Annotated in this window: 52 protein-coding genes and 1 pseudogene; 9 read left to right on the forward strand and 44 right to left on the reverse strand. The window is 71.6% G+C overall.

Annotated features, from left to right (window positions below):
* Positions 1-163 precede the first annotated feature (163 nt).
* Genes E6G06_20560 through E6G06_20580 form a run of 5 tightly spaced genes read right to left on the reverse strand, consistent with a single transcriptional unit; the run spans position 164 to position 5,281 of the window.
* Positions 164-1,474, reverse strand: coding sequence for a DUF58 domain-containing protein (locus tag E6G06_20560; GenBank protein TML86441.1), 1,311 nt, complete (start codon positions 1,472-1,474; stop codon positions 164-166).
* Between the two features lie 2 nt (positions 1,475-1,476).
* Positions 1,477-2,466, reverse strand: a complete 990-nt coding sequence (locus E6G06_20565) for a MoxR family ATPase (GenBank protein ID TML86442.1) — start codon at positions 2,464-2,466, stop codon at positions 1,477-1,479.
* Complete coding sequence (locus E6G06_20570; protein TML86443.1) at positions 2,456-3,565, reverse strand: DUF4350 domain-containing protein; 1,110 nt, start codon at positions 3,563-3,565, stop codon at positions 2,456-2,458. Before E6G06_20570 ends, E6G06_20565 begins: the two co-directional genes overlap by 11 nt.
* Positions 3,562-4,278 (reverse strand): DUF4129 domain-containing protein, encoded by a 717-nt coding sequence (locus tag E6G06_20575; protein TML86444.1) that lies wholly within the window; start codon positions 4,276-4,278, stop codon positions 3,562-3,564. Before E6G06_20575 ends, E6G06_20570 begins: the two co-directional genes overlap by 4 nt.
* A complete protein-coding gene (locus E6G06_20580) occupies positions 4,262-5,281 on the reverse strand; it encodes a hypothetical protein (protein TML86445.1) in 1,020 nt (339 codons plus the stop codon). Before E6G06_20580 ends, E6G06_20575 begins: the two co-directional genes overlap by 17 nt.
* A 92-nt stretch (positions 5,282-5,373) precedes the next feature.
* Between E6G06_20580 and E6G06_20585 the strand changes: the two genes are divergently transcribed.
* Positions 5,374-5,817, forward strand: coding sequence for an SRPBCC family protein (locus E6G06_20585; GenBank protein TML86446.1), 444 nt, complete (start codon positions 5,374-5,376; stop codon positions 5,815-5,817).
* Positions 5,818-5,866: 49 nt separating this feature from the next.
* Here the strand turns inward: E6G06_20585 and glgB are convergent, their stop codons facing one another.
* The 4 genes from glgB to E6G06_20605 are packed head-to-tail and all read right to left on the reverse strand — an operon-like array spanning position 5,867 to position 12,828.
* A complete protein-coding gene (gene glgB / locus E6G06_20590; GenBank protein ID TML86489.1) occupies positions 5,867-8,200 on the reverse strand; it encodes a 1,4-alpha-glucan branching protein GlgB in 2,334 nt (777 codons plus the stop codon).
* Positions 7,987-9,348 carry a hypothetical protein gene (locus E6G06_20595; GenBank protein TML86447.1) on the reverse strand — a complete coding sequence of 454 codons (1,362 nt, stop codon included), beginning with the start codon at positions 9,346-9,348 and terminating at the stop codon, positions 7,987-7,989. The genes glgB and E6G06_20595 overlap by 214 nt, the downstream gene beginning before the upstream one ends.
* On the reverse strand, positions 9,345-11,009 hold the full coding sequence (gene treS, locus E6G06_20600) for a maltose alpha-D-glucosyltransferase (GenBank protein TML86490.1): 1,665 nt from the start codon (positions 11,007-11,009) through the stop codon (positions 9,345-9,347). The genes E6G06_20595 and treS overlap by 4 nt, the downstream gene beginning before the upstream one ends.
* Before the next feature lie 13 nt (positions 11,010-11,022).
* Complete coding sequence (locus tag E6G06_20605; protein ID TML86448.1) at positions 11,023-12,828, reverse strand: alpha-1,4-glucan--maltose-1-phosphate maltosyltransferase; 1,806 nt, start codon at positions 12,826-12,828, stop codon at positions 11,023-11,025.
* A gap of 9 nt (positions 12,829-12,837) precedes the next feature.
* On the opposite strand from E6G06_20605, the gene E6G06_20610 reads away from it, so the two are divergent.
* Entirely contained in the window at positions 12,838-15,318 is a 2,481-nt protein-coding gene (locus E6G06_20610) for a glycosyltransferase family 1 protein (GenBank protein ID TML86449.1), read from the forward strand.
* A gap of 6 nt (positions 15,319-15,324) precedes the next feature.
* Here E6G06_20610 and E6G06_20615 read toward each other — a convergent pair whose 3' ends face one another.
* From E6G06_20615 to murA, 5 genes are all read right to left on the reverse strand, one after another.
* Complete coding sequence (locus E6G06_20615; GenBank protein TML86450.1) at positions 15,325-15,612, reverse strand: hypothetical protein; 288 nt, start codon at positions 15,610-15,612, stop codon at positions 15,325-15,327.
* A 96-nt stretch (positions 15,613-15,708) separates the two neighbouring features.
* Positions 15,709-16,491 carry an enoyl-CoA hydratase/isomerase family protein gene (locus tag E6G06_20620; protein TML86451.1) on the reverse strand — a complete coding sequence of 261 codons (783 nt, stop codon included), beginning with the start codon at positions 16,489-16,491 and terminating at the stop codon, positions 15,709-15,711.
* A 53-nt stretch (positions 16,492-16,544) separates the two neighbouring features.
* The gene (meaB, locus tag E6G06_20625; GenBank protein TML86452.1) at positions 16,545-17,525 is read right to left on the reverse strand and encodes a methylmalonyl Co-A mutase-associated GTPase MeaB; all 981 of its coding nucleotides are present in this window, start codon (positions 17,523-17,525) and stop codon (positions 16,545-16,547) included.
* Between the two features lie 4 nt (positions 17,526-17,529).
* Positions 17,530-17,769, reverse strand: a complete 240-nt coding sequence (locus tag E6G06_20630) for a NifU family protein (GenBank protein TML86453.1) — start codon at positions 17,767-17,769, stop codon at positions 17,530-17,532.
* Positions 17,770-17,802: 33 nt separating this feature from the next.
* Positions 17,803-19,059 (reverse strand): UDP-N-acetylglucosamine 1-carboxyvinyltransferase, encoded by a 1,257-nt coding sequence (gene murA, locus E6G06_20635; protein ID TML86454.1) that lies wholly within the window; start codon positions 19,057-19,059, stop codon positions 17,803-17,805.
* Positions 19,060-19,229: 170 nt separating this feature from the next.
* Here murA and E6G06_20640 point away from each other — a divergent pair, with 170 nt between their 5' ends.
* Entirely contained in the window at positions 19,230-19,538 is a 309-nt protein-coding gene (locus tag E6G06_20640; GenBank protein ID TML86455.1) for a hypothetical protein, read from the forward strand.
* Between the two features lie 398 nt (positions 19,539-19,936).
* On the forward strand, positions 19,937-21,442 hold the full coding sequence (locus E6G06_20645; protein TML86456.1) for an MFS transporter: 1,506 nt from the start codon (positions 19,937-19,939) through the stop codon (positions 21,440-21,442).
* Positions 21,443-21,499: 57 nt separating this feature from the next.
* On the opposite strand, the pseudogene E6G06_20650 reads toward E6G06_20645, so the two are convergent.
* From E6G06_20650 to E6G06_20660, 3 genes and pseudogenes are all read right to left on the reverse strand, one after another.
* A pseudogene (locus E6G06_20650) lies at positions 21,500-21,992 on the reverse strand (hypothetical protein).
* A gap of 85 nt (positions 21,993-22,077) precedes the next feature.
* Positions 22,078-22,809 carry a hypothetical protein gene (locus tag E6G06_20655; protein TML86457.1) on the reverse strand — a complete coding sequence of 244 codons (732 nt, stop codon included), beginning with the start codon at positions 22,807-22,809 and terminating at the stop codon, positions 22,078-22,080.
* The gene (locus tag E6G06_20660; protein TML86458.1) at positions 22,802-23,371 is read right to left on the reverse strand and encodes a sigma-70 family RNA polymerase sigma factor; all 570 of its coding nucleotides are present in this window, start codon (positions 23,369-23,371) and stop codon (positions 22,802-22,804) included. The genes E6G06_20655 and E6G06_20660 overlap by 8 nt, the downstream gene beginning before the upstream one ends.
* Positions 23,372-23,534: 163 nt before the next feature.
* On the opposite strand from E6G06_20660, the gene E6G06_20665 reads away from it, so the two are divergent.
* A complete protein-coding gene (locus E6G06_20665; protein ID TML86459.1) occupies positions 23,535-24,344 on the forward strand; it encodes a GNAT family N-acetyltransferase in 810 nt (269 codons plus the stop codon).
* Here the strand turns inward: E6G06_20665 and E6G06_20670 are convergent.
* From E6G06_20670 to E6G06_20695, 6 genes are read right to left on the reverse strand one after another with little or no spacing between them, the layout of a single operon-like run.
* Positions 24,330-24,905 (reverse strand): dienelactone hydrolase, encoded by a 576-nt coding sequence (locus E6G06_20670; protein TML86460.1) that lies wholly within the window; start codon positions 24,903-24,905, stop codon positions 24,330-24,332. The two genes, E6G06_20665 and E6G06_20670, sit on opposite strands and share 15 nt — an antisense overlap.
* The gene (locus E6G06_20675; protein TML86461.1) at positions 24,902-25,600 is read right to left on the reverse strand and encodes a J domain-containing protein; all 699 of its coding nucleotides are present in this window, start codon (positions 25,598-25,600) and stop codon (positions 24,902-24,904) included. The genes E6G06_20670 and E6G06_20675 overlap by 4 nt, the downstream gene beginning before the upstream one ends.
* A gap of 1 nt (position 25,601) precedes the next feature.
* A complete protein-coding gene (locus tag E6G06_20680) occupies positions 25,602-26,201 on the reverse strand; it encodes a hypothetical protein (GenBank protein TML86462.1) in 600 nt (199 codons plus the stop codon).
* Entirely contained in the window at positions 26,201-28,060 is a 1,860-nt protein-coding gene (locus E6G06_20685) for a S9 family peptidase (protein TML86463.1), read from the reverse strand. The genes E6G06_20680 and E6G06_20685 overlap by 1 nt, the downstream gene beginning before the upstream one ends.
* Positions 28,057-28,572, reverse strand: coding sequence for a hypothetical protein (locus tag E6G06_20690; GenBank protein ID TML86464.1), 516 nt, complete (start codon positions 28,570-28,572; stop codon positions 28,057-28,059). The genes E6G06_20685 and E6G06_20690 overlap by 4 nt, the downstream gene beginning before the upstream one ends.
* 21 nt (positions 28,573-28,593) lie before the next feature.
* On the reverse strand, positions 28,594-30,246 hold the full coding sequence (locus E6G06_20695) for a methylmalonyl-CoA mutase (GenBank protein ID TML86465.1): 1,653 nt from the start codon (positions 30,244-30,246) through the stop codon (positions 28,594-28,596).
* Between the two features lie 20 nt (positions 30,247-30,266).
* On the opposite strand from E6G06_20695, the gene glpX reads away from it, so the two are divergent.
* A complete protein-coding gene (gene glpX / locus E6G06_20700) occupies positions 30,267-31,262 on the forward strand; it encodes a class II fructose-bisphosphatase (protein TML86466.1) in 996 nt (331 codons plus the stop codon).
* Positions 31,263-31,334: 72 nt separating this feature from the next.
* On the opposite strand, the gene E6G06_20705 is transcribed toward glpX, so the two are convergent.
* From E6G06_20705 to E6G06_20775, 15 genes are read right to left on the reverse strand one after another with little or no spacing between them, the layout of a single operon-like run.
* Positions 31,335-32,138: an SDR family oxidoreductase gene (locus tag E6G06_20705; protein ID TML86467.1), complete on the reverse strand. Its 804-nt coding sequence runs from the start codon at positions 32,136-32,138 to the stop codon at positions 31,335-31,337.
* A 26-nt stretch (positions 32,139-32,164) separates the two neighbouring features.
* The gene (locus E6G06_20710) at positions 32,165-33,097 is read right to left on the reverse strand and encodes a GNAT family N-acetyltransferase (protein ID TML86468.1); all 933 of its coding nucleotides are present in this window, start codon (positions 33,095-33,097) and stop codon (positions 32,165-32,167) included.
* A 14-nt stretch (positions 33,098-33,111) separates the two neighbouring features.
* Positions 33,112-33,501 carry an ATP synthase F1 subunit epsilon gene (gene atpC, locus E6G06_20715; GenBank protein TML86469.1) on the reverse strand — a complete coding sequence of 130 codons (390 nt, stop codon included), beginning with the start codon at positions 33,499-33,501 and terminating at the stop codon, positions 33,112-33,114.
* A gap of 11 nt (positions 33,502-33,512) precedes the next feature.
* A complete protein-coding gene (gene atpD, locus E6G06_20720; protein TML86470.1) occupies positions 33,513-34,970 on the reverse strand; it encodes a F0F1 ATP synthase subunit beta in 1,458 nt (485 codons plus the stop codon).
* 22 nt (positions 34,971-34,992) lie between these two features.
* Positions 34,993-35,886, reverse strand: a complete 894-nt coding sequence (locus E6G06_20725; GenBank protein TML86471.1) for a F0F1 ATP synthase subunit gamma — start codon at positions 35,884-35,886, stop codon at positions 34,993-34,995.
* Positions 35,887-35,889: 3 nt separating this feature from the next.
* A complete protein-coding gene (locus tag E6G06_20730) occupies positions 35,890-37,446 on the reverse strand; it encodes a F0F1 ATP synthase subunit alpha (GenBank protein TML86472.1) in 1,557 nt (518 codons plus the stop codon).
* Between the two features lie 35 nt (positions 37,447-37,481).
* The gene (gene atpH / locus E6G06_20735; protein TML86473.1) at positions 37,482-38,021 is read right to left on the reverse strand and encodes an ATP synthase F1 subunit delta; all 540 of its coding nucleotides are present in this window, start codon (positions 38,019-38,021) and stop codon (positions 37,482-37,484) included.
* On the reverse strand, positions 38,018-38,698 hold the full coding sequence (gene atpF, locus E6G06_20740; GenBank protein TML86474.1) for a F0F1 ATP synthase subunit B: 681 nt from the start codon (positions 38,696-38,698) through the stop codon (positions 38,018-38,020). Before atpF ends, atpH begins: the two co-directional genes overlap by 4 nt.
* Complete coding sequence (gene atpE / locus E6G06_20745) at positions 38,695-38,904, reverse strand: ATP synthase F0 subunit C (protein TML86491.1); 210 nt, start codon at positions 38,902-38,904, stop codon at positions 38,695-38,697. Before atpE ends, atpF begins: the two co-directional genes overlap by 4 nt.
* A gap of 59 nt (positions 38,905-38,963) precedes the next feature.
* Positions 38,964-39,725: a F0F1 ATP synthase subunit A gene (gene atpB, locus E6G06_20750; GenBank protein TML86475.1), complete on the reverse strand. Its 762-nt coding sequence runs from the start codon at positions 39,723-39,725 to the stop codon at positions 38,964-38,966.
* Between the two features lie 3 nt (positions 39,726-39,728).
* The gene (locus E6G06_20755) at positions 39,729-40,148 is read right to left on the reverse strand and encodes an ATP synthase subunit I (protein TML86476.1); all 420 of its coding nucleotides are present in this window, start codon (positions 40,146-40,148) and stop codon (positions 39,729-39,731) included.
* Positions 40,145-40,567: an AtpZ/AtpI family protein gene (locus E6G06_20760; protein TML86477.1), complete on the reverse strand. Its 423-nt coding sequence runs from the start codon at positions 40,565-40,567 to the stop codon at positions 40,145-40,147. The genes E6G06_20755 and E6G06_20760 overlap by 4 nt, the downstream gene beginning before the upstream one ends.
* 21 nt (positions 40,568-40,588) lie before the next feature.
* A complete protein-coding gene (locus E6G06_20765; GenBank protein ID TML86478.1) occupies positions 40,589-41,746 on the reverse strand; it encodes an undecaprenyl/decaprenyl-phosphate alpha-N-acetylglucosaminyl 1-phosphate transferase in 1,158 nt (385 codons plus the stop codon).
* A complete protein-coding gene (locus tag E6G06_20770; GenBank protein ID TML86492.1) occupies positions 41,743-42,996 on the reverse strand; it encodes a serine hydroxymethyltransferase in 1,254 nt (417 codons plus the stop codon). The genes E6G06_20765 and E6G06_20770 overlap by 4 nt, the downstream gene beginning before the upstream one ends.
* 2 nt (positions 42,997-42,998) lie before the next feature.
* On the reverse strand, positions 42,999-43,574 hold the full coding sequence (locus E6G06_20775; protein TML86479.1) for a hypothetical protein: 576 nt from the start codon (positions 43,572-43,574) through the stop codon (positions 42,999-43,001).
* Positions 43,575-43,610: 36 nt separating this feature from the next.
* Here E6G06_20775 and E6G06_20780 point away from each other — a divergent pair, with 36 nt between their 5' ends.
* Positions 43,611-45,107, forward strand: a complete 1,497-nt coding sequence (locus tag E6G06_20780) for a hypothetical protein (GenBank protein ID TML86480.1) — start codon at positions 43,611-43,613, stop codon at positions 45,105-45,107.
* A gap of 45 nt (positions 45,108-45,152) precedes the next feature.
* Here E6G06_20780 and E6G06_20785 read toward each other — a convergent pair whose 3' ends face one another.
* Positions 45,153-46,439: a DUF222 domain-containing protein gene (locus tag E6G06_20785; GenBank protein ID TML86481.1), complete on the reverse strand. Its 1,287-nt coding sequence runs from the start codon at positions 46,437-46,439 to the stop codon at positions 45,153-45,155.
* A gap of 170 nt (positions 46,440-46,609) precedes the next feature.
* On the opposite strand from E6G06_20785, the gene E6G06_20790 reads away from it, so the two are divergent.
* Positions 46,610-47,023 carry a hypothetical protein gene (locus E6G06_20790; protein TML86482.1) on the forward strand — a complete coding sequence of 138 codons (414 nt, stop codon included), beginning with the start codon at positions 46,610-46,612 and terminating at the stop codon, positions 47,021-47,023.
* Positions 47,024-47,034: 11 nt separating this feature from the next.
* Here the strand turns inward: E6G06_20790 and E6G06_20795 are convergent, their stop codons facing one another.
* From E6G06_20795 to E6G06_20810, 4 genes are read right to left on the reverse strand one after another with little or no spacing between them, the layout of a single operon-like run.
* Entirely contained in the window at positions 47,035-47,658 is a 624-nt protein-coding gene (locus E6G06_20795; GenBank protein ID TML86483.1) for a threonylcarbamoyl-AMP synthase, read from the reverse strand.
* A gap of 2 nt (positions 47,659-47,660) precedes the next feature.
* Positions 47,661-48,500 (reverse strand): peptide chain release factor N(5)-glutamine methyltransferase, encoded by an 840-nt coding sequence (prmC, locus tag E6G06_20800; protein ID TML86484.1) that lies wholly within the window; start codon positions 48,498-48,500, stop codon positions 47,661-47,663.
* 9 nt (positions 48,501-48,509) lie between these two features.
* Entirely contained in the window at positions 48,510-49,574 is a 1,065-nt protein-coding gene (prfA, locus tag E6G06_20805) for a peptide chain release factor 1 (protein ID TML86485.1), read from the reverse strand.
* Between the two features lie 4 nt (positions 49,575-49,578).
* Positions 49,579-50,592 carry a hypothetical protein gene (locus E6G06_20810; protein ID TML86486.1) on the reverse strand — a complete coding sequence of 338 codons (1,014 nt, stop codon included), beginning with the start codon at positions 50,590-50,592 and terminating at the stop codon, positions 49,579-49,581.
* 445 nt (positions 50,593-51,037) lie between these two features.
* On the opposite strand from E6G06_20810, the gene E6G06_20815 reads away from it, so the two are divergent.
* On the forward strand, positions 51,038-53,773 hold the full coding sequence (locus tag E6G06_20815; GenBank protein ID TML86487.1) for an ATP-binding cassette domain-containing protein: 2,736 nt from the start codon (positions 51,038-51,040) through the stop codon (positions 53,771-53,773).
* On the opposite strand, the gene E6G06_20820 is transcribed toward E6G06_20815, so the two are convergent.
* Positions 53,770-54,328, reverse strand: a 559-nt coding sequence (locus E6G06_20820) for a DUF1385 domain-containing protein (protein ID TML86488.1), incomplete at its 5' end; no start/stop codon positions are given. The two genes, E6G06_20815 and E6G06_20820, sit on opposite strands and share 4 nt — an antisense overlap.

Raw genomic sequence — 54,328 nt, forward strand, 5'->3', positions numbered from 1 at the left:
TGGCGCGCCCTCCGATCGGCGGCGAACCGGTCGGCGATCTGGCGGACGTTGTCGAGGACGTCTGCTGGCTCCATCGCAGCAGTCTGCCCGATTGGGTGTCGACGACCGCCGCTTCTTGGCGTACGCAGCCGTCCTTGGGACGGCCAACTACGACAAGAAGGGCTTACAGGCGGCCCGTCGCCTTGACCCGCAGGTAGGCGTCGGCGAGTTGAGGGGCGAGCCGGCCCGGCGGCGCGTCGACGACCGTCGCGCCGAGGCCGCGCAGTCGCGCCACCGTCCGCCGGCGCTCGTCGAGACCGGCGACCGCGGCCGCCTTGCGGTATGCGCCGCCGCCATCGGTGGGCGACGACCGCGCCCACCGCACCACCTCCGGGTCGCGCACGCTCGCGACCACGACGAGATGGTCGCGTGCAACGAGCGGGAGGGCGGGTAGCAGCGTCTCGGCCATCGCCTGCTCGGACAGCTCGGTGAAGACGACGAGCAGGGCCCGACGGCGGAAGCGGGCGAGGGTCTCGGCGAACGCGCCCCGATAGTCGCTCTCCACCAGCTCGGGCTCGAGCGCGTACATGGCCTCGGTCACACGGCTCAGCTGGTCTCGCGAGTGACCCGGCGACACGACGGCCCGCACGCGTTGGTCGAACGCCACCAGACCGGCACGGTCACCGAGGCGCGTGGCCACCGCGGTGAGCATCATCACCGCGTCCATCGCGTGATCGAGCCGGGGCACGTCGTCGACCCGTCCGGCCATGAGCCGGCCCGCGTCGAGCAGCAGCACCACGGTCTGGTTGCGCTCGGCGCGGTAGGTGCGGACGATCGGTCGGGCGGCGCGGGCGGTGGCGGCCCAGTCGATCCGGCGGAACTCGTCGTCGACCGAGTAGTCGCGCAGCGAGTCGAACTCGGTGCCGCCACCGCGTCCCTGAGCCGACCGAAGACCGATCTCGAGGATGCGCGCCCTGTTGATGCGCAGCTCGGCTTCGTCGCGTGACCGGAACGGGGGGTAGACGCGGATCGAGCCCTGAAGCTCCCGACGGCCTTGGCGCGCGACCAGCCGCAAGGGGCCCTCCACGCGCAGGACGACCTCGCTCGGTATGAAGCGGCCCCGTCTCGACGGCTGCAGCTCGGTGCGCGCGCTCGCACGGCCGTCCGATGGCACGGCCAACCGCGCCCGCCGCGACGCGGCGCGCAGCGACGGCGCGAGCTCGTCGGCCAGCCGCAGGTTCAACTGTCGCGGGCTCGGGTTGTCGACGCGCCACACCACCTCGGCCCGGCCGTCGAGGGGCACGATGCCGGGGAGCTCGCGCGTGACCGAGACGGCGGCGGGTCGCACCGCAAGCAGCCAGTCGGTGACGGCGACGGCGAGCAGGACCCCGTCGACGCCGACGACGCTCAACCACGCAGGGTGGAGCGGCAGCAGGAGCACGACGAGCGACAGGGCAGCCGCCGCCACCGGGAGCCGCCAGGTCGGGACGGGCATCGCTAGCGCGGGACCGGGACGGACGCCAGGATGCCGTCGAGCACCCCGTCGGTGGTGACGCCCTCGAGCTCCACCTCGGGTCGCAGCTCGATCCGGTGACGGAGCGCAGGCTTGGCGACCGCCTTCACCTCGTCGGGCGTGACGAACGGCTTGCCCGCCAGCCATGCCCACGCTTTCGCCGCCCACAGCAGCATGGCCGCGCCGCGGGGCGACACGCCCAGCCCGAGCGACGGGGAGTCGCGCGTGGCCCGGGCGATGGCGACGATGTAGTTGCGCACCGCCACCTCGGTCGTGATCGCGGCCACGAGCTTGCGCGCCGCGGCCAGGTCGGTGGCTCCCGCCACCGGGCGCACGCCGGCGGCCGCGAGGTCGTGCGGGTCGAGGCCCTGGTCGTGACGGGCGAGCACCGCCTCCTCCTGTTGGGCCGTGGGATAGCTGACGACCAGCTTGAGCAGGAAGCGGTCGAGCTGGGCCTCGGGGAGCGGATAGGTGCCCTCGTACTCGACCGGGTTCTGGGTCGCCACGACCACGAAGGGATCGGGGAGCGGGTGGGCGTCGCCCTCGACCGACACCTGCCGCTCCTCCATGGCCTCGAGCAGCGCCGCCTGTGTCTTCGGCGGGGTGCGGTTGATCTCGTCGGCAAGGAGGAGGTTGGTGAACGCCGGGCCCTCGCGAAAACGGAAGGACGCGTCGCGCTGCTCGTAGATGACCTGACCGGTGACGTCCGACGGCATCAGGTCCGGCGTGAACTGCACGCGCTTGAAGTCGAGGTCGAGCGCGGCGGCCAGCGCCTTGACGAGGAGTGTCTTGGCCACGCCGGGGACGCCCTCGAGCAGGACGTGGCCGCGCACGAGCAGGGCGACGACGAGGCCCGTGAGCGCCGCGTCCTGACCCACCACGACCTTGGCGACCTCGCTGCGCACGCGCAGCACGGCGTCGCGTGGGTCGCTGCCGGCGGTGTCACCAGCGGCGGTGTCGCGGCTATCGGGCATGGGTGACCTCCCGGCGGATGGCTTCCACGGTCTGGGCGAGTACCACGAGGTCCTCCTCGGTCGCGGGTGGCGGCTCCTCGAGCGCGGCGCGCACCCGCTCGGTGGCGACGCCGGTGCGCGCCGCTGCCGCGTCGGCCACCCGGTCGGGCGGAGTGTCCGGCGGCAGGCCGAGCCGGTCGGCCAGGGTGCGTCGCAGGTCGTCGCGCAGCAGTGCCGCGGCGCGGGGCCGGCCCTTGGCCCGCTGCAGGAGGTTCCCCACCGCGGCGACGAGCTCTGACCCCGCGATGTGCACTGGCTGGACCTCGAGCACGGGCCGGCCCAGGCGCCGCGCCCGCCAGAGCACGACGATCCCGAACGCGATCGCGAGCTGCAGAAGGGCCAGCTTCACGCGCGGGCTCACCAGGTCGGTGAGCGACTTGGCGCCGTCACCTGCGACCGCGGGCTGGAGCACGGCCACGCGGCTGTCGCGCCGCGGCGCGAGCAGGGTGGCGGCGAGGAGACCGTTGTCGACCTTGCCGAGACGAGAGTTGATGAACCCGCCCGCCCCACCGAGCTGCACGACCCGCCCGCGTCCGACGGGAGCCGAGACGAGGAAGGCGGACGTCGACCCCTGGGTGAAGCAACCGAAGGCGCCCTTCGGCACGCGCAACAGCTGACCGTTGGGCACGAGCACGCGATCGACGTCACGCAGCGCGGGCTCGTCGCACCGACGTTCGAGCTCGGGCTCGATGAAGCCCACGAGCGTGCGCCCGGTCGGACGGGTGATGGAGAAATGGGAGCTGGGATCGGCGACGACGAGCGTCCCGCCGGCTCGCACCCAGTCGTCGACGGGACGGATCTGCGCGTCGACGAGCCGATCTGAGAGCAGCAGCGCCGTGGTCGTCGAGGCGTTCGGCGCCGCAGGCCCCACGGTGACCTCCACGCCGAGCGCGCGCAGGGTGTCGACGAGCGCCTTGGTGCCGTCGGGGGCGGCCGACGTCGGGTCGAGCGGCGCGCCGCCGCGGTCCGGCGCTCCACCGACGTATCCGATGAGCAGGGCCGAGACCACGACGAGCACGTAGGGCAGCCACCCACGCCACGTCACCCGACGACCGTTCATGCCCGCGTCCCGGTGAGCACGGTCTGCTCGAGGTCGCGGAAGTGGGCCGCGTCGTCGGCGCCCGTCGGGCGGTTGCCGTACCACGCGCGTTCGAACAGCTCGGTGGCGCCCGCGAACTCCGAAGCCACACGGGGCACCGTCTCGGCCACCTCGGCCCGGTACTCACCTGCGGTGCGCCCCGGGACCTCGTCCACCAGACCACGGGACGCGAGGTCCGCTACGAGCGAGCGGTAGCGGGCCCGCAACGCGAGCTTCCATTCGCCTGCTCGCTCGTGCGCGTCGGCCTCCGCCCGCCACTCACCAGCCGAGCGGCGCGGCGCGACCGAGACCGCGATCGCACGACCGGCGTCGGGTGTGATCGAGCGGGCGAAGCGCGCGCTGAGGACGATCACGACCGTGAGCAGCCCACCGAGGATGATCCACGCCAGCACCGTGCCCCGGTCGCCACGGAACAGTGACGCGAGGAGGCGGCTGAGCTGGTCGCGCACCCAGCGACGGGCGCGCTCGACGACCGTCGGCGACTCTCGCCGGAACTCCCGGCGGCGGAGCACCTCGCGGATGGTGCGGTGGACCTCGTCGGGCGATCGTTGAGGCGTAGGCAGCTCGTCGCCGCGAGCCGGCGCGCCTGCGAGCGCGACGAGCGCGACGAGCGCGGCGAGGAACACGAGCGCGGCGCGGGACAGAACGAGGCCCCGCCTACGTTGCGCTGCCACCCCGGGCCAGGTCGGCCGCCATGAGCTGCAGGTCGAAGCCCTCGTGGCGGATGCGCGCGTCGTAGTAGAGCAGGACGGCGACGATCGCCACGAACGGGAGTGTGACGAGCGAGCCCACGATCTCGCCGACGGCGAGGAGCGGCCAGGCGTACTGCGTGCCGATCGCGAGGGCGGCGAGCTGCGGCACCGTCCCGAGCGCGTTGTTGACGAAGTACCCGATCACGCCGGCGAGCATGGAGATGAGCAGGACCCGCCAGAACATCGGGCGCACCAGTCGGATCGAGCGCCGCATGGCCGCCACCGCCCCGAGCCGCTCGATCACCAGCGCCGGCGCGACGACGACGAAGAACGCGCTGACGACGAACGCGGGAAGGATGCAGAACACGACGCTGAACGTCCACAACAGACGGCAGAGCAGCCAGGCCCCGATGAGCGCGGGCAGGACGCGGGATGTGATCCGGAGCGCCTCGCCGGCCGTCCGCTCACCGCCGAGGTACGAGGCCTCGACGATCGGGCTGAGGGCGGCCCCGATGAAGAAGGGGAACAGCACGTAGCGGGCCAGCACCGATCCGTAGAGAAGCACGATCTCACCGGCGCGCGCCGAGCTCTGGTCGACCGCCGACGGATCATCGAGGACCGAGAAGATGCTCTGGCCGCCGAGCGTGTGGCGCCCGAGGAAGGCGGTGATGAACGACATCGGCACGATGAGCGCGCCACTGATCAACACCACCGAGCGGGCGTTCGCGCGCAACAGCTTGAACGCGCCGTCGAGGATGTCGCCCACACCCATCGGGTGCAGCGGCAGCGGGCCGGTGCGGGCGCTCCCGGCCTTGGGCCGCGGGGGCGGCGGTACCCACCCCGGGGGCGGTCCGTAGCCAGGTGGCGGTCCGTAGCCGGGTTGCGGACCGTAGCCGGGCGGTGGGACGTAGCCGGGGGGCGCCGCGGGAGCAGGTGCGGGCTCGAGCGGTGACCAGGGAGTCGGCTCGGGGGGCGGGTCGGCCACAACTACCTCTCGACGGCGATCGGAGGGACCATTGTCCCAGGTCGGCCGGCGCGCAACGGGAAACGCGACACCGGGGCACGCAACACTGGGACATGTCGCGGGTCCGGGTGAGCACCACGATCGACGCCTCGCGCGACCGCGTGTGGGCGACAGTCCGCGACATTGCATCGCACGTCGAATGGATGGAGGACGCGATCGCCATCCACTTCACGTCGCGCTCCCGCAGAGGTGTCGGCACCACCTTCGACTGCGACACCCGCGTCGGGCCCTTCCGCCTCACCGACCGGATGGAGATCACCGAATGGCGCGAGGGACGGGTGATCGGCATCCGCCACGTCGGCCTCGTCACCGGCACCGGGCGCTTCACCCTCGACGGCCGCCGTCACGGGCGCACGCGCTTCACGTGGGAGGAACGACTCACCTTCCCGCTGTGGATGGGCGCGTGGCCGGGCTCGGTCGCGGGCGCGGTCGTCCTGCGTCGGGTCTGGAGGCGCAACCTGCGCAACCTGAAGGCGCGCGTGGAGGGCTCGGCCTGAATCCCACGTTCTCTGAACGCTCGCCGTTGGCTCTGACCACCTCGATCGTTCAGAGAACGGGAGGGGGGCCGGCGAGCCACATCACCTCGAGCGGCCGCAGGTCGAGGGCGACCGACTGCGGCAGCCCGTTCCACGGCACCGGCTCGGTGTCGAGCACGCCCGTGGGCGACGGGCCCGACGTGTCGAGCAGCTCCACCCAGCGGCCACCGCGCGGCAGGCCGACGCGGTGCGACGGCCAGGACGCGTCGGCCAGGTTGGCGACGCACACGACCACCCGCTCGCCCGACGAGTCGAAACGGGCGAACGCGAAGACGTTGTGGTCGGCGTCATCGGCGACGATCCAGCGGAAGCCGCTCTCGTCGAAGTCGCGCTCCCAGAGCGCAGGCTCGTCGCGCGCGATCAGGTTGAGCGCGCGGACGAAGTCGTGCACGCTCCGGTGGACGGGGTCGTCGAGCAGGTACCAGTCGAGGCCGGTGTCGTGCGACCACTCCCGCCACTGGGCGAGCTCGCCGCCCATGAACAGCAGGGTGCGGCCCGGATGGGCCCACATCCAGGCGAGCAGCGTACGCAGGTGCGCGACCTGCGCGGGCGCGTCGCCGGGCATCTTTCCCACCAGTGATCCCTTGCCGTGCACCACCTCGTCGTGCGACAACGGCAGCACGAAGTTCTCGCTGAAGGCGTAGAGCAGCCCGAACGTCAGCTCGTCGTGGTGGTGCTTCCGATGCACGGGGTCGGTCGAGAAGTACTGCAGGGTGTCGTGCATCCAGCCCATGTTCCACTTGAAGCCGAAGCCCAGGCCGCCCATGTCGGTCGGCCGCGAAACTGCGGGCCACGCCGTCGACTCCTCGGCCAGCGTCATCACGCCGGGGTGCAGGCCGTACACGACCTCGTTCGTCTCCTGCAGGAACCCGACGGCCTCGAGGTTCTCGCGCCCGCCTTGGGCGTTGGGCACCCACTCGCCCTCCTGACGCGAGTAGTCGAGGTACAGCATGGAGGCGACGGCGTCGACGCGCAGGCCGTCGACGTGGAACTCCTCGACCCAGTAGAGGGCATTGGCCACGAGGAAGTTGCGCACCTCGTTGCGCCCGACGTTGAAGACGAGGGTTCCCCAGTCGGGATGCTCACCCTGCCGGGGGTCGGCGTGCTCGTAGAGCGCGGTGCCGTCGAAGAGGGCCAGTGCCCAGTCGTCCTTCGGGAAGTGCGCGGGGACCCAGTCGACGATCACGCCGATGCCCGCCTGGTGCAGCCGGTCGACGAGGTGGCGGAAGTCGTCGGGCCGGCCCAAGGTCGAGAGCGGCGCGTAGTACGAGGTGACCTGATAGCCCCACGAGCCGGCGAACGGATGGTGGGCGACGGGCAGGAGCTCGACATGGGTGAAGCCGAGGTGGGCGACGTAGCGGGGCAGCTCCTCGGCCAGGGCGCGATAGTCGAGGCCGCGCCGCCAAGACCCGAGGTGCACCTCGTAGATCGAGAGAGGCCGCCGGAGCGGGTCGGCGGCCGCGCGCGCCGCCAGCCACGCGTCATCACCCCAGACGTGGTCCGACGTCGACACCAGACTGGCGGTGCCGGGTGGTTGCTCGGCCTCCGCCGCGAAGGGGTCGGCCTTGAGCTTCACCTCGCCGTGGGCGGTGACGAGCTCGTACTTGTACCGGGCGCCCGGCCCCACGCCCGGGACGAAGAGCTCCCACACGCCCGACGACCCGAGCATGCGCATGAGGTGGACGCGCCCGTCCCACGCGTTGAAGTCGCCGACGACGCGCACGCCGCGAGCGTTTGGCGCCCAGACCGCGAACGCGGTGCCGGCCACGCCCTCGTGCACCCGCGCGTGCGCGCCGAGGTGTCGCCACAGCGTGCGATGCAGGCCCTCTCCGAACAGGTGCAGATCGATGTCGCCCAACGTGGGCCAGAAGCGGTACGGGTCGTCGACCACGAGGGTGTGCTCGCCGTACTCGACCTCGAGCCGGTACGCGAGCGCGCTCCCGCGATCCCCGGGGAGCTCCGCCTCGAACAGCCCGTCCTCCTGCGCTCGACGCGCGACGACGCGCGTGCCGCCGTCGAGCACGACGGACACGGCCGTCGCATCGGGACGAAACGCGCGGACGACCACCCGGTCACCTTCGTGGTGCAGCCCGAGGAGGCGGTGCGGGTCGCGGAGCCCGGTGACGTGCACTACGCGAGGGACAGGCGGCGCAGGGCGGCGAGCGGGATCCGGGCCCAGTCGGGCCGGTGCGCCTGCTCGTAGCCGAGCTCGTACAGCGCCTTCTCGGTCTCGAAGGCCGCCAGCACCGCCGCGGTCGCGGCTCGGTCGTCGGGAACCACGCCGGCGGCCCGCGCCCGCGGCAGGTACCCCGCGAGGAACGCCTCGCGGTTGCGCTGCTCCCAGGCCGCGGCTTCCGTGGTGTGCTCCTCGTCGCGCTCGAACATGGCCACCATCGACGCGTAGTGCAACGACCGCAACATGCCCGCGACGTCCTTCAGCGCCGAGGTGGGCCGGCGCCGCGCTTCGATCGTGAGCGCGGGCTCGCCCTCGAAGTCGAGGACGTACCAACCTTCGTCGGTGCGCATGACTTGACCGAGGTGGTAGTCGCCGTGCACCCGGATGGACGGTCCGGGATCGTCGATCCGACGGAGCGCCTCGATGTGCGCCTGCGCTCCGTCGCGATCTATCTCGCGGTGCTGCATGCGTCGCAGCCGATCGTCGATCGTGTCGGCCCAGACGCCCGCATCGCCTCGCGCCCGACCGAACACGTCGGCCATCGCAACGTGCAGCGCGGCCGTCATCTCGCCCAGCCGTTCGGCCTCGCCGGAGAAGTCGCCCCCGGCGGCGGACGGGTCGACCGGCTCGGGCACGGGATCCGTGTCGGAGATGATGGGGATGGGCTGGGTCTCCTGCACCGCGAACAGGTCGCGCAGCGAGGTCAGCGCCATGGCCCACCCGTCGACACCGCCTCCGAGGTAGCCCTGCAGCACCGCGAGGTCGGTGTCGCCGCGCCGCCACTCGGCCACCGGCTCGACCACGTGCAGGAACGCCCGCTCGAACAGCTCGCGCGTCACCTCGACCTCGGGGTTCGGCCCCGCATGCAGGCGGCGGAACACCTTCAGGAACAGCCGCTCGTCGATGACCACCGACGTGTTCGACTGCTCCCCCGGCACCAGCCGTGCGCGCGTCACGTCCTCGTCGGGCGCAATGATGCGCACCAGCTCGACCGCGAGGTCGGGGTCGACGAGGGCGTCGTAGCCGTACGCGGGGCCGGCGTCGGTGTCGAGCTCGCCGAGCGTGAGGTCGGGGTGGCCCTGCAGGAACGGTGCGGGCTCGCCGCTCGGCCGCAGCGCCACCAGCACCTGGTAGCGATCGCCTGACGCTCCCGTCCCCACCCGCGCCTCGACCCACACGAGCGCGGGCCAGGCCCGGCGGAGGACCTCGAGATCGACGACGGCCACGTCGCCGACCGGCGCCCCGCCGGCTGCGAACCAACGCTGCCGGGGGAGGAACTCGATCAGGGCCTTGGCCAGGACGTCGGGTGCGATCAAGGGAGGTCAACCAGCTCGAACCAGAAGAAGAAGTGCGGTCCGAGCGTCAAGAGATATGGGAGCTCGCCGATGGGTGGGAAGGGGACCCTCCCCACCAGCTCAACCGGGGTCTTACCCGCGAAGCGGCCCAACTGCAACTCGACCGGCTGGGCGAAGCGGCTCAGGTTGTTGACGCAGAGCACGATGTCGCCGTCGCCGTCCTCGTCGGCCGGCCGCTCCCGCACGAACGCGAGCACCGAGGGGTTCTCGGCCGAGAGCACCTCGAAGCTGCCCGTGCCGAACACGGGATGGTGGCTGCGCACCTCGAGCATGCGCCGCAACCAGTGCAGGAACGAGCTCGGGTCGCGCATCTCGCCCTCGACGTTCACAGCCTGGTACCCGAACACGGGGTCCATCAGCGGCGGCAGGTACAGCTGGGCGAAGTCGGCCCGGCTGAAGCCGGCGTTGCGATCGGGCGACCATTGCATCGGCGTCCGCACCGTGTCGCGGTCACCCAGGTAGATGTTGTCGCCCATGCCGATCTCGTCGCCGTAGTAGAGGATCGGGCTGCCGGGCAGGCTGAACAGCAACGCGTGGAACAGCTCGCCGACGCGACGGTCGTTGTCGATGAGCGGCGCGAGACGTCGCCCGATGCCGAGGTTGCGCTTCATCCGCGGGTCCTTGGCGTACTCGGCCCACATGTAGTCGCGTTCCTCGTCGGTGACCATCTCGAGAGTGAGCTCGTCGTGGTTGCGCAGGAAGATCCCCCACTGGCACCCGTCGGGTGCCTCGGGCGTCTGCGCCAGGATCTCGGTGATCGGGTAGCGCTGCTCGCGGCGCAGGGCCATGAACATGCGCGGCATGAGCGGGAAGTGGAAGGCCATGTGGCACTCGTCGCCGTCGCCGAAGTAGTCGGTGACGTCGGAGGGCCACTGGTTGGCCTCGGCCAGCAGCACCTTGCCCGGGAACGCGGCGTCGACCTCCTTGCGCAGGCGCTTGAGGTACTCGTGCGTCTCCGGCAGGTTCTCACCGCCGGTGCCGTCGCGCTCGTAGAGATAAGGGACGGCGTCGAGGCGGAAGCCGTCGAGCCCGATGTCGAGCCAGAAGCGCACGACGTCGAGCATCGCGTCCTGCACCTCGGGGTTGCGGTAGTTCAGGTCGGGCTGATGCCCGAAGAATCGGTGCCAGAAGTACTGCTGGCGGGCCGCGTCCCACGTCCAGTTGGACTTCTCGGTGTCGACGAAGATGATGCGCGCCTCGGACCAGCGCTGGTCGTCGTCGGCCCAGACGTACCAGTCGGCCTTCGGGTTCGTGCGGTCCTGGCGGCTCTCCACGAACCACGGGTGCTCGTCGCTAGTGTGGTTCATCACCAGGTCGGCGATCACGCGGATGCCGCGGCGATGCGCGTCCTCCACCAGCTGCACGGCGTCGCCGAGGTCGCCGTACTCGGGGAGGCACGTGAAGAAGTCGCTGATGTCGTAGCCACCGTCGCGCAGAGGCGACTGGTAGAACGGCAGCAGCCAGATGCAGTCGATGCCCAGCCACTCGAGGTAGTCGAGCTTCTCGGTGAGCCCCCGCAGGTCGCCCGTGCCGTCACCGTTGGCGTCGAAGAAGCCGCGCACGAACACCTCGTAGAACACCGCCCGCTGGTACCAGCGGTCGTCGGGCGTGAGGGGCGACATCACGTGACCCGGCTCACGCGATCGTCCGCAGGTGCAGCACGTGGGCGGGCCCGACCTCGGGGTCGAGGCGCACGTAGGGCTCCGGGCCGCTCCACACGTAGGTGGTGTCGCTGAGCTCGTCGTGGGCCTCGAAGGGCGCGTCGACGGGGAGGCCGAGCGCGGCCAGGTCGAGCGCGAGCACGTCCTCGTGCGCCCGGTGGGGGTCGAGGTTGACGACGGTCAGCACGACGTCGTCGAATCCGGTGTCCAATCCGGTGTCGCCGCCCTCGGCCGCGCGCTTGGTGTAGGCGAGTATCGCGTCGTTGCGTCCCGGCACGAACCGGAGGTTGCGGAGCTCGGCGAGGGCGCGATGGCGCCTGCGGATGTCGTTCAGGCGGGTGATGAGCGGCGCGAGGGAACCGGGCCGGTGCCAGTCGCGCGCCTTCACCTCGTACTTCTCGGAGTGCAGGTACTCCTCGTTGAACTCGGATGCCGGCGCGTTCTCGAGCAGCTCGTAGCCGCTGTAGACCCCGTAGGACGGCACGAGCGTGGCCGCGAGCACCAGACGCAGCTCGAACGCGGCACGCGGGCCGAGCCGGAGGGGTCCGCTGAGGATGTCGGGCGTGCTCGGCCAGAAGTTGGGCCGCATGTAGTCGGCCTTCGGCCCGTGGCAGAGCTCCTCGAGGTACGCGATGAGCTCGTCCTTGAACGTGCGCCATGTGAAGTACGTGTAGCTCTGGCTGAAGCCGACCTCGGCCAGCTTGGCCATCATCGGCGGCCGGGTGAACGCCTCGGCCAGGAAGATCACGTCGGGGTGGTCGCGCTGCACCGCGGGGATCAGCCACTCCCAGAACGCGATCGGCTTCGTGTGCGGGTTGTCGACGCGGAAGGCGCGCACGCCGTGGCCGATCCAGAAGTCGAGGATGCCCTTGCACGCGTCCCACAGCGCGGCGCGTGCGGCTGACGGCTCGGGCCAGAAGTTGATCGGGTAGATGTCCTCGTACTTCTTCGGCGGGTTCTCCGCGTAGCGGATGGTGCCGTCCGGACGGTGGTGGAACCACTCGGGATGCTCGTGCACCCAGGGGTGGTCGGGCGAGCACTGGAGCGCGTAGTCGAGCGCGACCTCCATGCCGAGGCGATCGGCGGCCGCGACGAACGCGTCGAAGTCGTCGATGTCGCCGAGCTCGGGGTGGATCGCCGTGTGCCCACCCGACTCGTCGCCGATGGCCCAGGGGCTCCCGGGGTCGCCGGGGCGGACGGTACGCGTGTTGTTCGGTCCCTTGCGCGCGGTGTGGCCGATGGGGTGGATCGGCGGCAGGTACACCACGTCGAACCCCATGGCCGCGACCGCATCGAGGCGGCGGACGGCGCCGCGCAGGCCGCCCTCCGAGCGCGGGAAGAGCTCGTACCAGGCCCCCACGAGCGCCCGCTCCCGGTCGACCCAGAGGGGGTGGGGCTCCGAGGCCGTGTGGTGGGCGTCGGCGTGCGCCGTCGGGTGCCCGGCACCGGCGGTGCCGTCGCCGGTGACCCACGCCTCGACGACCAGCTCGTGGCGGCCCAGGTCGGTGGGCTCGACGACCGCCTCCCAGCGGTCGAGGCCGGGCGCGACGAGGCGCATCGGCTCGTCCCGCCACTTGCGGTCGCCGACGGGTCGCCAGCGCACCCGCGCGCCCAGGGGATCGTGGCCGTCCTTGAAGATGGTGGCGCCGACGGTCACCGCCTCGCCGATCACCGCCTTCGCCGGATAGCGCCCGGTCGGGGTGCGCGGGCGCACGTCGTCGATGACGATGCGACCGATCACCCCTCCTGAATACCACCCGCGGGGGCCGGTCACAGGCATAGTGGGGCGATGAGGGCCTCTCACAGCTTCACCGTGCGCCAGCGCGTCCCCGACGCCCTGGCCGGCCTCGGGGAGCTGTCGATGAACCTGCGCTGGTCGTGGGACGAGCGCACGCGCGACCTGTTCCGCTGGGTCGACCCCGACGCCTGGGAGGTCACGCACCACGACCCCGTGGGCCTCCTCGGACAGGTGTCGCCCGAGCGCCTCGAGCACCTGGCCGCGGATCCGGCGTTCACCACGTTCCTCCGTGAGGTGCTCGACGACCTGCACCGCTACCTGTCCGCCGACCGGTGGTTCCAGAGCACCGACGCGCAGCTTCGCTCGATCGCCTACTTCTCCCCCGAGTTCGGCATCGCCGAAGCCCTCCCGCAGTACTCGGGCGGCCTCGGGGTGCTGGCCGGCGACCACCTGAAGGCGGCGAGCGGGCTGGGCCTCCCGGTGGTGGGCGTCGGGCTGTTCTACCGCCAGGGCTACTTCCGCCAGGAGCTGAACGACGACGGCTGGCAGCAGGAGCGCTATGTCACGCTCGACCCGCACGGCATGGCGCTGCACCCGGTCGAGGGAGGACGCGTCACCGTCAACCTGGCCGGCACCCCGCTCGAGGCCCAGGCCTGGCGGGCCGACGTCGGGCGCGTGCGCCTCTACCTGCTCGATGCCGACATCGAGGCGAACAACCCCGACGACCGCCTCATCACCGATCGCCTCTACGGCGGAGACACCGAGCACCGGCTGCGACAGGAGATCCTGCTCGGGATCGGTGGCGTCCGCCTGCTCGACGTCGTCGGTGAAGACAGCCAGGTGTTCCACAGCAACGAGGGCCACGCCGGGTTCCTCGGGCTCGAGCGCATCCGCCGCCTCATGACGGAGGGCGGCCTCTCGTTCCACGAGGCCATCGAGGCGGCGCGGGCGGGCACCATCTTCACGACCCACACGCCGGTGCCCGCGGGCATCGACCGCTTCCCGCGCCCGTTGATGGAGCGTTACTTCAGGTCGTGGGCCGACGAGTGCGGCCTCCCGTTCGACGACCTCATGGCGCTCGGCCACCATCCCGACGACGAGTACGACGCGCCGTTCAACATGGCGGTGATGGGGCTGCGCCTGGCCGGGCGGTCGAACGGCGTCTCCCGCCTGCACGGCCGGGTGAGTCGCAACATGTTCGCCGCCCTCTGGCCGGGCGTGCCGGTCGACGAGGTGCCCATCGGGTCGATCACCAACGGCGTGCACGCGCGCACGTGGGTCTCGCCCGAGATGAGCGACCTGCTCGACAAGCACGTCCTCCCCGAGTGGCAGGAGGCCGACGAGCACCGGTGGGCGCGGATCGACGAGTGCCGCGACGACGACCTCTGGCGCGTGCGCCAGCAGGGCCGCGAGCGGCTCGTGTCGTTCGTCCGCGCCCGTATGGGCGACGACGAGCTGCTCGACCCGCGCGTGCTCACGGTCGGGTTCGCCCGGCGTTTCGCCGCGTACAAGCGGGCGACGATGCTGCTGTCGCAGCCCGACCGGTTGCGCGCGCTCCTGCTCGATCCCGAGCGGCCCGTCCAGCTCGTGTTCGCGGGGAAGGCACACCCGGCGGACGACACGGGCAAGGAGATGATCCGCGAGATCGTGCAGTTCTCGCGCGCCGCCGACCTGCGCCACCGGTTCTGCTTCGTCGAGGACTACGACATCGCGGTCGCGCGCACCCTCTACCAGGGCGCCGACGTCTGGCTGAACAACCCGCGCCGGCCGCAGGAGGCGTGTGGCACGAGCGGGGAGAAGGCGGCGCTCAACGGCGCGCTCAACCTGTCCGTGCGCGACGGGTGGTGGGACGAGATGTTCGACGGCGACAACGGCTGGGCCATCGCATCGGCCGAGACCGACGCCGACCTGCCCCGGCGCGACCTCGTGGAGGCATCCAGCCTGTTCGACCTGCTCGAGCGCCATGTCGTGCCGTTGTTCTACGAACGCGTCGAAGGCGGCGTGCCCCGACGTTGGACGGAGCGCATGAAGCACTCGTTGCGCACCCTCGGCCCGCAGGTCGAGGCGTCCCGCATGCTGCGCGACTACGTCGACAAGATGTACGAGCCTGCGGCCCGCCACGACACCCGCATGCGCGCCGAGGGCTACGCGCGCTCGCGCTCGTTCGCGGCGTGGCGTCAGTGGGTGACCAACGCATGGCCGGGGGTGCACGTCGACGGCGTCGAGAGCGATCACAACGTGGCCGACCTCGGCGCGGTCCGTCGGGTGGCGGCCACGGTCGCGCTGGGCGACCTCTCACCGGACGACGTCGCGGTCGAGATGATGCACGGGCCGGTCGGCCCCAACGACGAGCTGCGCGAGACGTCCACCGTCACCCTCGGTCTGGCCGTGCGCGACCACGACGGTCGCTGGAAGTACGAAGGGTCGTTCGTGTGCGCGCGGCCGGGCCGCTACGGCTTCGCGGTGCGCGTCGTGCCCGCCCATCGCGACCTCACGACGTTCGCCGAGCTGGGCCGGGTGACCTGGGCCTGAGCCGGGTCAGCTGCTCTCGGCGTCGTCGCGCCGGGAGACGTCGTGGTCGCTGCCGGTCAGGTCGATCACGGCGTTGGGGTCGCGAGCGACGGGCTCGGCCCGCTTGCGGAGGCCGAGCTCGCCGAGCAGTGACCCGTTCTGCCACCGAAGGGACTCGTTCGCCTCGATCAAGCGGGTGTTCTGGTCGATCAGGCCGCGCGCGGTGCGCGAGAGGCCCCGGTAGCGGACGACGTTGTAGAGCCACGCGACCCAACCCAGGCTGAGCAGGGCGATGAGAACGTCGGTGCGGGCCATGGTTGTGCACCCGCTATGCAACGCCGGTTGGCCCCCGATCGCAACGACCCCGAGCTGCTCGTCGTTATCGAACACGATGCGCGAGAACTGGCGGGGTCAACGCCCCCGGAACGTGGCCTTCCCCAGGCTCTTGTCGAGGAACGCGGCCACTCCGGCTTTGGCGTCGTCGGTGCGGAAGACGTCGGTGAACAGGTCGTGCTCGATCTCGAGACCGGCCGCGAGGCTCGTCTCGAGGCCGTCGTCGATCGCCCGCTTGGCGAACGCGAGCGCCATCGACGGCCCGCGCGCGAGCTCGGCGGCCAACGCCAGCGTCTCGTCGAGGACGTCGGCCGCAGGGACCACCCTGTCGACCAGGCCGATGCGCAGGGCCTCGTCGGCCGGCACCTGTCGACCCGTGAAGATGAGGTCCTTGGCGCGCGACGGCCCCACGAGACGAGCGAGCCGCTGAGTAGCACCCCCGCCGGGGATGATGCCGAGCAGGATCTCCGGCTGGCCGAGCTTCGCGTCGTCCGCGGCCACGCGCAGGTCGCACGCGAGCGCGAGCTCGCACCCGCCGCCGAGCGCGTAGCCGTTGACCGCGGCGATGACGGGACGCGGGATGCCGGCCACCAGGTCGAGCGCCTCGCGGAAGTGACCACCCACCACTGCGGCTTCCTCCGGCCCACCGAACTCGGTGATGTCGGCGCCGGCGGCGAAGATGCGTTCGCCGCCGGTGATCACGACCGCGCCGGGCGGCTCGGTGGCGAGCGCGCGCGCCGCGGCGGCCAGCTCCTCCAGCATCGCGCGGGAGAGCGCGTTGGCGGGTGGTCGATCGAGCCGCAGCACAGTCACCCCGTCGGCGCGCGGTTCGACGTTCACGAGCTCGCGGTCGACGGGCATGGCGCCGACGCTACCTTGTCACTCGCTCGGTCGGTCGCCCGGTCTGTCGCTCGTCAGTCGACGACCCCGTCGAGGAGCTCGTCGGCCGCCTGCCACGGGTCGAGCCGGCGCTCCTGCAGCGCGCGCAACAGGCGGTCGTGCTCAGGCCCCGCGCAAGCTGCGTAGGCACGCTCCTCGAGGCGACGCACGACGATCTCGCGGAGCTCGTCTTCGAGACGCCGAGCGCGCCGCGTCTCGAGCTGTCCGTGCGCCTCGAGATGGGCGCGGTGGTCGCGCACGGTCTTCCACAGCTCGCCCACCCCCTCCCCCGTCGTCGCGACGGTGCGCACGACGGGAGGGCGCCACACCGCGGCGTCGCCGCGCTCGGCCGCGGCGGCGAGCGCTTCGTTCATCTCGAGCATGTTCCTCAGGTCGCGCTCCAGCTCGTGCACTCCCGCCCGGTCGGCCTTGTTGATGACGAACAGGTCGGCCACCTCGAGCAGACCCGCCTTGTTGGCCTGCACGCTGTCGCCTGTGCCGGGCGTGAGCACGACGACCGTCGTGTCGGCCCGCTCGACGATCTCGAACTCGACCTGGCCCACACCGACCGTCTCGACCAGCACCCACAGTCGCCCGCACGCGTCGAGCACGCGGATGGCCTCGGGGGTGGCGAGCGACAGGCCGCCGAGGTGGCCGCGCGACGCCATGGAGCGGATGAACACGCCTGGATCGAGGGCGTGGTCCTGCATGCGCACGCGATCACCCAGGAACGCGCCGCCCGAGAACGGAGACGACGGGTCGACCGCGAGCACGCCCACCTCGTCGCCGGCCGAACGCACCTCGCCGATGAGCCCGTCGGTGAGGGTGGACTTGCCCGCCCCGGGCGCTCCGGTGATGCCGACGGTGTACGCATTGCCCGTGCGCGGAAACGTGAGCCGGCCCACCTCGCGCGCGGCCGCGCCGCCCTCCTCGACGAGAGAGATCAGACGGGCGACCGCGAGCCGGTCGCCGCCCGTCGCCGCGTCGAACAGCTCTTTCGGGTCGCGCCGGCGCAAGTCGTCAGAACGCGTCGCCGCCGACGGCGTTCACCGTCGTGACGCCGGGCACGCGATCGCGCAGGATGCGCTCGATCCCCGCCTTCAGCGTCATCGTCGCGGCCGGGCAGCTTCCGCACGCCCCCACCAGCTCGACGTCGACGACGCCTGTGTCCTCGTCGACCTCGACCAGCGCGATGTCGCCGCCATCGGCCTGAAGGGCCGGGCGGATGGCGTCGATCGCCGCGAGCAGCTCCGTCTTCATGGGCCTATCCTCCCACGGGCGGGAACGCCTGGATCACGGAGTCGATTCCCGCACGTCGGCGCCGAGCGATCGCAGCTTGCCCGCGAAGTCCTCGTAGCCGCGGGCGATGTGGTTGGCGTCGGACACCACCGTCTCGCCGTCCGCACCGAGGGCGGCGACCACGAGCGCGGCTCCGGCTCGGATGTCGGGTGCCCGCACCGGCGCGCCCGAGAGGCGCTCTCGTCCCCGCACGACCGCGTGGTGGCCCTCGGTGCGTATGTCCGCGCCCATCCGGGCCAGCTCGTCGATGTAGCGGAAGCGGCCCGCGAACAGGTTCTCGCTCACGATGCCGACACCGTCGGCGAGGGCCAGTAGGGCAACGAAGAACGGCTTGTAGTCGGTGGCGATGCCCGGGTACGGGAGGGTGGCGACGTCGACCGAGCGCAGTCGACGGGTGCGCTGCGCCCACACGCCTTCGCTCGCCGGCGAGATCCGCATGCCCATGTCGCCCAGCTTCTGGACGACCATGTCCATGTGGTCGGGGCGCGCGCCCTCGATGGTGATCTCGCCACCGGCCGCCCCCACCGCCGCGAGGAACGTCCCCGCCTCGATCCGGTCGGGAACGACCGTGTGCTCGACCGGATGCAGCCCCTCGACGCCCTCGACCTCGATGGTCGACGAGCCCGCGCCCAACACCTGCGCGCCCATGCGGTTGAGGAACGCGGCCAGGTCGGCGATCTCGGGCTCGCGGGCGGCGTTGTCGATGAGCGTGGTGCCCTTGGCGCGCACCGCGGCCATGAGGATGTTCTCGGTCGCGCCCACGCTCGGGAACTCGAGCACGATCCGGCTGCCCGTCAGCTGGTCGCACCGGGCCTCGACGTAACCGTGGGCGCTCGTGAACTCGACGCCCAGGGCTTCGAGGCCGCGCTGGTGCATGTCGATGGGTCGCGGCCCGAAGTCGTCGCCCCCCGGGAGCGCGACGCGGGCCTGGCCGCAGCGGGTCAGCAGGGGACCGAGGACCACGATCGACGCGCGCATCTGCTCGACCAGCTCGTACGGCGCCTCGGGAACGATGTCGGGGCCGACCCGGATGCGCAGGTCGTGCTCGGCCGACCGGTGCACGTCGACGCCCATCGACACGAGCAGATCGCTCATGATCTCGACATCGATGATGCGCGGCACGTTGCGCAGGGTGAACTCACCCTCCGCCATGAGGGTGGCCGCCATCAGCTTGAGGACGGAGTTCTTCGCCCCCTCGATCGGCACGGTGCCCTCGAGGGGCCGGCCCGGGCGCACGACCAACCGCTCCACGGGGTCAGTCTGCCCGCGTCTGGCGCTGCCGCTCCTGTGCGATGAGCACGCCCAGCCCGAGGGCGATGCCGATGAGGGCGACGCCCACGACCTCGGCCAGCGATCTGCCCGTGCGGGCGAGCTCGCCCTTGGCGGCCGGCGGGGTGAGGACCTCACCGAGCACGACCACGGTGCTCGAGGTCGAGCTCGTCGTGCTGACCGCCGGCGAGATGCTGGTGCTCGTCGACGTGGTCGTCGGGCTCTCCGTGGTCGGCGTGGTCGGGCTGACCGACGGGGTGGTGGTGCTCGTCGAGGTGGTGGTGCTCGTCGTCGTGGTCGTGGGGCTCTCCGTGGTCGGCGTGGTCGGGCTGACCGACGGGGTGGTGGTGCTCGTCGACGTGGTCGTGGGGCCCGACGGGGGCGGCGGCGTGGGCTGGCACTCGTGCTCGCCGCCCACGATGCTGTCGACGTTGCGGCCCGGGACCCGCAGGTCGAGCTGACGGAAGCACTCGGGCGGGGGCGCGGCGATCGTCCACTCATAGTGGCCGGGCGCGACGTTGTCGTGGCCGATGCGGTCGAGGAAGACCTGGGGTTGCTCGCCGTTGGGGCCCGCCGCGAACCAGCTGAGCACCGACACCTCCTCGCAGGTCGAGGGCACGTCGAAGACGCCGGTGACGGTGGTGCCGTGGTCGACGAGCCGGCCGGTGACGCCGTCGCAGGACCCACCGGAGCCCGCCTCAGCGCCGGCCGCTCCCCACAGGGTGAGGGCGACACCTACGTGGAAGGCCAAGGCCGCGGCGGCCAGGCGCCGGGCGTTGCGGGAGCGTTCCATGGGAGCGACCTTAGGCCCCGGGGGCGGGCGCTCAGGGGACCCCCACCCGTCGCTAGGGTCGCCGTGATGCGCCGGCGCCTGGTGACGCGGACGACCCTCGACCGGGCCGGTGTCGAGGCGGCGCGACAACCGCGCCATCAGCCCGTGCTGGAGACGCGCGTGGGCGACGACGTCTTCGACGCGCTGGAGGGCGCGGTGTCGTCGTACCGGCGCACCGTCACGGTTGCACCCGACGCCGATGGCGGCGGTGAGGTCACCGAGACGGTCGAGTTCCAGCTCGCGGTTCCCTACTTCGCGTGGCTCGTGCGCAAGCCGTTCGAGTCGGCGATGCGCCGGCCCGACACTGCGAGGCCGTGGTGGATGCCACCCGAGCGCCTCGACGCGCGCGCCGCTGCGATGCTCGGCACGCTCGCCGCGATCGCAATCGTGTTCGGCTACCTCAACACGCTGTTCACGCAGACGATCGCATTCGCGGGCGAGGAGTTCGGTGCGAACAACGGCGCGCAGGGACTGGCCGGGAGCTTCGTGCGCCTCGGTGGCCTCATCGCGCTCGGGCTGCTGGCCCTGTCCGATCGCCGCGGCCGTCGCGCCGTCCTGCTGGGCGCGGTCGCCGGCGGTTGCATCTTCGCGGCGACCGGCGCGCTCAGCCCGTCGCTCGCATGGCTCGCCATCACCCAGGTGTTGGCGCGTGGCTGCGCGGTGGCGGTGCTCGTCGTGGCGAGCATCATCACCGTCGAGGAGATGCCCGCCGGCTCACGCGCCTGGGCGATCAGCCTCCTGGCGATGGCGGCCGGCTTCGGCGCGGGCGTGTGCGTGGCGGCGCTGCGACTGGCGGACCTCGGTGAGCACGGCTGGCGGCTGCTGTACGTGCTCCCCCTCGGGGCACTGCCGCTCCTCCGGGGCATCGCCCGACGCCTGCCCGAGACCCGCCGCTTCGAGCGTCCCCACGTCGAGGTGCAGGTACGGGGCCACGGCACCCGGCTGTGGCTGCTCGGCGCGTCCGGCTTCCTGTCCAATCTGTTCGTCGCACCCAACGCGCAGTTCAACAACCGCTTCCTCCGCGACGAGCGCCACTACTCAGGGGGTGCGATCGCGCTTCTGTCGCTCGGCGCCGGCACACCCGGCGTGATCGGCATCGTCGTCGGCGGACGGCTGGCAGACGTGCGGGGGCGGCGCATGGTGGCCGCGGTGTCGCTCGTCCTCGGCACGGTGTGCAATGTGGCCTTCTACTTCGTCGGCGGTTGGGGTCTGTGGCTTTGGGCCGTGCTCGGCGCGGTGATCGTCGACGCGCAGATCCCCGCGCTGGCGGTGTACGGCCCCGAGCTGTTCCCGACGTCGCTCCGGGGTCGGGCCAACGGGATCATCACCATCACGTCCCTCGCGGGCAGCGCGGTCGGTCTCGCCGCGGCCGGCGCCCTGGCCGACCACCTCGGACGCATCGGGCCGGCGCTGGCGTTACTCGGCATCGGCCCGCTCGTGCTCGCGCTGCTGGTCGTCGTCGCCTACCCGGAAACCGCCGGGCTCGAGCTGGAGGAGATCAACCCCGAGGACGCCCACCCCCCGCTTCCTTGAACACGCGGAAAGGCGCCCGTCGCCGTTGACGGGCGCCTTCCGCCGGGTTGTGTCGGATCAGTAACCGCTGGGCGCGGCGGCAGGAGTGGACGTGGTGCCGATGGTCACGACGTGCCACACGTTGCCGAAGCCGTCGCCGTTGGTGTCGCCGGGCTTGCTGTCACCCGAGAAGCGATAGAGCGGATGGCCGTTGTCGGCGACCTGCCGTCCGCCGTCGGGCCGGGCGATGACGGAGAGCGGGCGCGGCGGCGCCGGCCTCGAGGAGCAGCGGCGGCCAGGTCATGGCGCACGCGCCGGCGCAGTTGCTCACGGCGCTCTTGTCCTTGTCGAAGCGGTAGAGCGTCATGCCGTTCGCGTCGACGAGGACCTCGCCCTTGTCGGACTTCGCCACCGCGACGGTCGGCGGGGGTGCCTGCGGAGTCGCAGCCCGCGCGGTGGGCCCGGGGTTGCTCTTCGCGGTGCTCTTCGTGTTGCCGCTCGTCGCGTTGTAGTTGGTCTTGCCGCACGCAGCCAGCGCGAGCACCAACGCGAACCCCGACACCACGATCATCTGCTTTCTCATCGGTCTGTCCTCTCTCCGTTTGTCGAGTAGCAGGTCTCACTACGGGAGCGGACGGACGCGAGGTTCAGGTGACCTATGGCACAGAGACCAGCACCTTCGGGCCGGTGCGTTGCGGGTTGCCGTCGTCGGGCTCGAGGGTCACGCCCATCCGCGGGAACGCCTTCGCGCGCGCCGCCGACATCATCTCGAACGTGTACCTGTCGGCGTCCGGCACTTCGAACGTGCCGACAGAGACCCGGTTGGGCTTGGCGAGCGTGTCGCCGTCACCGACGAACCAGCACTCGTAGTAGAAGCCGGCCGGCGCGGGCGGCAGTCCGTCCACCTCGAGCTGGACCACGCGACCCTGCGCCGTGCTCCGCACCTTCGCTTCGGCCCTCGCCGTCGTGCCGTTGGCCGAGATGAGCCGGATGGTCGTGCCGCCGCCTTCTCCGGACCCGCTCACGAGGTTGGCGACCAGACCGACGGCACCCGCGACGATGAGGAAGCCGGCCGCCACCGCCAGCATGCGTTGCAGTCCGGTGCCGACACGTCGGGCGCGGGGGGCTCGACCGTCGGCCGGCGCACCCGCGCCACGACGTGCCTCGTCCTCGATGCGGGCGAAGGTACGGGCTTCGAGGTCGACCGGCACGTCCACGTGTGGCGCGGCGCGGGCGAGGAGCGCGGGGAGATCCGACAGCTCGGCGACCTCCTCCGCGCAGTCGGGGCAATCGCGGAGGTGAGCGGCAAAGGCCTGCGACGCATCGGGATCCAGCGCATCGAGCACGTAGCCCGCGAGATCCGGGTGCGGCACGGGATGGTCAGCCATCGACGGCACGCTCCTCGAGCGCGAGCTTCAGCGCCCGCAACGCGTGATACGTACGGGTCTTCACCGTGCCGAGCGGGATGCCGAGCCGCTCCGCGATCTCGCTCTGCTTGAGGTCGCGGTCGTAGCTCAGCTCGAGCACCTCGCGTTGGGCATCGGAGAGCGAGTCGAGCGCGTCGCGCACGGTGAGCTGCACGATCACACGCTCGACCGCATCGGGCCCGGGCGCTTCGTCGGCGCTCTCGGCGAACGGCCGCGACGACGGCCGGCGCCAGAGGTCGATGGCGAGGCGACGGGCGATGGTGAAGATGAACGTGCTCGGCGCACCTCTCCCGCGGTCGTAGCGGTCGGCGGAGCGCCACAGCCGGAGGAACGTCTCCTGCACCATCTCCTCGGCCAGGCCCGCGTCACCGAGGAGACGGAGCCCGAGCCCGTAGAGCCGGCCTTCGTAGCGGTGATAGAGCTCCTTGAGCGGCGCGCCGCGGTCACCGGCCGCCACCGCGTCCAGCAGCTCGGCCTCCCGCGCCGCCGCGGCGTCGGCCGCGCGGTCGTCCGGGCGCTCCACGGGTCGAAGCTTTTCACCTTTGCTCCCAGTCGGGCTCCTCGATCACCTTCTACGGAGCTCGCGACCCCAAGGTTCACCGGCGCGTGCCGGCTCGACCGCACCGAGGGCGCGCCGCGCCGCCCGCGATCGTCGCCCGCGCGCCACCCGGTACGCTTCCCGCTCCATGACTGCGGAACCGGCGCCGGCCACCGGCTGGGAGCCCGATGCCCCGGTCGACGACACGATCGTCCGGCAGGCGCTGCTCAACTTCGCAGCCATGAACGAGCACATCGTGGCGGTCACGGGTGGCCGGGTTCGTCGCCACACGCACGTGTCGATGACCGACGCGGGGTCACGCTGCGCCTTCCTCAACGCCGCCACGCTGCTACAACCACTTCTTCCCGGCGACGACACCGCGCTCGACGCGATCGACGAGTTCTACGGCAACACGTCCGAAGGCGCGGTCACGGTCTGGAGCCCGTGGCCGACGCCGGACCTGCGCGCGCTCGGGTGGCAGCTCGAGGGCCATCCTCCATTGATGATGCGGCCACCGGGCGGCGCCGCGCCCGACCCTCCGGCCGACCTGCGCGTCGACGAGGTGGCCGGCGCGGGCGCGCTCGACGGCTTCGCGCAGGTGCTCGTCGACGGCTTCCCCATCCCCGAGCTGCAACCGTTTCGGGCGGGGTCCTTCTTCGACGAACGGGTGCTCGGGGCCGGGCTCCGGCTCTGGGTCGGCGAGGCGGCCGACCGGCCGGTGGCGACCGCCGCCGCGTACGTGGCCGGTGGCGTGCTCGGCGTGAACTTCGTGGCCACGCTCCCCCACGAGCGGCGACGGGGCTACGGCGAGGCCGTGACGTGGCAGGCGACGATGGCCGAGCCCGACCTGCCGGCGGTGCTCCTGGCGAGCGACCCCGGGCGTCCGATCTACGCGCGCATGGGCTACCTGCCCGTCACCCGGTTCTCGCTCTGGGTCCGCCCGTCAAAGCGCGAGTAACCAGGCGCGAACCGCTTCGCTCACCTCGGCGTCGCGCCTGCGGAGGCCATGGTCGCCACCGTCGATCCAGACGTGGGTGACAGGTCCGGGGATCGTGGCCGTGGCCGCCTCCAACTCGGCGGGTGTGCCGAACGAGTCACGCGTGCCCGACACGAACAGGCACGGCACCTGCAGCGCGGGAAGGTGCTCGGTGCGCGCCCGTTCGGGCTTGCCGGGCGGGTGCAGCGGATAGGCGATCAGCACGAGCGCACGCGCGGGAAGTCCTTCCGCGACGGCCATCGAGCACATGCGCCCTCCCATGGAACGCCCGCCGAGGGCGATCCTCTCCGGTGGCAGGCCCGTGCGCGCCGCCAGCTCGGCCGCGCCCCGGCGCACGGCCTCGATCAGCACCGGTGCCCGGTCGGGTGCCTTGCGTCCGGCGCGCCGGTAGGGGAAGTCCATGCGCTCGACCGCGTAACCGTGAACCACGAGGGCGGCTTCGATGGCGACGAGCGACGACTGGTCGCGATCGTGGCCGGCGCCCGGTGTGATCAGGAGCGCCTGCTCGGGGCGGGCGGTCATGTCAGGAGGATGCGACGCGCCTGCGTGAGCTCGACGACGCGCTGGCCCGCGCCGTCGGTCTCCGCGCCGTGGTCGGGGTGGACCTCGCGGATGAGGGAGCGGAAGCGCCGGCGCACGTCTTCGGGCTCGGGCTCGGTGTCGGGCCCGAACCCCAGGACCTGCAGCGCCCAGCGCGCGTCGGTGGGAAACCGCCGCCACGACGCCGGGCCCGCGTAGGTGGGGTCGGTGAGCCACGCGACCAGCTCGGGGCCGATGTGGCCGTCCCAGCGCATGGCCCGGCGCACGGTGTCGAACACGACGGCGCGGGTGGAGGAGTGGATGCGACCCGCCGCGTAGACCGCGCCGAGGATCTGGGGGACGGGCGCGCCGTGATCGTCGATCTCGAACGTCACCTGCTCGCCGCGGCCCACCAGCTTGTGGCGGCTGCGGTCGAGCCCGACCACGTCGGTCTGGAACCGGTGGCGCAGCCGGGGCTGCGCGATCCGGCGGCCGGCCTCGAGGTCGTCGAGCAGCCGCAGCAGGGCGACGAGCATGTCGTCGTCGATGGCGTCGAGGTGGGCGGCGACGATGCCGCCCAGCAGCACGCCACCGAACCCGGGCGGCGGGTCGGTCGGGAGCCAGTGGAGGCCGAGCGCGACCCGGCGGGTGGGCGCAACCGCACGCGAGTGGCGGATCTCGAGCTCGGCCAGCAGCATGTCAGACGTACTGCCGCAAGAGGTCGCGCAGGGCTCGTGCGTGCTGCTCGACCAGCTCCGGTCCCGCGCCGTCGAGCTCGTCGACGAGCCACGCCGCCATCGTCCGGATGCGTTCCCACACCGTCACCTCGAACCCGTACGGGAGCGGCAGGCCGTCGACGGCGGTCGCCGTCTCCTCGAACTGGGCCCGCACCACGAGGTCGTCGGCATCGTGCGCGAGACGGTCGGCGGCCACGAACAGCTCGCCGAGCGTCTCCATCTCGTCGATGTCGGCCTCGCCCTCGTCGACGACCGGGCTCAGCTCGACGCCGGCGAGGTCGTCGAAGAGGTGGTCGATGAGGTAGTCGACGCGAGCTTCGTGCTCGAGGCGGACCGTGAGCTCGCGGTCGCGCAGGACGCCCGGCACCCCTTGGCGGCCGAGCGCCCATTCCAGGGTGTCGACCTGATCGGGATCCCACTCGCTCAGGTCGTAGACGACGGTGTCGTCGACAGTCGCGGTGTCGTCGTTGTCGGTGTCGGTTTCGCTGTCGCTGACGGTGTCGGCGTCGGCGTCGGTGTCAGCCAAGGTGCCGTCGTCGGCGGCGGTCGGCTCCTCGGGCATCACGTCCTCCTCAGCAGCACGTGTCGCCGCAAGAAGGACTCGGTGCGCGTTAGCTCGTCCTCCACCGTCTCGGGCCGCAGCCAGCCGTGGCCCTCGTCGTCGTACAGCTGCAGCCCGACGGTACGCCCGAGATCGCGCAACCGGTCGGCGATCGCCTGCGACTGGGCCGGCGGCACGACCTTGTCGGCGCGACCCTGCAGGATCAACAGAGGAGCTTCGATGCGGTCGGCCACGTGCACAGGTGAGCGGTCACGGTAGCGGTCCGCGGTCTCGGGCAAGGGCCCGACGATGCCGCGCAGGTAGTGCGCCTCGAAGCGGTGGGTCGTCTCGTCCAGGTCGAAGAGGTCGGCCACGCCGAAGAGGTCGACGCCCGCGGCGCACAGCTGCGGGTGACGCGCGAGCAGGAGGAGCACGGTGAAGCCGCCGGCGGAGCCACCGATCGGCACCATCCGGCGAGGGTCGCACCAGCCGCGCTCCGCCGCGGCACGCATGCCCGCGGCGGTGTCCTCCACGTCGAGCACGCCCCACTGGCCTTGGAGGCACTGCGCGTACGCACGGCCCCAACCGGTCGAGCCCCGGTGGTCGGGCACGAGCACGGCCCAGCCCCGGTCGACGAAGTAGGCGATGCGCGGGACGAACGCCGCCGGCCACTGGCCCGTCGGACCACCGTGCACCCAGACGAGCAGCGGCGGAGGCGTGTCCCCGCTCCCGGCCGCTGAGGCCGTGCCCCCGCTCCCGGCCGCTGAGGCCGTGGGCCGGTAGAGGCGGCCGTGCACCTCGGTGCCGTCGTCCGCCGGCCAGTTGACGAGCTCCGGCTCGACCAGGCCGGCCGCCTCAAATCCCGCGACCGGGCCCCGCGCCAGCTCGACGCGCGCGCCGGTCGCCGGGTCGATGCTGACGACCTGCGCTGGCGTCGCCGCGCCACTTCGCACACACGCGATGCGCGCGCCGACCCACGACAGGCCACCGTGCACACCGCGCGACAGCTCGCGCACGTCGCCGCCCGCGACATCGAGCACGCACAGCCGGCCGAACCCGTGCTCGTTGCGGCAGAACGCGATCTGGCGCCCGTCGGGTGACCACGCGAACGACCGTTGCCCCGGTCCCCACGACGGATCGCCGTGCTCGGCGCCCTCCTTCACGAGCGGGCGGGCGCCGGTGCCGTCACCATCGGCCCGCCAGAGGTTGAGCCACCCGTCGGCGTCACAGAGGAACGCGAGCTGCGATCCGTCGGGTGAGAAGCGGGGCTGCTGCACGGACACGCCCTCGCCTCCCGCGACCGTGACCGAACCACCGCGGCCGTCCGCGGCGCGAAGCACGATGCGGCTCTCGTCCCACGGCATCGAGGGAACGTCCCATTCGTGCCACGCGACGAGCGTCGAGTCTGGCGACCACACGGGGTCGAAGCAGAAGTCGGCCCCCGTCGAGACGCGTTGCGGCCACGGGCCCTCGGCCGCGAGCGACGCGACTCCGATGTCGCGGGCGTCGAACATGTATGCCACACGCGTACCGTCCGGCGAGACGGCGGGCGCGGCCACGGGACCGTGCTCGACGACGCGGCGCGGCGGTCCGCCCGCTGCGTCGATGAGGTAGAGCCCGCCATCGGTCGATGCGTAGACGAACCCGTTGCCGTCAGGCGTCCAGTCGAACGCGCCACCCCCGTAGGCGGCAGCCGGTGTGACCGGTGGGTCTGCGGTCACCACCAGCTCGGCCCCTCCGTCCGCAGGCACCACGACGAGCTGACCGCGAGTCGCCTGGTTGGCGAGGAACGCGACCCGGCTCCCGTCCGGCGCGAGCCGGGGCTCGGCGAGCACGCGCCCGCGTGCGCACATCGCCGCGGTGATGCGCGGGTGCGTCAACCGATGGCGCTGACGCGACCGACCTCGCGCGTCGCCTGCTCGAGGGCGTCGATGCGATCGCGGAGGTCCTGGGCCCGGCGGGTGGCGAAGTCGTCGTGCTCCCACAACCGGCCGAGCGACAGGAGGCGGGCGGCGAGGCGCTCGACCTCGTCGACCTCCCACGCGGCGAGATGCGCGTTGTGGGCGCGGTGGTGCTCGACGACGTGCGCATCGACGTCGGCGGCGTGACGCGCCAGCTGGTCGGCTGCGTTGGTGAGCGCGGGCCAGGTGCGCCGGGCCCGCCGCCCACGCGGGAGTGCCTCGTCGACAGTGGCCACGCACCGACGCAGGCGCCGGTGCAAGCGGGCGGCGAGGAAGGGCGACCAGAGCCAGCTCAGCGGAGCGAGGGTCGGCAGCTGGGGGTTGACCCGGTGGCGCCGGCGCACCCACCGCCTCAGCAGCACGGAGCCGATCGCGGCGATCAGAACGGTGGTGACGGCGAGCAGGGTCACGGCCATCAGCAGCGACTTCACCGGGGTGATCCTAGCCGCGGGTCAGATGACGGGGTCCTCGGTCCAGCGCCCGAAGACCGACGCCAGCGCGTCGACGATCTCGCCGGCGGTGGCGTACACGCGCACGGCGTCGAGGATGGCCGGCATGAGGTTGGCATCCGCCTCGCGTGCCACCGCGCGGACGCCGACGAGCGCGGTGCGCACCGCGTCGTCGCTCCGCTCCGCCTTCACGGTGTCGAGCCGCTTGAGCTGACGGTCCTCGACGTCGTGGCCGATGTGGAGGATGTCGAGGGGGTCGCCGTCGGACTCGGTGAAGCGGTTGACGCCGACGATCACCCGCTGCCCCGTGTTGACCTTCTTCTCCAGCTGATAGGCCGCATCGGCGATCTCGCCCTGGAACCACCCGTTCTCGATGCCCGCGTAGACGCCTTCGAGGATCGAGCCTCCGCCGAGCTCGTCGAGATGGGCGAAGACCGCTTCCGCCCGCCGCTCCATCTCGTCGGTGAGCGCCTCGACGAACCACGAGCCGCCCAGCGGATCGGCCACCAACGGCACACCGGTCTCGTGGGCGATGACCTGCTGGGTGCGCAGCGCGATGCGCGCCGCCCGCTCGGTGGGCAGCGCGAGCACCTCGTCCATCGAGTTGGTGTGCAGGCTCTGGGTGCCGCCGAGCACCCCCGCCAGCGCCTCGATCGCGGTCCGCACGATGTTGACCTCGGGCTGCTGGGCGGTGAGGGACACCCCCGCGGTCTGCGTGTGGAAACGGCACTGCAACGAGCGAGGGTTGACGGCGCCGTAGCGCTCCTTCATCCAGCGGGCCCAGATGCGACGGGCGGCGCGGTACTTGGCGATCTCCTCGAAGAAGTCGATGTGGGCGTTGAAGAAGAACGAGAGGCGCGGCGCGAAGTCGTCGACATCGAGACCGACGGCGCGCACGGCCTCGACGTAGCCGAAGCCGTTGGCCAGGGTGAAGGCCAGCTCCTGGGCGGCGGTCGAGCCCGCTTCGCGGATGTGGTAACCGGAGATGGAGACGGGATGCCATTTGGGCATCTCGGCCGTGCAGAACCGGATCATGTCGGTGACGATCCGCATCGACGGGCGGGGCGGGAAGATGAACTCCTTCTGCGCCTGGTACTCCTTCAGGATGTCGTTCTGGATGGTGCCGCCGAGATCGGCGCGTGCCGTGCCGTTCTTCTCGGCGACCGCGACGTACATCGCCAGGAGCATGGCGGCCGGCGAGTTGATCGTCATCGACGTGGTGACCACACCGAGGTCGATTCCCGCGAAGAGGTCCTCCATGTCCGCGAGGGTGTCGATGGCCACGCCGCACCGGCCGACCTCGCCGAGCGCGTGCGGGTCGTCCGAGTCGCGGCCCATCAGCGTGGGCAGGTCGAACGCCGTCGAGAGACCATCGCCTCCGACACGGAGGATCTCGCGGAAGCGGGCGTTGGTGTCGTCGGCCGTGCCGAAGCCCGCGAACATGCGCATCGTCCAGAGCTTCGAGCGGTACATCGACGCGTACGGTCCCCGCGTGTACGGGTACTGGCCGGGGAACTCGCCGTCGTCGGGCCCGTAGACGGGGTCGAGAGGAACCCCCGACATCGTCTCCGCGATGACATCTCGCGTCGCGGCCGCCTCGAACGCCGCCCGCCACTCTTCGCGCGCGGACGGCGCTTCGCTTCGGTCCTCGGTCATGCCTCCAGTATGGTCCGGGCATGAGCGGAGAGAGGCAGGCGCCCGATCGCAACCTCGCCCTCGAGCTGGCCAGAGTCACCGAAGCGGCCGCGCTGGCATCGGGACGCTGGGTTGGTCGGGGCGACAAGGAGGGCGCAGACGGCGCCGCGGTCGACGCCATGCGGTTGGTGCTGCAGAGCGTGTCGATGGACGGCGTGGTGGTGATCGGCGAAGGCGAGAAGGACGAGGCGCCGATGCTGTTCAACGGCGAGGAGATCGGCACCGGTGATCCACCGATGACCGACATCGCCGTCGACCCGATCGACGGCACCACGCTGACGTCGCTCGGACGGGGCAACGCGCTGTCGGTCATCGCGGTGAGCGAACGCGGCACGATGTTCAACCCCGGGCCGTGCGTGTACATGGAGAAGATCGCGGTCGGGCCGGAGGCCGCAGGCGTCGTCGACCTCACCCGCTCGCCCACCGAGAACCTCAGAGCCGTAGCCGACGCCAAGGGCGAGTCGGTCCAGGACGTCACCGCGGTCATCCTCGACCGCGATCGCCACGCCGACCTCATCGCCGAGGTGCGCGCCGCCGGCGCGCGTCTGCGCCTCATCCCCGACGGCGACGTGGCCGGCGCCATCTCGACCGCGTGGCCCGACTCGGGCGCCGACATCCTCTTCGGCATCGGAGGCACGCCCGAAGGCGTCATCGCCGCGGCCGCGCTCAAGTGCATGGGCGGTCAGCTGCAGGGCCGGCTCTGGCCGCGCAACGACAAGGAGCGCAAGCTCGCCGTCGACGCCGGCTACGACCTCGACCAGGTGCTCGACACCGACGACCTGGTGGCGGGCGACAACTGCTTCTTCGCGGCCACTGGCATCACCGACGGCGAGCTGCTCCGAGGCGTGCACTACGACAGCCGGGGCGCCACCACGCAGTCACTCGTGATGCGGTCACGCTCGGGCACGGTGCGCAGGATCGACGCCCGCCACCGCCTCGTCAAGCTGCGCGAGTACGCGTCGGTCGAGTTCGGCTAGAAGCCGCCGTTCTTGTCGTACGAAACCGTCCTCGTGACGGCTAGCTACGACAAGAAGCAGACCAGCTGGGGACTAGAACCGCTCGGCGACCTTGGCGGACACGCGACGCACGACGCCGCGTGGGGCGACGTGGACCATCGACGCCGAGAGCTTGTTGACGAGACCGGGGACGCAGAGGGCCTTGCCCTTCTCGATGGCCGCGAGCGCCTCGTCGACGACGGCCTCGGGCGTCTGCCAGGCCAGCTTGGGGAGGTGCTCGGTGTCGAACGAGCCCCGCTGGTGGAACTCGGTGCGGGTGAAACCGGGGCAGAGGGCGAGCACGTTCACGCCGGTGCCGCGCAGCTCCTCGTGCACCGCCTCACTGAAGCTGGTGACGAACGCCTTGGTGGCCGAGTAGGTGGCGTTGTTCGGCCCGGCCTGGAAGCCGCCGACGGAGCTCACGTTGATCACGCCGCCGTGGCCCCGCCGCAGCATGCCCGGCAGCGCGGCATGGGTGAGGCGCATGAGCGCCAGCACGTTGAGGCGGATCTCCTCGTCCTCCCTGCCCACCGGGAGCTCGACGAACGTGCCCGCGGTACCGAAGCCCGCGTTGTTGACGAGCAGCTCGACGGGCCGTTCGTCGGACTGCAGCCGCTGCTCGACGCGGCCGACGTCGTCGGCGAGGGTGAGGTCGGCGAGCAGGACCTCGACGTCACGGCCCGACCCCGACTGGAGCTCGTCGGCCAGCTCCTTCAACCGGCCCTCGCTGCGGGCCACCACCACGAGGTCGTCGCCCCGCGCCGCTAGACGGCGGGCGAACGCCATGCCGATGCCGCTCGAGGCGCCGGTCACCAGCGAGGTCACGCGGGGCGCCTCACGGTTTTGATCTTCGCTCATCCTTGCTTCCCGTCCATTCGCGCACGCTACTCCCGCACCAGTTGCACGAACACCCGGCCGTCGACCCACGGCCAGCGTGCGTCCTCCACCCAACCCCGGCCGCGGTAGAACCGCTCGGCGCGACTGTCCGAGAAGGTGCGCACGACCAGACGGCTGCACGCGCGCGCCGCCGCCTCCGACTGGAACGCGGCGAGGAGCTGGGTCCCGATTCCCTCACCCCGGCTGTCGGCGGCAACGAGCAACCGGGCCAGATAGCCGATGCCGCCGTGCGTCCAACCCTCCGCGGTCCCCACCACGCGGCCGTCGCGTCGGGCCGTGACGGCGAGCGGTCGCTCGTCCCACTGGCCCCAGTCGCGCGCCCCGAGCTCGCGGCCTTCGTCGTCGATGGCATCGCTCACCGCCAACTCGAGCTCGAGCCCGCCCCGGCCCACGACCGCAGGCGCGGCGAACGCGATGTCGGCGATGGGCGACCACACGCGACCCTCGCCCTCCTCGAGCAGGTGCACCCGCTCGAAGGTCACCTCGGCGCGGTAGTTGGCGAACGCGCGAATCGACGCATCGATCCGACGCGCCTCCATCTCCTCGGCCAGGGTCACGTGCGGCACGAACGGCCACGTCACCGGACGGGAGAGGGGCTCGGAGAAGACGCGGTCGCGCAGGTCCAGCAACGCCTCGAACCCGTCGCCACCGACTGCGAGGTACAGCACGGGAGAGTCGGGCAGGAAGGTCTCCACCGGGCCGAGCTCGACGCGGAAGGGCCGCGTGGTGCTCCCGGCATCGCGGAGGTGTGCCAGCGCGTCGCTCAACCGGTCCTCGCGGACGTTGACCGGCGGCACGAGGGTGCAGTGCGGTGGGATGCGGCCGAGGGCGCCGTCGCCGGCCGCCCGCCGCAGCCCGTCGACCTCGGCTCCGACCGGCGGTGGCACCAGCAGCGCGACGCCGAGTCGCAGACGTGGCACCCGTTTCGCCGAGGTCAGGCGCCGGCGACGTCGATGCGGACGATGGCGCGCTGCAGGGCGGCTTGAGCCTCGGCGTCATCCACCTCGCGCGCCTTCTGCTCGGCCGCTTCCTTGGCCCGGCGGGCGCGCTCGACGTCGATCTGGCTCGCCAGCTCGGCGACGTCGGAGAGGATGATCACCGTGTTGTCGCGCACGTGCACGAAGCCGCCGTGCACCGCAGCCGCCGTCTCGGTGCCGTCGGGCTGCCTGATGCGGGCCGAGTGGATCGTCAGCGCCCCGAGGAACGGCGCATGCCCCGCCAGGAACGCGATGTCGCCGCCGTCCACCGTGCGGCAGATCACCATGTCGGCTTCGCCACTGAAGAGGATGCGTTCGGGGGAGACGAGCTCGACCTGCATGGGCACGACGGCTCTTCCTAACCCTCGCCGCCGGTGAGCGTGCGCGCCTTCTCGCGGGCGCTGTCGGCGTTGCCCACGTTGAAGAACGCCTGCTCGGGCAGGTCGTCGAGATCACCGTCGACGAGCTGCTCGAAGCTGTCGATGGTCTCCTCCACGGGGACGTTGATGCCCTTGAGCCCGGTGAACTGCTCGCCCACGAAGAACGGTTGCGACAGGAACTTCTCCACCTTGCGGGCCCGCTGCACGAGGACCTTGTCCTCCTCGGAGAGCTCGTCGAGGCCGAGGATGGCGATGATGTCCTGCAGCTCCTTGTAGCGCTGCAGCACCTCCTGCACGCGGCGGGCGACCGCGTAGTGACGCTCTCCCACGACCTCGGGCGCGAGGATGCGCGAGCTCGACGAGAGCGGGTCGACGGCCGGATAGATGCCGAGCGCGGCGATGTTGCGGGAGAGCTCGGTCGTGGCGTCGAGGTGCGTGAAGGTGGTGAACGGAGCGGGATCGGTGAAGTCGTCGGCCGGCACGTACACGGCCTGCACCGACGTGATCGATCCCGTCTTGGTCGAGGTGATGCGCTCCTGCAGCTCGCCCATCTCGTCGGCCAGCGTCGGCTGGTAGCCCACCGCGGAGGGCATGCGACCGAGCAGCGTCGACACCTCGGAGCCGGCCTGCACGAAGCGGAAGATGTTGTCGACGAAGAGCAGCACGTCCTGGTTCTGCTCGTCACGGAAGTACTCGGCCATGGTGAGCGCCGACAAACCGACGCGCAGACGAACGCCCGGCGGCTCGTCCATCTGACCGTAGACGAGCGCGGCCTTCTCGATGACGCCGGATTCCTGCATCTCCAGCCAGAGGTCGTTGCCCTCGCGCGTGCGCTCACCCACGCCGGCGAAGACCGACACACCGCCGTGCTGGGTGGCGACGCGGCTGATCATCTCGAGGATGACGATGGTCTTGCCCACGCCCGCGCCGCCGAACAAGCCGATCTTGCCGCCCCTCACGTAGGGCGCCAGCAGGTCGATGACCTTGATGCCCGTCTCGAACATCTCCGACTTGGGCGTGAGGTCGACGAACTTGGGTGAGGGACGGTGGATCTCCCACTGGTCGACGATGCCCTCGGTAACGGGCTCACCCCTCGTGTCGAGGGGCTCGCCGATCACGTTGAACACGTGCCCCAGCACTCCCTCGCCTACAGGGACGGTGATGCCGCGTCCGAGGTTCCTCACCGGGGCGCCGCGGCTCAGGCCGTCGGTGGGCTTCATCGCGATCGCCCGCACCCGGCTCTCACCGATGTGCTGGGCCACCTCGGCGGTGATGTCGATCGTCCGCCCCTCGAGCTCGACCGTGAAGAGGAGGGCGTAGTTGATCTCGGGGAGCGAGCCCGGCGGGAACTCGACGTCGACGACCGGCCCTGCGATCGAGACGACCCTGCCGTCCTTGAGGCCGGTGGCGGGTGGTGTTGTCGCGGTGACGCTCATGCTGTCTCCCTTGTCATCACAATCACGCAGAAGGGCGCAATGCCTCGGCGCCGCCCACGATCTCCATGATCTCGGTGGTGATGCCGGCCTGGCGCAGCTTGTTGGCCTGGATGCCGAGCACCCGGATGAGCTCCTCGGCGTTGTCGGTGGCCGACTTCATGGCCCGCTGGCGCGCGGCCTGCTCCGACGCGGCCGCGTCGAGCATGGCCGCGAAGATGCGAGCCTCGACATAGCGGGGCAGCAGCAGCTCGAGGATGCCTTCGGGCGACGGCTCGAACTCGTACACCGCATGCGGGCCCTCCTCCTCGCGTCCCTCGGTGATGGGCCCCGCCTCGAGCGGCAGGAGCTGGGTGCGTGTCACCCGCTGCGAACCGGCGGAGAAGAACCGGGTGTAGACGATCTCGACGACGTCGATCTCGCCGTCCTCGTAGCGCTTGATGAGGCCCGCGGTCACCTGGCGGGCGTCCTCGTAGGACGGCTGCTCGCTGAACCCGCTGTGGGCCTCGTCGATCGCGTAGCCCCGGTAGCGGAAGTAGCTGTTCGCCTTGCGGCCTGCGACGACCAGCGCGGTCTCCTGACCATCGCGCCGACGCTGCAGGATGGCGCGCTCTGCGGTCCGGATGACCGACGCGTTGTACGCGCCCGCGAGGCCCCGGTCGGCGCTGATCACGACGAGCCCCACGTTGCGCACCGTCTCCGGCTTCCGCAGCATGGGATGGTCGAGCCCGGCGCCGGCCGCGGCCAGGTTTCGGATGACCTCGGTGATCTGCTCGCTGTACGGCCGCGCCGCGGCGACGCGCTGCTGCGCCTTCACGATCCGCGACGCCGCGATCAGCTCCATGGCGCGGGTGATCTTCTTGGTCGACTGGACGCTGCGGATGCGTCTGCGCAGGATCCGTTCCTGGCCGCTCGCCATCGGCTAGTCCGCGTCCTCGCCGTCGCCGGCCTCGGCCACCTTCTCCGACGGGGTGAAGCGCTCCTGGAAGGCGACGACCGCGGCGGTGAGCGTCGCCTCGTCGGGAAGCGTGCCCTTCTCCCGGATCTCGGTGAGGAGGTCGGTGTGGCGGACGCGGAATTCCTCGAGCAGCTCGGCCTCGAAGCGGCGGATGTCGCCCAACGCCAGGTCGTCGAGATGTCCCTTGGTGCCGGCGAAGATGACCACCACCTGCTCCTCCACCGGCAAGGGTGAGCGCTGCGGTTGCTTGAGCAGCTCGGTGAGCCGGTAGCCACGGTCGAGCTGGGCCTGACTCACCTTGTCGAGCTCGGACCCGAAGCTGGCGAACGCCTCCAGCTCGCGGAACTGGGCCAGGTCGAGCTTGAGCGTGCCGGCCACGGCCTTCATCGCTTTGATCTGCGCGTTGCCGCCGACGCGCGACACCGAGATCCCCACGTCGACGGCCGGCCGCACCCCCGCGCGGAACAGGTCGGTTACCAGGTAGATCTGCCCGTCGGTGATGGAGATGACGTTGGTCGGGATGTACGCCGAGACGTCGCCTTCCTTGGTCTCGATGATCGGCAGGGCGGTCAACGACCCACCACCGAGCGCGTCGCTCAGCTTGGCCGCGCGCTCGAGCAGCCGGCTGTGGAGGTAGAAGACGTCGCCCGGGTACGCCTCGCGGCCGGGCGGCCGGCGCAGCAGCAACGAGAGCTGACGGTACGCCTCGGCCTGCTTGGAGAGGTCGTCGTAGATGATGAGCGCGGCGTCGCCGTTCTCCATCCAGTGCTGGCCCATCGCGCAGCCCGAGTAGGGCGCGAGGTACTTGAAGGGCGCGGCTTCCGACGCCGGTGCGTTGACGACCACCGTGTAGTCCATCGCGCCGTGCTCCTCGAGCGACGCCACGATCTCGGCCACCGTCGAGCCCTTCTGTCCGATGGCGACATAGACGCACTTCACGCCCAGCCCGCGCTGGTTGATGATCGTGTCGATGGCGACCGCGGTCTTACCCGTCTTGCGGTCGCCGATGATGAGCTCGCGCTGGCCGCGACCGATGGGGATCATGGCGTCGATCGACTTGATGCCGGTCTGGAGCGGCTCCTTCACCGGCTGGCGGTCGATGACGCCGGGTGCCTGCACCTCGAGGCGGCGGCGGTGCTCGCTCGGGATGGCGCCGCGACCGTCGATGGGCTCGCCCAGCGGGTTCACCACCCGGCCCAGCAACCCGTCGCCAACGGGCACCGAGAGGATGGAGCCGGTGGCCCGCACGGCCTGGCCCTCCTCGATGTGCTCGAGGTCGCCGAGCACGACCGCGCCGATCGAGTCCTCGTCGAGGTTGAGGGCCAGCCCCTGCACGCCGCCCTCGAACTCCAGCAGCTCGTTCACCGCCACATCGGGAAGGCCGGAGATGCGCGCGATGCCGTCACCGACCTCGGTGATGCGGCCCACCTGCTGCTTCTCCAGGCTGGGCTCGTAGCCCTCGAGGGCCGCGCGCAGCGCAGCCGCGATGTCCTTGGCGTCGAGGTTGAACGTGTCGGTCATCTACAACCCTTCCCTCATTACAACCCCTCCCTCATCTACAACCCCTCCCTCAGTTGATCGAGCCGGTGCCGCACGGTGCCGTCGATGACGGTGTCACCGACGCGTACCGCCGCGCCGCCGATCACGCTCGGGTCGACGATCACCTTGACCTCGACGTCGAGGCCCAGGTTCTGCGACAGCGCCTTGGCCAGCTTCTGCTGGCGCTTGGCGTCGAGGGAGACGGCGGAGCGCACCTCGGCGACCACGTGCTTGCGCTCGGCGGCAGCGCGCTCGACCACCCGGTCGATGATCGCGGGCAGGTCGCGGGCCCGCCCCGCGCCGACGACGAACGACACCAGGTTGACCGTGATCGGCGACGCCTTCGCGCCGAGCAGGTTCTCGACGATCGCCTGCCGCCGCTCCGCGGGGAGCGACTGGTCGGTGAGCGCCTCGCGCAGCTCGTCGTTGCTCTCGAAGGTGCGGGCCACGCTGAACAGCTCGTTCTCGACCTGCGGCAACGACCCCTCGGCGCGGGCGACCTCGACGAGCGCGGCCGCGTAGCCGTCGACCCTGTCGTTCAGCGGTCGGTCGCTCATGTGCGCGACGCCGCGATCTCGTCGATGAACTGGTCGACGAGCGCGAGGTTGGTCTCGCGGTCGAGGTTGCGCTCGACCACCTTCTCGGCCAGCTCGAGCGTGAGCTCGCGCACGCTCACGCGCAGATCGGCGGTGGCGCGCGCGACCGCGGCCTCGATCTCCTCCTGGGCGCGCTGCTTGCTCGCGGCCACCTCGGCCTCGGCCTGCCTGCGCAGGTCCTGGCGGAGCTTGTCGGCCGACTGCCGCGCCTCCTCGATGATGCGCCCGGACTCCGACCTGGCGTCGGCCAGCTTCGCCTGGTACTCGGCGAGGATCGACTGGGCCTCGGTCTTGGCCTGCTCCGCCTCGTCGAGGCTCGAGCGGATGCGCTCGGTTCGGGCCGCCATGCTCGAGCTGATGGCCGGGAACGCGAAGCGCCGCAGCATGAAGAACAGCACCACGAAGGAGATGGAGCCCCAGATGAGCTCGTTGGTCGCGGGCAGGATCGGGTTGGGCGCCTCCTGGCAGGCGGAGACGTCCTGGCCCTTCTCGAGGAGCTTGATGCACTCCTCGTTCGCGTGCTTCAGCTTCTCGGTCGTCGGCGTCGTCGCCTGAGCCCACGCCGGCGCCGCGGCCAGCAGCGCGGCGCCGACGACGGCGCCCCCGAAGATCACCGCTCTCGCGCGCATGCGGATCATCCCTTCAGCAGGAAGGTGAGGACGAAGCCGAAGAGCGCGAGCGCCTCGGTGAAGGCGATGCCGAGGAACATCGTCGTGCGCACCATGCCCGCGGCCTCGGGCTGGCGGGCCATGGCGGTGATGGCGTTGCCGACGACGATGCCGATGCCCACGCCGGGGCCGATGGCGGCGCCCCCGTAGACGATGCCGGCGCCGACCGTCTTCAGGCCGGCCTCCAGCTCGCCGGCGTTCTGCGCGGCCAAGAAGTCGATCACGGGACTGCCTCCTAGTGCTCGGGGTGCATGGCGCCGCCGATGAAGACGGCGGTGAGAATGACGAAGATGTAGGCCTGCAGCACGGCCACGAGCAGCTCGAAGCCGGTGAGGGCGATCAGCAGGCCGCCGGGGAAGATCGCGCCCACGTAGGTCGACGAGAACAGGGCGCTGGCGAGCACCGCGAAGGTCACCAGCAGCAGGTGGCCGGCGAGCATGTTGGCGAAGAGCCGGACCGCCAGCGCGAACGGGCGCACGAAGATCGTCGAGATGAACTCGATGAGCCCGATGAGCGGGAGCAAGGCGATGGGGACGCCCGGCGGGACGATGATGTTCTTGAAGTAGCTCAGGACACCTTGCTTCGCGATTCCCATCACGTTGTAGGTGACCCACACCACGAGCGCGAGGAACATCGGGATCGCCATGCGCGCGTTCACCGGCATCTGGATGCCCGGGATGATGCCGAAGATGTTGCACACGAAGACGAAGGTGAACACCGTCACGAGGAACGGCAGGAAGCGCATGCCGTCGGGGCCGATCCCCTGCAGGATCACGTCGTTGCGCACGAAGTCGATGACGGCCTCGGCAACGTTCTGCACGCCCTTCGGCACCAGTCCCGTCGTCGCCTTCCGCGCCCCGAGGTAGAAGAAGAGGAAGGTCAGCACACCGCCCAGCCACATGAGCAGCACGACCTTGTTCACCGCGAACGGCCCGCTGCCGAGCAGGTCGGGCCATTCGATCAGGTGCGAGACGGGGGGGAACTCGAGGGCCAGCACGCGTCAGGCTCCTTTGCGCTGCGGCTTCAGGGCGGGGAAGGCAAGCGAGGCGGAGACGTAGCGGGTCTCCCAGAACAGCATCCCGAGGTGCGTGACCAGGACGGTGACCGCGAGCACGGGCAGGTCGGCCCATCCGAGGTCCTTCACCAGGTAGAGGGCGAAGCCGACGAGCGTCATGCGCACCAGGAACCCACCGAGCGCAGTGGCCATGAGGACCGACGGCGACACCCGCGCCGCCCATGCCAAGAGCACCGCGGACAGCGTGAGGTTGGCGAGGACCAACCCGATGCCGAAGCCGGCGGAGAGCGCACCGTTGCCGCCGCGCGTCGCCCACGCGACGAGCACGACCAGCGGCAGGACGGGCAGGGCCCGCAGAATCATGTCGCGGGCCAGCTCGTGCTCGACGTTCGGCGTCTCCGTCATACGTGCCCTTCCCCGGTCTCTCCGCTCCCGGCCGAGGCCGGCCGAGGGGTCCGCGCCCACACGCCGGCCCGATCGTGCTCCTCCATCGCCGCCGCGTAGGCGTAGTACATGCGCGCGGCCATGCCCACGACGGCCACCACGAACAGGATCAGGGTGAAGAGCGGACGGGTGCCCGCCCACCGGTCGAGGTACCACCCGCCCAGCCCGAAGAGGAGCGGCGTGGCCACGAGCTCGATCCCGCGGGCGAACGCGTCGTCGAAGCCCTTCCAGGTCTGTCGGGGGTGGTTGTTGGCTGTTTTGTCCAAGCTTCTGTCCACTTTGTCCGAGCTTCTGTCCAAGCTGGTCTCACCTCCGGCGGGGGCGCCGGAGGGAGCTTGTGAATTCTTTCTCAATCTAGGGGGTCGAGGCCGAGGGGGCAAGTTCGGCGGGCGGAACGATAGTCAGGCCGCTCCCGGTCCCGCCTTCCGGTCCACGTCGCCGACCGCTACCAGGCGGGCGCGGCGGGCTCCGGGGCGCAGCACCGTGTACAGGGCCACGCCCATGATCGCCACGGCCGTGGGCACGACCGCGTTGCCCCGGCTCGTGTAGGTCGGGTAGAGCACGATGCCCGAGAGCACCGCGGTCCAGGCCCAGAGGATCAGCACCGACCGGCGCTGGCCGTGACCCATCCGCATGAGCCGGTGGTGCAGGTGCTCCTTGTCGGCCTCTGTGAGCTTGGCGTGGCGGGTGGCCCGGCGGACGACGGCGAAGACCGTGTCGAGGATCGGCAGGCCGAGGATCACGAGCGGGATGACGAGGGGCGCGAAGAAGAAGTAGGTCTGGCCGCTGAACTGGTCGTCGACGCGTCCCCCGACGACCATCGTGCTCGACGCCATCAGCAGACCGAGCATCAGCGCGCCCCCGTCACCCATGAAGATCTTGGCGGGATGGAAGTTGTGGGGCAGGAAGCCCACGCACAGCCCGCACGTCACCGCGGCCACGAGTGGGCCGATGCTGTCCTGGGGCAGGATGCCGTTCGAGAGCCGCGTCGTGTACAGGAAGAACGCGCCGGCCGCGATGGCGACGATGCCGGCGGCCAACCCGTCGAGCCCGTCGATGAGGTTGATCGCGTTCGCCATCCCGGCCACCCAGATGATGCCGACGAGCGGCGCCAGGTCGGGCGACAGCGAGACGAAGTCGCGGTCCGAGAAGGGGATCCGGAAGTAGAACATCGTCACGCCCAACAGCGAGAGCACGCCGCCCGCCAGCACCATCCCTGCGACCTTGGCCGGAGCGGAGACCTCGCGCACGTCGTCGATCAATCCGACCGCGAAGATCACGGTTGCGCCGAGGACCACCGCGAGGGGCTCGGACGAGCCGCGGAACACGTTGTCGAACCCCGAGAGCTGCGACGAGACGGCCATGGCGACGACGAAGGCGACGAACATCGCGGCGCCGCCGAGCGTTGGCGTCGGCACCGTGTGCACGCGCCGCTCCTCGGGGCCCACGACCGCACCGACGCGGATTGCCATCCGGCGAACGATGGAGGTGGTGATGAAGGTGATGGCAGCCGCCACCGCGAAGGCGATGCCGTAGGACAGGGCGTCCGCGGATGTCACCCGGTGAGCTCGGGATAGGGGGTGAACTTCGAGCAGAGCGTCGTCACCGCGTCGTGCACCGCGGCGAGCTCGGCGTCGTCCTCGCGATGACGGAGGGCGCGTGCGATCAAAGACGCGATCTCGGCCATCTCCGGCTCGGTCATCCCCGCCGTCGTCGTCGCCGGCGTGCCGATGCGGAGGCCACTCGTGACGAACGGTGACCGCGGGTCGCCGGGGATCTGGTTCTTGTTGAGGGTTATGCCGGCGCGGTCGAGGACGATCTGCGCCTCCTTGCCCGTCAGGTCCGCGTCGAACGGCCGGAGGTCGACCAGCATCAGATGGTTGTCGGTGCCGCCGGACACCAGCCGGAAGCCGGCCTCGGCCAGGTGGCGGGCGAGCGCCTGCGCGTTGCGGACGATCTGCGCGGCGTACGTCGTGAACTCGGGCTGCGCGGCTTCGCGGAACGCAACCGCCTTGGCCGCGATGACGTGGTCGAGCGGCCCTCCCTGCAGGCCCGGGAACAGCGCCTTGTCGATGACCTGGGCGTGCTCGGCGCGGCTGAGGATGCAGCCGCCGCGGGGGCCGCGCAGCGTCTTGTGGGTCGTGAACGTCACGACGTCGGCGTGGGGAACCGGGTTCGGGTGCACGCCCCCGGCGATGAGACCGGCGATGTGAGCCGCGTCGAAGACGAGGATGGCGCCCACCTCGTCGCAGATGGTGCGGAAGACCGCGGGGTCGATGACGCGGGGGTACGCGGTGGCGCCGGCGAACATCAGCTTGGGTCGGTGCTCGCGCGCGAGGTCGCGGATCTGGTCGTAGTCGAGGCGTTCGTCGCTCGCGGTGACGCCGTAGGTGACGCCTCGGTAGAGCTGGCCGCTGATGTTCACCGGCTGGCCGTGCGAGAGGTGGCCACCCTGGTCGAGGCGCATGCCCATGAGCGTGTCGCCCGGCTTCAGGAAGCCCAGGCAGACCGCGAGGTTGGCGTTGGACCCCGAGTGCGGCTGCACGTTCGCGTGGTCCGCTCCGAACAGCGCCTTGGCGCGCTCACGCGCCAGGTCTTCCGCCTCGTCGACGACGTGGTTGCCGCCGTAATAACGCTTGCCCGGGTAACCCTCGGAGTACTTGTTCGTGAGGACGGAACCGGTCGCGGCCAGCACCGCGGGTGACGCGAAGTTCTCCGACGCGATGAGCTGGATCGTGGTGTTCTGCCGTTCGACCTCGCGGTCGATGATGTCGAACAGCTCGCGGTCCTCGCGAGCCGGCCCGTGCAACGTCACGCCGTCTCCCTCCTCGTGGCCTGCGGATCTCCCCACACCGCGTCGGCCAGGCGGCCCACGAGCGAGTCGATCTCGGCGGCCGTGCGCCGGTACATCTCGAAGTCCTGGCCGATCGGGTCGTCGACGTCGTCCGCCGGCGACTCGCCCCACAGGTCGGTCGGTGTGCGGCCTTCGTGCAGGCGCGCCAGCCACGCGTCGAGGGGCTCGTCCGCAAGGCGCGACCCCGCGGCCTCGGCCCGGCGCACGAGCTCCTTGAGCGTGAAGGCTCGCCCGAAGGCCTCGGGTTGCTCGCGCGCGACCTCGAAGACGTGGCGGCGGGCCAGCCCGACGATCAGGTCGGCCTCGGCCACCATCTTCGTCTTGAGCCGGCGACTCCGGTGGCCGCGCAGGTCCACCCGGTAGTCGTCGTGCAGCACGACGATGCCGTAGGCGCTGGCGGGATCGCCGTGGGTGACGAACCCGGCGGAGTGCACGTGAGCGGGGATGCCACGTGCCTCCAACCGCTGCCGCAGCAGGCCTTCGGCTATCGGAGACCGGCAGATGTTGCCCGTGCACACGAACAGGACGTCGATGGGCCTTCAGACTACCGGCGGGTAGCGTGACCGCCCGTGGCACTCGACCCCCGGACGCCGGTGCTCGTCGGCGTGGGCCAGGTCGTCCGCCGAGACCCCGACCCCGCGACCGCGTCCGAGCCGCTCGACCTGATGCTCGACGCAACACGGCGCGCCGCGGACGACGCCGGCGGGCACCTGCTGGACCGGCTCGACTCGATCCGCGTCATCGGCGTGCTCTCGTGGCGGTACGTGAACCCAGGTCTCGCGTTGGGTGAGCGCCTGGGCATCGCCCCGCGCCAGACCGTGCTGACCACCACCGGAGGCAACAGCCCCCAGCTGTTGGTGAACGAGACCGCGCTCGCGATTCAACGCGGCGATGTCGGCGCGGCCCTCCTGACCGGTGCCGAGGCCATGGCCACCCGCCGACGCGCCCGCCGCGGGGCCGACAAGCTGTGGCTCGACTGGCCGGTGCAGGACGTCGGCACCGCCGCGCCCGAGCTCGTCGGTGACGAGCGCGCGGGGAGCAACGACGCGGAGATGGCGCGCGCGCTCGCCCTTCCCACGCAGGTCTATCCCGTGTTCGAGAACGCGATCCGCGCCGCGTCCGGCCGATCGTTCGACGCGCACGAGCACGTCATCGCCGAGCTGTGGTCGCGCTTCAGCGCGGTCGCGGCGGCCAACCCGTACGCGTGGTCGCCCACTGCGCTCACCGCCGACGAGATCGCCACCGTCACGCCCGCCAACCGGCTCATCGGCTTCCCATACACCAAGCTGATGAACGCCAACCTCACGGTCGACCAGTCCGCGGCGTTGCTCATGTGCTCGGTCGAGGTCGCCGCGGACGCGGGCATCCCACGCGAGCGATGGGTGTTCCCCTGGGCCGGCGCAGACGCGCACGACCACTGGTGGGTCTCGGAGCGCGACGATCTCCGTTCGTCGCCGGCGATCGGCGCCACCGGGCGCGCCGCGCTCGCGCACTCCGGCGCGGATGTCGACGACATCGCCCACATCGACCTGTACTCGTGCTTTCCGTCGGCCGTCCAGATCGGCGCCGCCGAGCTGGGTCTCCGCCTCGACGAGCCCGGCCGGCCCCTCACCGTGACGGGCGGCCTCACCTTCGCCGGCGGCCCGGGGAACAACTACGCCACCCACTCGATCACCACGATGGTCGAGCGCCTGCGCGCCGATCCCGGTGCCCTCGGCCTCGTCACCGCGCTGGGTTGGTACCTCACCAAGCACAGCGTCGGCGTCTACGGCACGGAGCCGCCGCCGCGACCGTTCGCGCGCAGCCGCCCGCAGGCCGAGATCGACACGCTCCCCCGACGCGATTGGGCGGCCGAGCACGAGGGGCGCGTCACCGTCGAGTCGTTCACGGTGATGCACGACCGCGAGGGCTCGCCCGCGCTCGGCATCGTCGCCTGCCTGCTGCCCGACGGCCGGCGGGCCTGGGGCAACGTGCGCGACCCGGGCACGGCCAAAGCTATGACGGTCGACGACCCGTGCGGCCGTGCCGCGGACCTGCACCCCGACGGGACGCTCGACCTGGCCTGACTCGCGGTCTCGTGCCTGTCGCGGCGGTCCCGGCCGTCGCCCGCGTCACCACCCGAGCCGCTCGATGCTTGCGATGGCGGCGTCGCAGATCCGCGCCTGTCGCTCCGCGATCGTGCCGGTGCCGTCGTCGGCTGGAGATGGCGGTGGCCGCGGGTCCACGTCGGTGCCATCGGGCTTGAGCCAGCGCCAGTGCCCTGGCCCGCCCTCCAGCCGGTAGCCCTCGTGGGTCTTCTGCGCGTGGTGGAAGCGACACAATCGCGCCAGCGCGTCGAGCTTGGTGACGCGCGTCGCGCTCCAGGGCTCGACGTGGTCGATCTCGAGCCCCACCCGCACATGACAGCCGCCCACCACGCACTCGGGGTCGCGCACCTCCAGCGCGCTGCGCTGGTGCGCGGTGGGCCGCCGCCCCAGATGCGCCACCGTTGAGACATCCACCCCGTCGCTCACCACCGCGGTCACGAAGGCGTCGTCCATCATCGAGCGCACGACGCGCACCGGCACCGGTCCCACGCCGCCCACCTCGCAGCGCTCACCTGATTCTGCCTTTCCTCGCACGAGTGCGGCATGGTCGATCACCACGTGCACGGTGTTGCGCGGTCGCGACGAGCTGCACGCGCTGCTGTCACGTCCGGCCCGCGCCAGCGCCAACAGCGCATCGGCCCGGTAGGCGTCGAAGCCCTCCCGCCGTCCCTCGGCCCGGGCCTCGCGGAACGCATCGGCCTCGAAGGGCTCGAGCGCCACCAGCACCTCGGCCAGCACCTCGGGGGTGAAGCGCCCGTCGAGGCGCCCGGCGCCGTCGGGGTCGTTCCAATGGCGCAGCGACCGCGAGGCGTGGATGGCGCGGTGACGCGCCATCTCGTCGGGCGCGGCCGCCGCCTTGACCCGCCGGCACTTGTCCTTCAGGCCGGCCACACCGTCGCGGCGCGCCACGTCCACCAACTCGGCTCCGGCGTTCGAGTCGGCTCCGGCGGCCGACGCGATCTCGTTGGCCTGCACCGAGGAGAGCTCCCCCGCCCGCATCGCCGCGTCCACCGCCGGCAGCTCCGGCAATCGGGCCGCGGTCTCGAGCGTCGACATCGCGCTGCCGATGGACACCCCACTGCGCCGGGCCAGCCAGTGGGCGGCGGAGCGCTCACCCACGCCCCGCCAGAGGTTGGAGGCGGCCACCCGCCGCGCCGCCAGCGCCTTGCCCGCGGCACCCAGCTTCTCGATGGTGGCGAAGGTGTCGACCAGACCCGCGGCCGCCTCGGCAGGCAGCGTCTCGGGCTCGAGCCCGGCCACGAACTCGCGCAACTCCGCTTCCATGTCGCACAGACCCATGACGAACTCCACGTCCAGGGCTACAGCTCACGGGGAAGCGAACGTATGTTCGATGGTAGCAGACCCCAACGACAAGCGGCAAGCGTCCGCAAGCAATTCCTTCAAGATTTTTCCGACGCGGATCGGCGGCGCAAGATGCTTCCGAACGACTAGGTCAAGCCACAAGAGATACGGTCTCAGCAGTGGCCTCCGAACCACAGGAGGCGAGCTCCATCCGGACGCTGTCGAAGCTCCGCAGCGTAGGCCACGTCGTTCGGCCACCCCCCAGCGTCGAGGTCGCCCCCAGGAGCGAAGTGCTCGCGAATCTGCTCCGTCCAGATCCGTTTGGCCTGACCCGGTGGATGGAACACGACGTCCCTGCCGTAACCAGCTTGAACGCCAATCCCGACGTCTCCGCCTTCAAGCCAAGCAACCACCTCATCGAGAGCGAGGTAGTTGTCCGCGGCGGGCCAGAACTTGCCAGTGCCATCCCATACACCGTCGTCGGCGACACGACGTGTCGCGTGGCCATCGCGAGGGTGACCTTCGTTCGAGCCGCCTCTCGCCGAGACCATCTCCTTGAATGTTTCGCGGCGACCGCGCTTGTGCGGCATTGAGCCCCCGCGACTCAGGGCAGGGCGGCCCACACGTCGCCCCACGCGATGCGGCCCTCGCGCAGCAGCTTGGGCTCGACACCGGTGCAGTCGACGACGGTCGACGGGCTCCCCGCGCACGGTCCGCCGTCGAGGACGACGGCCACCGCGTCACCGAACACCTCGGCCACCATTGCCGCCGTCTCCGGCGTCGGCTCGCCGTGCAGGTTGGCGCTCGTCGTGGCGAGCGGCCCGACGATGGCGCAGAGGGCGCGGGGTACGGCGTGGTCGGGGCACCGCACGCCGATCGTGGCGTCGTCGTCGCCCAGGTCCGCGGCCAGGTCGGGCGCGCGCGGGATGACGAGCGTGATCGCACCCGGCCAGAACCGCGTCATCAGCGCGATCGCCGAGTCGGGCACGGCCGTGGCGAGACCGAGTGCCTGGTCGGCGTCGGCCACGAGCACCGGCAGGTCGACGTCGTGGGGCCGGTGCTTGACCTCGAAGATGCGGTCGGTCGCGCCGGGCACCGAGACATCGGCCGCCAAGCCGTACACGGTGTCGGTGGGGAGAGCCACCGCCAACCCGACCCGGAGCGCCTCGGCCGCCTCCTTCAGTGCCTCGGCCGGCGGTTGGTCACCCCGCGCGTCCACGATCCCCATGCTCAAACCCTACCGACAAGCGCGCGCGGGCGTCCGGTGAGATCGGCGCGCACCTCCACGTCGTCGAAGCCGGCCGTGCGCGCGAGGTCGACAGCGCGCTCGGCCTGGTGCGGCGCGATCTCGAGCACGAGCGCGGCCGGTCGCGCCAGCCACGCGGTCGCACCCGCCGCGATCACGCCGACCGCCTCGAGGCCCGTCGGGCCGGCGCGCAGCGCGCCGGGAGGCTCCCACTCGGACACCACGGCGGGCAGCGCCTCGCCGTCGGCCACGTACGGCGGGTTCGACACGAGCAGGTGCACCTGCCCCCGCAACTCCTCGGGCAGGGCGTCGAACCAGCTCCCCTCCACCAGTCGGACGCGAGTCGCCGCCCGACCTCCGGTACCGGCGAGGTTGGCGCGCGCGACCGCCAGCGCGTCGGCGGAGACGTCGGTGGCCCACACCTGCGCGCCGGGCACCTCGACCGCGATCGACAGTGCGATCGCACCGGAGCCCGTGCCGAGGTCGACGACGAGTGGCGCCTGCGCCCCGAGCCGTCGCAGCTCGCCGAGCGCGATGTCGACGACCTGCTCCGTCTCGGGTCGGGGGATGAGCACGCGCCCGTCGACGTAGAGGTCGAGGCCACGAAACCCCCACCCGCCGATGGCGTACTGGAGGGGCTCACCCGCGCGGCGGCGGGCGACCATGCGCGCGCACTCCTCGCGCGCCCGGTCGGGCGCACGTTCGTCGAGGTGCACGATCAGATCGGCACCCTCGTGTCCCGACGCCCGCTCCACGATGCGGCGTGCGTCGACGGCGTCGCCGAGCTGAGCCTCGACCTCGGCCAGCACCTGTCGCCAGGTCAGCGACGCGGCTCAGTCCTCTCCCGAGAGCTGGCGCGCCCGCTCGTCCGCGATCAGCGCATCGACGATCTCGTCGAGCTCACCCATCAGCACCTTGTTGAGGTTGTAGGTCGTGAGGTTGATGCGGTGGTCGGAGACGCGGTTCTCCTTGTAGTTGTACGTGCGGATCTTCTCCGACCTGCCCCCGCCCCCGATCTGGCCGCGACGCTGCTCGGAGAGCTCGGCCGCGTGCCGGTCCTGCTCGCGCTTGAGCAGGCGGGCCCGCAGGACCTGGAGCGCCTTGGCCCGGTTCTGGATCTGGCTCTTCTCGTCCTGCATGGCGACGACCTCGCCGGTCGGGAGGTGGGTGATGCGCACCGCGGAGTCGGTGGTGTTCACCGACTGACCACCCGGCCCCGTCGAGCGGTAGACGTCGACCTTGAGGTCGTTGGGGTCGAGCTGGATCTCGACCTCTTCGGCCTCGGGCAGCACGGTGACGGTGGCCGACGACGTGTGGATGCGGCCCTGCGACTCGGTGACGGGCACCCGCTGCACCCGGTGCGGGCCACCCTCGTGCTTCATGTGGCTCCACACCCCGTCGCCCTTCAGCAGGACGGTGGCCTCGTTGAAGCCGCCCATCTCCGACGAGTCGGCTTTGAGGACGTCGGACTTCCAGCCCATGCGGTCGGCGTAGCGCATGTACATGTCGAAGAGCACCTTGGCGAAGAGGTTCGCCTCCTCACCGCCTTCCGCGCCGCGGATCTCGACGATCACGTTCTTGCCCTCGTTGGGGTCCTTGGGCAGGAGGAGCAGGCGCAGCTCCTCCGCGAGCCGGGCGATGGCGTGCTCCGCCTCGTCGATCTGGGCGCGCACGAAGTCGCGGTCGTCGCCCGAGGAGTCGGCGAGCATCCCGCGAGCCGCGTCGAGGTCGTCGCGCGCTTGGCGGTAGTCGCGGTACGCGAGCACGACCGGCTCGAGCTCCTTGTGCCGCCTTGACGCCTCCAGGAGCGCGCGCGGGTCCGCGATCACCTCGTGGTCGGCGAGGCGCGCGAGCACGTCGTCGTACTCCTTCTCGAGGGCGGCCAGCCGGTCCAGCACGTTCTCAGGCTAGTGACGACAGGGAACGCCAGTCGTCGGGCACCGTCCGCACCTCGGCCGGCTCGATCAGCAGCCCGCTGAGCGAGCGGTGCACCGGGTGGTCGTCGCACTCGGGCACGACGAGCACCAGACGCGGCCCGCGACCGTCGGCCAGCCGGGCATCGGCGGCCGCGGGCACCAGGTCGAGGTCGATCCCGGTCGAGCACACGACGAGCAGCGGCCGCCCCCGGTCGTCGACGCCCGCCGCGGGCGCGGGGGCGTGCCGTCGCAGGTCGTCGCGCGCGACCGGTGACGGCACGGGCGCGAGGTGGGCCGCGCCCACGAGCCCGGGCCGGTCGACGAGGACGGCGCGCAGCCAGCGCTCGGAGGCGAGACGGTTCAGGGGATGGTGGGGCGCACCGGCGCGACGGTGCCGGCGGACGGCGGCCACCGCGGCCGCCAGCGCCGCCTGCGTCGGGACGTCGCCGCTCATGGCTCGCCGGGCGTCGCGGTCGTGCTTCCCCACACCCACCTCGAGGCGTGAGCCATCTGCGTCGCTCACCACCCGGGCCACCTCCAACCCGAGCACCTCGCCGGTGAGGACCCCCGCCTCGACGACGGGCTCGGCGCCGGCGGCTCGCAAGCGGTCGACCCACGCCGAGGCCTCCGCGTCCAACCGCGGCGCGGGGCCGATCGGCTCGGGCGCAGTGAGGGTGAGGGCGCGGCCCTCCACCTGCCAGACCTGAGGCGCCCGGGCGAAGGTCGCCGCCCTGCGGGCCAGCCCGCCCGCCTCCGCCTCGACCAAGAGGTGCAGCCGGTCGACCCCCACGCGACCGGCCCACAGCAGCGCGGGCCCGAGCGCACGGCCGGGTCCGTCCTCGACCAAGAGCCAGCCCGTCCCACCTGCGGACAGACCGGCGCCACCGGGGAAGGCGACCGCCGTGCCACGCCCGTCGGCGAGCGCATCGGTCCCCCATCCGGCCGTCACGAGCGCGGTCAGCTTCGCGGTGAGCAGGGCGTGACGGCGATCGGCTTCCACCGTCCGACTCTCCCGCGCGGACGGCTCCCCGAGCCACGAGCCGGGCCGGGAAGTCCCGGGGGGCCGCTCGGCCCCTCTCACTCAGGTTCGGCCCCGGTCACGCCGATGACTGAGCGTGGCCACGGCCACCGAGGCGGGCGCATCGCAGGGCGCGTGATTCGGGCTCGTCTCGGTTGCCGCCCACCCTTGACGACGACGTGATTCGCATCGCTTCCCTCCCCACGGACCCGACCACCGCCCACCGGGGCACCGCCGTGCGCCCCGGCGAGCGCGACGCGGCGCCTGCCGCCGAGGTTGTCCGGTGAGCCCCGATCCCCGCTCTCGGCCGCTGAGGCCCGATCCCCGCTCTCGGCCGCTGAGGCCCGATCCCCGCTCTCGGCCGCTGAGGCCGGGCCGGCTCATCCGGTCGTCGGTCCGCCGGCACTGGCAGACGCTCGGCGCCGCCATGGGCGCGACGGCGGTGGTCGTCGCCGCCGAACTGGCTCGGCCCTTCCCGCTGAAGCTCGTCGTCGACCGCCTGTTGCTCGAGCACGGCGGGCGGAAGTTCGCGGTGCCGCGGGGGGACTGGCCCATGCTCGCCGCCGTGGCCGCGCTCGCCATATCGATCGCGCTGCTGGGCGCGCTGGCCTCGTCGTTCGCCGCCGAACGGCTGCGCCGCACAGGCGACCTCGTCGTGCGCGACCTGCGCGCCGCGATCTACGCCCACCTCCAACGGCTCACGCTCGCGTTCCGCGAGCGGCGCCAGACCACCGATGTGGCGGCGCGCGTGACGGGCGATGTCAGCGCTGTCGGCGCGGTGTTTCGAGATGCGCTCCGGCCCCTCGCCACCTCGGTGCTCCTGCTGGCCGGGATGCTCGTCGTCAGCATCTACCTCGACCCGATCCTGGGGATCGTCGCGTTCGCGGTCACGCCTCTCCTCGCCTGGCTGACATCGCGCGCCCACCACGAGCGATCCACGTCGACGGGCAGCCAGCTCGACCTGACCGGAGCGATGACCACCGCCGTCGTGCTGGTGCTCGGGGTGTTCCGGGTCGCCGCCGGTGCGCTCACTCCCGGCGACCTCATCGTCGTGCATGCGTACGCGCGACGTCTCTACCCACGGATGCGCGCGGTCGGCCACGAGCGCGCCCGCTTGACGCGAGCGACGGCCGGAGGCGATCGCATCGCGGGCGTGCTCGCGGCGGACGACGAGCTCGCCGAGGTGCCGGGTGCCTACCACGGGCCACGGGCCAAGGGAGTCCTCGACCTCGACAACGTGGGTTTCGCCTACGACGCCGACACGCTCGCGCTGAGCAACGTCACCCTCCACGTCCCCGCGGGTCAGCACGTTTCGATCGTCGGACGGTCGGGCGCCGGCAAGTCCACCCTCGCCGCACTGCTGGCTCGCTTCCACGACCCCACCGCAGGCGGCGTGCTCATCGACGGCCGCGACGTCCGGAACTGCGCGCGCGACTGGGTACGCGCCCAGGTCGGCCTCGTGCTGCCCGACACGGTGATGTTCGCGGGCACCGTCGCCGACAACATCGCGTATGGCACGGACGCGACCCGCGCGCAGATCGAGGGCGCGGCCACCAGCGCCGGCGCGCACACGTTCGTCGCCCAGCTCCCCGACGGCTACGACACGGTGCTCGGCCCCGGCGGCGCCGGGCTGTCGGCCGGCCAGCGCCAGCGCATCGCCATCGCCCGTACCCTGCTGCGCGATCCGCCGATCGTCCTCCTCGACGAGCCCACCGCGGGACTCGACCCGGAGAGCGAATCGGAGGTGCTCGCCGGCCTCGACGCGCTCGTGCCCGGCCGCACCGTCGTGCTGTTCACGCACTCGATCGACCTGGCGCGCGTGGCCGAGCGCGTGGTCGTGATGGTGAAGGGCGAGGTGGTCGACGACGGCCAGCCGGGCGAGGTGCTCGACCGACCCGTGCCGTTCGCACCCCTCGGCGCCCGCGCCGCGCGCGCGCCGGCGCCGTCGCGCCGGGCGCCCGCGCCGTCCGATCCCGAGCTGCCGCGCCTGGCCGAGCTGCTAGACCCGGAGGTGATGGCCGACGTGCTGGCCCGTTCGCTCGACGCGAGCGCGCCGGCGCCACTGGTGCGCACCCACTACGTCCGCTACCAGCCGGGCAAGAACCTGGTCGTCCACTACGACGTCGACCTCGACGGCCACAGTCACGGCGCCGTCGCCATGATCGCCCGGGGCGACGAGCTCTCCCGCTGGGTGCTCGAGCCGCGCAACCGCGCCATGGCCGTGCAGGTGAACGGTCGGTCGCCCGCGGCGATGCCTCTGGCGTTCGAGCGCGAGGTGGACGCGCTCATCCAATGGCTCCCGCTCGACCTGTCATTGCCGCCGCTCGCCCAACGGCCCACGGAGCTGCGCCGGCACCTCCGCGCCGCAGGACTCGACCTGTCGACGTCGGGCTGGGAAGGCGAGTTCCTGAACTACCGGCCGGGCCGGCGTGCGGTGCTGAAGGTGGACGACTACGTCATCAAGGTCTACGCGCAGGAGCCCCGCTTCGAGCAGGCCGCGGGCGGCTTGTACGCCGCCCGCCAATGGGCCGTCCGGACCCCGCGTCTCCTCGCGTCGCTCGACGACCAGCACGTGACAGCGCAGCGGTTCCTCGAGGGGGACACGCCGTCCGACCCGGCCGAGATGGCCGGCGAAGCGGGTGAGGTCCTCGCCTCGCTCCACCGCGCCGCGCCCGACGGCCTCGTGCCGCGCACACCGGCCGACCACCTCGCAGCCGCCGCAGAGGCGGCACAGCTCGTGAGCCACATCAGCCCCGAGCTGACCGGGCGCCTCGAACGCCTGTTGAGCGAGCTGGAGGCAAGCGCACCCGACGCAGGCGCCCCGGTGACGTCGCACGGTGACTTCCACGCTCGGCAGTTCCTCCATTGCGCGGACGGCCTCGTGCTGATCGATCTCGACCGGGTGTGCGCCGCGCCGGCCGCGCTCGACCCGTCGTCCTTCGCCGCCCATCTGGTCAACGAGGGCCGGCCCGACCTCGACGCGGCCCGCGTCGCGCTCGAGCGCTTGCTCGGCGGCTACGGCGGACGGCCCCCGGGGATGTCGTGGTACCTCGCGACTGCGATCCTGCGGCGGGCGCCCAACCCGTTCCGCACCCTGCACGAGCAGTGGCCGGACCGCGTGGCCTCGATCGTCGACGCCGCCGCCGACGCGCTCGCCCGCTAAGAGGCGGGGGCCAGACCGGGAGCGCCGCTCGTGGCCTCCGGGGCCGGCCGGGCCCGCGCCGTGCGGAGCAGGCGCGCGTCGACCTCGGTGCGTTGGTCGGCGGTCAGGGCGGCCCGCAACGCGGCGATCGCCACCTCCAGCTGGTCGAGGGACGGCTCGCGGGTGGTGAGCTTCTGCAGTGCCAGACCCGGTCGCATGAGGAAGCGCACGACCGGCTTGTCGAAGTTGCGCGCGCCCAACCGGATGATCTCGTACGCCACCCCGGCCACGAGCGGGATGAGCAGCGCCCTCGAGCCGATCAGGAGGAGCAGCGACGGTCGTCCGAAGGCCGAGTAGATCGCGATCGACGTGACCATCACCGTGAGCAGGAAGTTGGTGCCACACCGCACGTGCTCGGTGCCGAAGCGCTGGGCCCGCTCGGGCGTGACCTCGACGCCGTTCTCGTAGGCGGCGATGGCCTTGTGCTCCGCGCCGTGGTACTCGAACAGCCGACGGATGTCGGCCACGTGGCCGATCGCGACGATGTAGCCGAGGAACAACGCGAGCCGCAGGACG

The sequence above is a fragment of the Actinomycetota bacterium genome (assembly GCA_005888325.1).
Lineage (GTDB): Bacteria > Actinomycetota > Acidimicrobiia > Acidimicrobiales > AC-14 > AC-14.

Coding starts and splice junctions, on each gene's coding strand:
- E6G06_20560 (TML86441.1), bottom strand. CDS start 1,474: ATGCCCGTCCCGACCTGGCGGCTCCCGGTGGCGGCGGCTGCCCTGTCG.
- E6G06_20565 (TML86442.1), bottom strand. CDS start 2,466: ATGCCCGATAGCCGCGACACCGCCGCTGGTGACACCGCCGGCAGCGAC.
- E6G06_20570 (TML86443.1), bottom strand. CDS start 3,565: ATGAACGGTCGTCGGGTGACGTGGCGTGGGTGGCTGCCCTACGTGCTC.
- E6G06_20585 (TML86446.1), top strand. CDS start 5,374: ATGTCGCGGGTCCGGGTGAGCACCACGATCGACGCCTCGCGCGACCGC.
- treS (TML86490.1), bottom strand. CDS start 11,009: ATGTCGCCCCTCACGCCCGACGACCGCTGGTACCAGCGGGCGGTGTTC.
- E6G06_20605 (TML86448.1), bottom strand. CDS start 12,828: ATGCCTGTGACCGGCCCCCGCGGGTGGTATTCAGGAGGGGTGATCGGT.
- E6G06_20610 (TML86449.1), top strand. CDS start 12,838: ATGAGGGCCTCTCACAGCTTCACCGTGCGCCAGCGCGTCCCCGACGCC.
- E6G06_20615 (TML86450.1), bottom strand. CDS start 15,612: ATGGCCCGCACCGACGTTCTCATCGCCCTGCTCAGCCTGGGTTGGGTC.
- E6G06_20620 (TML86451.1), bottom strand. CDS start 16,491: ATGCCCGTCGACCGCGAGCTCGTGAACGTCGAACCGCGCGCCGACGGG.
- E6G06_20630 (TML86453.1), bottom strand. CDS start 17,769: ATGAAGACGGAGCTGCTCGCGGCGATCGACGCCATCCGCCCGGCCCTT.
- E6G06_20645 (TML86456.1), top strand. CDS start 19,937: ATGCGCCGGCGCCTGGTGACGCGGACGACCCTCGACCGGGCCGGTGTC.
- E6G06_20655 (TML86457.1), bottom strand. CDS start 22,809: ATGGCTGACCATCCCGTGCCGCACCCGGATCTCGCGGGCTACGTGCTC.
- E6G06_20665 (TML86459.1), top strand. CDS start 23,535: ATGACTGCGGAACCGGCGCCGGCCACCGGCTGGGAGCCCGATGCCCCG.
- E6G06_20670 (TML86460.1), bottom strand. CDS start 24,905: ATGACCGCCCGCCCCGAGCAGGCGCTCCTGATCACACCGGGCGCCGGC.
- E6G06_20675 (TML86461.1), bottom strand. CDS start 25,600: ATGCTGCTGGCCGAGCTCGAGATCCGCCACTCGCGTGCGGTTGCGCCC.
- E6G06_20680 (TML86462.1), bottom strand. CDS start 26,201: ATGCCCGAGGAGCCGACCGCCGCCGACGACGGCACCTTGGCTGACACC.
- E6G06_20695 (TML86465.1), bottom strand. CDS start 30,246: ATGACCGAGGACCGAAGCGAAGCGCCGTCCGCGCGCGAAGAGTGGCGG.
- glpX (TML86466.1), top strand. CDS start 30,267: ATGAGCGGAGAGAGGCAGGCGCCCGATCGCAACCTCGCCCTCGAGCTG.
- E6G06_20705 (TML86467.1), bottom strand. CDS start 32,138: ATGAGCGAAGATCAAAACCGTGAGGCGCCCCGCGTGACCTCGCTGGTG.
- atpD (TML86470.1), bottom strand. CDS start 34,970: ATGAGCGTCACCGCGACAACACCACCCGCCACCGGCCTCAAGGACGGC.
- E6G06_20725 (TML86471.1), bottom strand. CDS start 35,886: ATGGCGAGCGGCCAGGAACGGATCCTGCGCAGACGCATCCGCAGCGTC.
- E6G06_20730 (TML86472.1), bottom strand. CDS start 37,446: ATGACCGACACGTTCAACCTCGACGCCAAGGACATCGCGGCTGCGCTG.
- atpH (TML86473.1), bottom strand. CDS start 38,021: ATGAGCGACCGACCGCTGAACGACAGGGTCGACGGCTACGCGGCCGCG.
- atpF (TML86474.1), bottom strand. CDS start 38,698: ATGATCCGCATGCGCGCGAGAGCGGTGATCTTCGGGGGCGCCGTCGTC.
- E6G06_20755 (TML86476.1), bottom strand. CDS start 40,148: ATGACGGAGACGCCGAACGTCGAGCACGAGCTGGCCCGCGACATGATT.
- E6G06_20795 (TML86483.1), bottom strand. CDS start 47,658: ATGGGGATCGTGGACGCGCGGGGTGACCAACCGCCGGCCGAGGCACTG.
- E6G06_20815 (TML86487.1), top strand. CDS start 51,038: ATGGGCGCGACGGCGGTGGTCGTCGCCGCCGAACTGGCTCGGCCCTTC.